The sequence below is a fragment of the Ruegeria sp. CDSC052 genome (assembly GCF_059610685.1).
Window position 1 is genome coordinate 1 of sequence record NZ_JBXWOB010000019.1, and the last position, 57,503, is coordinate 57,503.

The window sequence follows — 57,503 nt, forward strand, 5'->3', positions numbered from 1 at the left end:
GCGTCCGACCGTCTCTCCAGCCCGTCCCACCGTCTCTCCAGTGTGTCACAAGCGCCTCAGCAGCGCCGGTGAAGGGGTATTTACGGATTAGGTCTGGGACCTGCAACCCCCAATCTGAAAAAACTTTGCATTTCTTAACAGAAACTTCTCTATGTTAATAAAAACAAAATGTTAGCTTAATAATTCTCTCTTCCGAGTCGGTAACGGACCGCATGGAACAGCGGAAAGAACAGCCCCTGGGCGGAATCGTACCCATTGCTGGGTATGCGCCCGGAACCGGGGCAAGGAAACGCCGCCCGAGTCTCCTCGGACGGCGCAAATTCTGCGAAGGTCACAGGCTTACTTCAGATCGAACCTGTCTGCATTCATGACCTTGTTCCAGGCCGAGACGAAGTCGCAGACAAATTTGCCTTCTGCGCCTGCCTGACCGTAGACCTCGACCAGAGCCCGCAGTTGCGAGTTGGAGCCGAAGACCAGATCGACGCGGGTACCGGTCCACTTGACCTCACCGCTGGCGCGGTCCCGACCCTCATAGACGCCTTTGCCCGCGGGCTTCCATTCGGTGCCCATGTCCAGCAGGTTGATGAAGAAGTCGGTGCTGAGCGTGCCGACGCGGTCAGTCAACACACCATGCTTGGTGTCACCAAAATTGGCACCGATCACGCGCAAACCGCCAACCAATGCGGTCATTTCCGGCGCCGACAGAGTCAGCAGCTGGGCTTTGTCGACCAGAAGCTCTTCGGGTGAAACCGAATAATCCGTCTTCTGATAGTTGCGGAAGCCGTCGGCCTCGGGTTCGAGCACGGCAAAGCTGTCCACATCGGTCTGATCTTGCGTCGCATCGGTGCGACCAGGTGTGAACGGAACCTCAACCTCCTGACCGCCGGCCTTGGCAGCCTGTTCGACACCCACATTACCGGCCAGAACGATCACGTCGGCCAGAGACACTTTCTTGCCCCCGGATTGTGCGCCGTTGAACGCCGCCTGAACGCCCTCAAGCGCGGTCAGTGCCTTGGCCAGCTTCATCGGTTCGTTCGCGTCCCAGTCTTTCTGCGGAGCAAGACGGATACGTGCGCCATTGGCACCGCCGCGCTTGTCCGAGCCGCGGAAGGTCGAGGCCGAAGCCCATGCGGTCGAAACCAGCTCGGACACCGAGAGGCCAGTGGCCGCGATCTTAGCCTTCAGCTCGGCCACATCCGCGTCACCGATCAGCTCGTGATCCACGGCGGGGACATTGTCTTGCCACAGCAGTTCCTCGGCCGGAGATTCCTCGCCGATGTAATTCGAACGCGGGCCCATGTCGCGGTGGGTCAGTTTGAACCATGCACGGGCGAAAGCGTCAGCGAATTCTTCCGGGTTCTCGTGAAAACGCTTTGAGATCGGACCATAGATCGGGTCCATGCGCATCGCCATGTCGGCGGTGGTCATCATGGTTTTGACCTTCTTCGACGCGTCATGCGCCGCCGGGGCCATGTCTTCTTCTTTGACATTCACCGGTTCCCAAATCCACGCGCCCGAGGGGCTTTTGGTCAGGTTCCAGTCATATCCGAACAGCAGGTCGAAATAGCCGTTATCCCATTGGATCGGATTTGCGGTCCAGGCGCCTTCGATCCCTGATGTCGTGGTATCGTCACCCTTGCCGGACCCAAACTTGTTGATCCAACCAAAGCCCATCTCTTCGATCGGGGCGGCTTCGGGTTCGGGGCCGACCAGATCGGGATCGCCCGCGCCATGCGCCTTGCCGAAAGTGTGACCACCAGCAACCAGAGCAACGGTTTCCTCGTCATTCATTGCCATCCGGCCAAAGGTGTCGCGGATGTCACGACCCGAAGCCAGAACGTTGGGCTCTCCGTCCGGACCTTCAGGGTTTACATAGATCAGGCCCATCTGCACTGCGGCCAGAGGGTTTTCCAGATCGCGCTCACCGGAATACCGGCTCTGCGGATTGTCGGTCGGGGCCAGCCATTCTGTCTCGGTTCCCCAATAGATGTCTTCTTCGGGGGCCCAGATATCGGCACGGCCGCCGGCAAAACCAAAGGTTTTGCCACCCATGGATTCGATGGCGCAGTTACCTGCCAGGATCATCAGATCAGCCCAGGAAATCTGGTTTCCGTATTTTTGCTTGATCGGCCACAGCAGACGACGCGCCTTGTCGAGGTTACCGTTGTCCGGCCAACTGTTGAGCGGCGCAAAACGCTGGTTCCCGGTCGAGGCCCCGCCACGGCCATCTGCCGTCCGGTAGGTGCCTGCACTATGCCAGGCCATCCGAATGAACAGACCGCCGTAATGGCCATAATCCGCCGGCCACCACTCCTGTGAATCGGTCATCAGCGCATATAGGTCTTCTTTCAGCGCCTTCATATCCAGCTTTTTGAACTCTTCGGCATAGTCGAAATCCGAACCCAGAGGGTTCGAAGCCGCTCCGTGCTGGTGCAGGATCGACAGGTTTAGCTGGTTCGGCCACCAATCCCGGTTGGAACGGGTTCCAGCGCCGTGCATCACAGGGCATCCGCCTGCTTTGGGGTTATCACTTCCGTCCATATCGGTCTCCAATCCTAGCTAATATCCGGCGATCTTGCGCAGTGAAATTCGTGGTAATCAAGAACACAGATTCAAGACACGTCTTCCCCATCCAAATACGCTGAGCATCTGGCAAGGGTATCGGTATTCCTGAAGTCCTGACCTAGTCAGAAATAGCAAATTGCATTCATGCATAAAAGTTTTGTTTAATGATGAAAACCATAGGAAATAATTATGAAGAGAACATCCCCGGATCCCGTGCAATCGGAGCAATTTTCAATTCCCTGAATAACCTTGGGTCACATATAGACCACAACCCTTGTTTTTCATCCGTATGCGACCACTGTCTTTATGAACGACATGAGCGCGGGTTCTTTTGTTCGGATCCGCGCCTAATACAGATTGACCGGCGTATTTGACTGCCGGTTCCGAAAATTTTTGGAGTCTGAATGCAATTTGATTATGTAATTGTCGGCGCAGGATCCGCCGGTTCGGTTCTTGCCGGTCGCCTGAGCGAAGATCCTGGAATACGTGTCTGCCTTCTTGAAGCCGGAAACGGCGGCAACGGCATGCTTACCAGATTGCCCGCGGCAACAGTGGCCTCGCTGCCGGGGCGGCCGAAAATCAACAACTGGGCATTTGAAACCGTGGCCCAACCGGGGCTGAACGGCCGCAAAGGATATCAGCCGCGCGGCAAGACGGTGGGCGGGTCCAGCGCGATTAACGCAATGTTGTACGTCCGGGGTCAGCGTCAGGACTATGATGGCTGGGCTGAAATGGGCTGTGCCTGTTGGGACTGGGACAGCGTCCTTCCCTATTTCAAGATGTCCGAACATAACGAAGATGGCGCCGACGACCATCACGGCGACAGCGGCCCTCTGCACGTGTCAAACCAGAAAGAGCCGCGCCCGATCACGCGTGCCTTTATTGAAGCTGCCGAACAGATGCAGCACCGCCGAAGCCAGGACTTCAACCGGGGCGATAACGAGGGCGTTGGTCTGTATCAGGTCACACAGTTTCACGACCCGTCGAAGAATGGCGAGCGATGCTCGGCAGCGGCGGCCTATGTCTTTCCGGTCATGGACCGCCCGAACCTGACGGTCATTACCGACGCCCATGCCAAAGAGCTGACCTTTGAAGGAAAGCGGGCCACCGGTGTGGTGTACAGGAAAAAGGCCAAAGGTGCGGATATCACTGTCTCCGCCAGGCGCGAGGTTCTGGTTTGCGCCGGTGCACTTCAAACTCCGCAGTTGTTGCAGCTATCCGGGATTGGTGCCGCTGATGATCTGGTCAAACATGGGATCGAGGTGCGGCACGACCTGCCGGGCGTTGGCAAGAACCTGCAGGACCATCTGGATTTCACGCTGCTCTATAAAACCCGGGACACCAACACATTCGGCATCGGTGTCGCTGCCGCACTGAATTTCGCAGGACATATTTGGCGCTGGCGTAAGACCGGCAAGTCGATGGCGGCCACACCATTTGCCGAGGGCGCCGCGTTTCTGAAAACCTCCCCGGATTTGGATCGCCCCGACATCCAGCTGCACTTCGTCATTTCCTTGGCCGATGATCATGCAAGGAAGCTGCATTATGGCTATGGGTTCGGCTGCCATGTGTGCAAATTGCGCCCCGAAAGCCGTGGCACGGTCGGGCTGCACAGCGCCGATCCTTTTGCCGCTCCGGCCATTGATCCGGCTTACCTGTCCGATGACCGCGATCTGGACACGCTGATCAAGGGCGCGCGTATGACCAAAGACATTCTGCACGCGCCGGCCTTCAGTAAATTCCGGCACAAAGCGATGTACGGCATGGATGACGCTCAGACCGATGCGGATTGGGAGCACCATATTCGCGCTCGCGCCGATACGATCTATCACCCGGTCGGAACCTGCAAAATGGGTGTGGATGCGATGGCCGTGGTTGACCCCGAACTGCGCGTGCGCGGGATCGAGGGGCTGCGCGTGGTCGATGCATCGGTCATGCCTACTCTGGTTTCGGGAAACACCAACGCCCCAACCATCATGATCGCCGAGAAAGCCGCGGACCTGATCAAAGCCACCGCCCGATAAGGGCTCAGCCGTCCTTCATCAGGGCCTGCAGTCCAGCGCGGTAATCCGGATACAAAAGCCGGATACCCAGTTCATCCTTGATCCGGTCATTCCTGACCCGCTTGTTTTCATTATAGAAACTTCGGGCCATCGGGGACATATCGGCCTGGTCGAACGGAACCGCAGCGGGCAGAGGCAGGCCTTGCAGCTCAGCCGCATAGGCGATGACATCCTGTGGCGGCACCGGCTCATCGTCACAGACATTGTAAATCGCACCTGGGTTTGGCGATGCCATCGACGCCGCAAGCACCTGCGCGATGTCCGCCACATGGATGCGCGAGAACACCTGCCCCGGTTTGATTATGCGGCGCATTCCCACCCGTTTAAGTTTGGAAAATGGGCCGCGCCCGGGGCCATATATCCCGGCAAGGCGAAAGATGTGGACGGGCAGGCCCGGAATGTCTTGCCATTGTGTCTCGGCCCGGACGCGCCACCTGCCGCGCTCGGCCATTGGTGAAGGAAGGGTCGCCTCGTCCACCCAACCGCCTTTGTGGTCCCCATAGACTGCGGTTGTGGAAAGGTATCCGACCCAATCGAACTGACCTGCGCGGTCAGCGATTTTGTCGCCAAGCGCCGCCAGCACTGGATCTCCGCCCGCATTCGGCGCGGTCGAAATCAACAGATGTGTTACCCCGTCCAAATCAACCGTCTGACCGGGCCAGATCACCGGTTCGGCACCGGATGCGCGGACCGCACCCGATTGCGCCGGATCGCGCGTAGTTCCGAATACGCGCCAACCCGCCGGTTCAAGATGCCGCGACAGGGCCTGCGCCGAATATCCGTGACCGAATGAAAAGAGTGTCTTAACCATATCCTTCTTGATGATCGCCAATGGTCCAAGATGCAAGCACCCGCCACTGGATACTTGATTCGAATCCCCACATACGCCTTTCATGAGTCATGAGTACAAAATCGCCCGACCTGCATGCAGCTTATGCGCTAGACAGCCCCGAGGACCACAAACGGCTTTATGCCGAATGGGCCGGCGACTATGATGACGGTTTTGCGGCGCGCGAGGACTATCAGTTGCATATCCACACCGCCCGCGCCTTTGTCAGCGCCGGGGGACAGGGTCCGGTTTTGGATGTCGGTGCAGGCACCGGGCTTTGCGGTGCGGTACTGGCCGGGTTGGGCGTTGGTCCGATCGACGCCACCGATATCAGCGCCGAGATGCTGGATCAGGCCCTGCGCAAAGACATCTACCGCGACGCGATTGAGGCTGACCTGAACCAGGGCATCCCGGTGCCGCGCGACAGCTATTCGGGCATTGTGTCCTCGGGCACATTTACCCATGGCCATCTCGGCCCCGAGGCCCTGCCCGCGCTGTTGAACGTGGCCCGGACAGGCGCGCAATTCGCTCTGTCGATTAACGCGAAACACTACGAATCTCTGGGATTTGCTGACGCACTGCACCAGCTTGCCCATGGGCAGATACAAAACCTGTCCCTGCCCGAAGTTCGAATCTACGGCGACCTGGCTGCCGGGCCCAACCGGGACGATACCGCCCTTATCGCAATGTTCGAGAAGATCTGAACCCGCTCAGCGCCCTTTCCAGACCGGGTCGCGTTTCTCGGCAAAGGCGCGCGCGCCTTCGAGGTTGTCTTCAGAACCATATAGAATGTCCACCGTCGGCAACTGCCGCCCGGTGATCCGGTTCATGGCATCCTGAAACTTGGAATCTTCGGCGTCGCGCACGATCTCTTTGATCGCCGCGTAAACCAGCGGGGGGCCGCTGGCCAATAAACGGGCCAGTTCCCATGCCCGGTCTAAAAGCTGATCACCTGGGACGATCTCGTTGATCAGGCCCCACCCTTTTGCCTCAACCGGATCGAACCAGCGGCCAGTCAGCAGCAGTTCCATCGCGATATGGTAGGGGATGCGTTTTGGCAGCTTTACACTGGCCGCATCGGCCACGGTGCCCGACCGGATTTCGGGCAGGGCAAAGCTGGCATGCTCTGCAGCGATGATCATATCCGCACTCAGCGCCAGTTCCAGCCCGCCACCACAGGCAATCCCGTTCACCGCGGCGATGACAGGCTTGTTCATATCCCGCAATTCCTGCAGCCCGCCAAAACCGCCGACTCCATAATCTCCGTCCACGGCGTCTCCGTCCGCGGCGGCCTTCAGGTCCCACCCCGGGCAAAAGAACTTTTCGCCACCACCGGTCAGGATGGCCACGCGCAACTCTGGATCATCGCGGAATTCGCGGAACACTTCACCCATGATCCGGCTGGTGGCCAGATCAATGGCATTTGCCTTGGGTCGGTCCAGAGTGACCTGCAGAATCGCGCCATCGCGCTTGGTTTTAACCGGGTTCATATACGTGCCTTTCGGATCAGAGCATCCACGGCCACAGCGCCATCAGGATTGCAGATGAGTGGATTGATTTCAACTTCGCTGACATGGGCTGCATTGGCAATAACATAGGCTTGCACAGCCTCGGCTGCATTCAGGATCGCCTCGGTATCCGCCGCCGGTTTACCGCGATACCCCTCCAGCAACGGCGCACAGTTCAGCTTGCCCAGCGCCTGACGGACCACGTCCCGGGATGACGGGATCAGCACTGAAACACTGTCGCGCAGAATTTCGGTCAGCACGCCTCCAGCCCCTAGCGTCAGAACATAGCCATGGGCCGGATCACGGGTGACGCCGATCAATAACTCGGCAACACCGCCTTGGGCCATCTCTTCGATCAGAACTTCGTCGGTTCCAAGCTCGGTCGCAACCGCGCTCAGATCGTCCAAGCCGACGCCAAGGCGCACCGCACCGTGTTCGGATTTATGCGCAAGCCCGACGCCCTTGACCGCGAAAGGCGCGGTCAGATTCGATGCAGCATGCGCAGCCTTGTCCGGACGCGTCACTAAGGATTGAGGAATCCGCAGACCATGATCTGCCAGCGCCCGTTTGGCCTCTGCTTCGGTCAAGACATAGTCTGCCTCAGCCTGCGAGGGCAACAGTACCGGATCAGCCGGTGCCGCAACCGGCCGCGCGGCGGCCTCAACCGCAGCCAAGGCTTCATGCAGACCGGCAAAAGGCACCACACCGCCGTCCAGCAGGCGCTGCGCCACTTCCTCTGGCAAAAGTTCTGGTAGGGTCGCGGCAACGGCAAAAGGTCGCCCGGTTTGGGCTGCGCAGTTCAACGCCGCTTGGGTGGCACATTCCCAATCCGATGCGTCGGTATGAGGATAGTCGACAATCGCAATGGTAATGGCCTGTTCCGGCCCGGTCATCGCCGACCACGCGCGGGTCATCGCCTTGGTGTCCCGCCATATATAGGTGTGGTAGTCCAGCGGGTTCGCCAACGCCACCATGGGCCCCAAAGCTGCGCGCAGGTCAGCTTGCTGCACCTTGGTCAATGGCGGGAAATGCAGATCGCGCCCCTCGGACATATCTGCGGCTAGGCTGGCCTCGCCGCCCGAGCAGCTGATGGTACCCAACCCGCTGCCGCGCAATCGCCCCGTAACATGCAACAGCTTGAGACATTCCAAAAAGCTGGGAATGTCGTCCAACCGTGCGATTCCCAACCGGTCCAGAAACGCCTGCGCGCCCGCATCACCACCTGCCAAAGACGCGGTATGCGAAATCGTCGCTGCCTGCGCATGGGACGAGCGGCCCATTTTCAAAGCAACGACCGATACGCCCCGTCTGCGTGCCTTGTCGGCCAAAGCCTCCCATTTTCGCAGATCGCCAAACCCTTCGATATGAACACCGATAGCGGTGATCCGGTCGTCGTCCAGAAGTGTTGAGGCAACGTCAGCCTGATGTGTCTGCGCCTGATTCCCGCAGGTCAGCATGAACGCCAGCGGCAGGGCCCGGCGTTGCATGGTCATGTTGATTGCAATATTCGAACTTTGCGTCAGGATCGCTACGCCTCGTTCCACCGGTTGCATCCCATGCTGATCCGGCCAGACTGCGACCTGATCCAGCCCGTTGACGAAACCATAGCAATTGGGACCCAGAACAGGCATTTCCCCGGCGGCTGCAATCAACTGGTCCTGCAGATCGGCGCCCAGATCATCCTCGGCTCGCGCCTCGGTGAACCCCGACGCGAAACAAACCGCGCCCCCTGCCCCGATCGCTGCCAGCGCCTGAACCGCCTCGATTGTTGCATGACGATTGATGCCCACAAAGGCCACATCCGGGGCCGAGGGCAGATCTTCGAGCCGTGCAAACACCCTCTCTCCGGCGACCTCGGCGGCTTTGGGATGGACCGGCCAGATATCGCCCTGAAACCCGAACTTGCGCGCCTGTTGAATGACTGACGCGCACCAAGCCCCACCACCGATCACGGCAATGGAGCTGGGGTTCAACGCCCGTGCCAGCGCCGTTGTCATGCGCCAAGTGCCCGCAACAGCTCACGACTGATGATGTGACGCTGAATCTCGCTGGTACCGTCCCAGATGCGTTCGACACGCGCATCGCGCCAGAACCGTTCCAGCGGGTAATCGTCCATCAGCCCCATGCCGCCATGCACCTGAATCGCGGCATCGGTCACGCGCGACAGCATTTCGGACGCATAGAGCTTGGCCGAGGCAATCTCGCGGTTTGCAGGCAGCCCCTTGTCCAGCCGGTCGGCCGCTGCCAGCGTCAACAGATCAGCGGCATCGATTTCGGTGATCATATCGGCGATCTGGAATGACACGCCCTGGAACTTGCCGATTTTCTGACCGAATTGTTCACGCGTGGCTGCATAGTCCAGCGCATAGTCAAAGGCGCGACGTGCGCGTCCGACCGACATGGTCGCCACGGTGATGCGGGTGGCATATAGCCAGGTATTCATCACCTCGAACCCGCCATCGACCTCGCCCAACACCTGACTGTCGGGCAGGCGACAATCGTCAAAATCCAGGACCATGTTCTTATAGCCCCGGTGGCTGACCGATTTATACCCGTCCCGGATGGTGAATCCCGGCGTGCCGCGATCCACAAGAAAGGCTGTGATCCGTTTCTTTGGACCTTTTGGCGTCTGATCTTCACCCGTCGCGATGAAAACGATGATGAAATCGGCATGCTCCGCGCCCGAGATGAAATGTTTGGTCCCGTTGACGACCCAATCTCCGCCGTCTCGAACTGCGGCACATTTCATACCACGCACATCCGAACCTGCACCTGGTTCGGTCATCGCCAGTGCATCCATCCTTTCGCCCCGAACTGCGGGCATCAGATAGCGTTCGACTTGCTCGCCCTCGCAGGCCATCAGGATGTTTTGCGGACGGCCAAAGAAGTGGTTCAAGGCCATCGATCCCCGACCCAGTTCGCGCTCGACCAGTGCAAATTCCCGATGGTTCAGCCCGGCACATCCGACGCTTTCGGGAAAATTGCAGGCATAGAAACCCAATTCAATTGTCTTGCGCTTGATCTCATCCGCTATTTCCTGCGGAACTTCGCCGGTACGTTCAACCAGCTCTTCATGTGGATAGATCTCTTTCTCGACGAAACTGCGAACAGTCGCGGCGATCATCTCTTGCTCGTCGGTCAGGCCATATTGCATCTGCGGTCTCCACATCTGGGGCTTGCGATATCGTGGCCCGGGTTGCAAAGTTCATCGTGCAGAAATAGACGTTAACCATGCGAAGATGGACAAAATCGCCTGCCGCGATGCAGCAATTCGGGGTTCTGCTTTTTGATGGGTTTTCAAACCATTGCCTTGCCAACACCGTCGAACCCCTGCGCGCGGCCAATTCGCTGGCTGGACGAAAGCTGTATGACTGGGAATTCCTGTCGCTGACAGAAGGGCCGGTCACATCATCCTCGGGGTTGCAGGTTACGCCGCACGCAAGACTGCAATCTGCCCGCGGCGGTACATTGATGGTGATGCCATCATATGGGTTTCGCGCGCATGGCGGCTGGCCGACGCTGACCGGATTGCGATCCGCCGCAAATCGCTATGACGTTCTGGCTGGGCTGGACACCGGAAGCTGGCTGCTGGCGCTGGCCGGACTGCTGGACGGGTATCGCGCCACCATCCATTGGGAAGAGCTGACCGGCTTTACCGAGCGGTTCCCCGAGATCGACGCCCGGCGCGAGCGGTATGTCCTAGACCGGAATCGCATTACCTGTTCCGGCGCCATGGCAGCTTTTGATCTTGTGTTGCATCTGATCGGTCATGACCAGGGGCAGGCACTGGCACTGGAAGTCGCGCAGTTGTTCATGACCCGCGATTCCGCTCGGTCGCATTCCGGAGGGGTCGGGGCAACCAGTGGGTATGTGAACAAGGCCTTGGCATTGATGCAGGAAAATCTTGAAACCCCGCTGCCCATTACGGATATCGCCCGACAGGTCGGGCGCTCACACAAGGCATTGTCGACACGAATGCAGGCCGAACTGGGTGCGGGTCCGGCTCAGGTCTATCGCCGCTTGCGCCTGAATTTGGCGCGGAAGCTGGTGGCAGAAACCGACCTGACTGTCAGCGAGATCGCCCTGCGGGCCGGATACGACGATCCCAGCGCCTTGACCCGCGCCTTCCGGGCCGAATTCGGGATCACCCCCCGTGCCTTACGGGTCGGCTAGGTATACATCTGCTTTTTATAAGCCCGCGTGCGCGTTGTCGCCTCGGCCGAGCCGTCATGATAGGTGCCAAACCACTTGTCGAACGGGATCTCTGAGGTGCCATAGTTGCACTCGAAATACCGGTGATGCAGCTGGTGGAAAAAATCGCCTGCGCGGGCGGCCTCGGTCTCCCCGGCTTTCAGCTTTTCGAACCCGGAATGGGACAGAACCGGGCTGACCTGCTGGAAATAGGCGTGGAATAACAAATGTATCGGGTGCGACGGCACGATCAGGTGGATGAAATAGGTGGTGAAGTACAACAGGTTCTCAAACCAGTGATTTGATATCCCCGACCACGGCCCGATATTGACGTTGCGGTGATGCACGGCGTGGACATGTTTATAGAGCTTCGGGTGATGCTCCAGCCGATGCACCCAATAGAAATGCAGCCCCGACCACATGGGGATGAGCAACATCCAGACCACAAACCAGACCGGCGCGGTGGACCATGTGACCGTGGGCACATAGCCATTGGCCATCGCCCAATAGATCCCCCATTGGTAAATCGTGGCGACACTCATGGCGCTGCCCAGGGTCCACCAGATATTGTCCCAGACCTGATTGCGAAAAGTGAAGGTCCCGTTGTCCCGGGTCAGATCCCGGCGGTCGAACTTCTTGTACATGCCCTGCCCTTTGCGCATGTACAGCCACCAATGCAGCCCGCCCGCGACCAGAATCTGAGGCACCATGTTCAGCAACCAGATTCGGAACATCCAGCCGGGCTGAAAGGTCTTCATCGTCTCTAAACCCGGGAAAAACAGCACATAGACCGTTGCAGCAAGCCCCATGCACAGCGTCAGAGAAGTAATTTGCAGCCACGCGCCACCATACCACCTCAACACCGCTGATGGGCGGGGTGGCCAGTTGAACAACGGGTTCAAAGCCACCGGCCCCTGAGGGTGATAGTGCCAGCGGGCTGCTTCGGGATTTTGATCAGAATCCGTCATCCGGGTATCTCGTCAGCTTGCGTAATCCGAGCCTTCAGCATCCAACAGCGCTTTGATCTCACGCAGATGTGCCTCGGCCTGATCGGGATAATCTTCCAACTCTTGCGCGGTCTTTTCCGCAATCTCGTCTGACAAAACGCGCAGGGGTTGGCCGGTCTGTAAGGCACGGATATACGTTTCGGCAGCGCGCTCGAAATAATAGAGTCTATTAAAGGCATCTGCCGGGTTACTGCCCAAAATCAAAACCCCATGATTACCCATGATCATGACTTTCTTTTTTGGGTCTGCCAGCATGGTTGCGCAACGTTCCCCCTCGCTTTCGAAAGCAAGTCCACCAAATTCGTGATCGACCACATAACGGTTGTAAAACGTAGTGGTGTTCTGATCGATCGGCGGCAATGTGCTGTCGGCCAACGAGGCCAGAACCGTGGCAAAGATGGAATGCACATGCATTACACAGCGGGCATGAGGACAGTGCCGGTGAATCGAACCATGCAGGCCCCAGGCAGTTGGGTCCGGTGCGCCGGGTTGGGTCATGACATCAGCGTCTTTGGCATCCAGAAAAAGCAGGTTCGATGCTTTGACTCGTGCAAAATGCATCTGATTGGCGTTCATCAAGAATTGCGTGCCGTCCTGATTCACCGCCAAGCTAAAATGGTTTGCAACCCCTTCGTGCATATTCAGACGTTCAGCCCATCGAAATGTGGCCGCCAGATCCACACGCTCAGGCCAATGGTCAATATTGGGGCGCAAGCTGGCAACGCTCATTTCCGTCTCCTGTCAGCGGATTGCTTGATTGGAAAATCGTGCCCGCAGTAGAAAAAATTGACCAACGAAAAAATCGCGCCTATTTCATAAGCTGAACTAATGGCCAGGTTATGCCCATGCAAAAACAGCTGCCCCCGTTGGGTTGGCTTCGGACTTTCGAGGCCGCGGCCCGCCACCTGTCCTTTACCGCTGCAGCGCGCGACCTGAACATGACACAAAGTGCAGTCAGCCAGCAAATCAAGTCGCTTGAGGCCTATCTTGGCCAACCGCTTTTCCTGCGCCGTCCCCGCGCACTTGAACTGACCGGGGCCGGGATCAGCTATCTCCCTGTCGTGCGTGAGGCATTTCGCACATTACTGCGCGGAACGCGGGCCGTGACCGGGGCCCAGCAGAACGCGGTGCAGGTACAATGCAACATCACTTTTGCGGTCAACTGGCTGGCCCCCCGCCTTCCAATGTTTCAGGCCGAACACCCGTCTGTACAGCTGAACATATTCACCGAGTTGTGGGAGCCCCGGGAAATGGCGGAGGGGGCTGCGGTAGAAATTCGATTTTCGCTCAGACCTTCGGACACGGTGCGAACCGAACTGCTGCGATCCGATCATTATTATCCGGTTTGCGCGCCGGGCTATGAGGTGTCGCTGGATACACTACAGCGAACCCCTTTGTATGACTGCTCAAACCTGCTGTCGAATTGGCAGAATTGGATCGAAGATCAGGGTCTAATTTGGGAAAATCCTCCAATCACATATTCCACCACCTATCTGGTCAGCCTGTCGGTTGCGATGGCCGGGGGTGGCTTGTGCCTGACACATGACACAATCGCGCGCGACTTGATTGATGAAGGTCGATTGGTTGCACCATTCGAATATCGCGCAGTTGTGCCAGAGGCCTATTACCTGTTGCTGTCGCCTCAGGCAGAAGAGTCACCTGGAGCGATTGCCTTTGCCGAATGGGTCCGGCGCGAGATTGCGAAAACGTTCTCTGGCTAAGCTGTGGCTCTCCTGCCTAACATAGCGGCTCTTACGGGACCTTCACGGGGCTAGGCACAACAGCGCTGACGCGCTGCATGACGGAATCATGATAACTGCCGAGCAGGGGTTGCACCTTTCCGTGCGTTCGGGAAAGTTGGGTCATGGAATTCACACCTTTCCCAAGCTGGCCCGATACCGCCCCCCGTCTGATCGCTGTCGCCGCAGGGCGTCAAGCCGCTGACCTTGTTGTCCGTAGCGGGATCTGGGTTAACGTGCACAGCCGCGAAGCCCTGCCCGATCATGACATCGCGATTGTCGATGGACGTATCGCCTATGTTGGCCCTGATGCTTCGCACTGCGTCGGCCCGAACACCCGGATCATCGAGGCAGAGGGGCGGTATATGCTGCCCGGCCTGTGCGACGGGCATATGCATATCGAATCAGGAATGCTGACCCCGGCCGAATTTGCGGGGGCCGTTATCCCTCATGGCACGACAAGCATGTTCACTGACCCGCACGAAATAGCCAACGTGCTGGGGCTGGACGGCGTTCGTATGATGCATGACGAGGCGCTGATGCAGCCCGTTAACATTTTCACCCAGATGCCCTCTTGCGCGCCATCGGCGCCGGGGCTTGAGACCACCGGTTATGAGATCACCGCCGAGGACGTGGCCGAAGCAATGAGCTGGCCGGGCATCATCGGGCTGGGTGAGATGATGAATTTCCCTGGGGTGATCAATGGTGATCCCGTGATGCTGGCCGAGATTGCCGCGACCCAACGGGCAGGGAAAACCGTTGGCGGGCACTATGCTTCGCCTGATTTAGGGCCTGATTTCGCAGCTTATGTCGCAGGCGGCCCTGCCGACGACCACGAAGGCACCTGCGAGGCCGATGCCATCGCGCGGGTGCGTCAAGGGATGCGGTCGATGATGCGATTGGGATCGGCCTGGTATGACGTGGAAACTCAGATCACCGCCATCACCGAGAAAGGGCTGGATCCGCGCAACTTCATCCTGTGCACGGATGATTGCCATTCTGGTACCCTGGTCAATGAAGGGCATATGAACCGCGTGGTGCGCCATGCGATTGCCTGCGGCTGTGATCCGTTGATCGCGTTGCAGATGGCGACCATCAACACAGCCACGCATTTCGGGTTGGAGCGCGATATCGGCTCGATCACGCCCGGGCGCCGGGCGGATATCATCCTCAGCTCGGACCTGAAGGACCTGCCCATCGAGCTTGTCATAGCGCGCGGCCAAATCGTGGCTGAGGACGGCAAGATCACTGTGGACTGCCCGCATCTGAATTGGCCTGGAGCCGCTCGAAACACCGTGCATCTGGGCCATGCCCTGACCAGCGCGGATTTTCAGATCGGGGCCCCTAAGGGGGCGAACCGCGTTCAGGCCAATGTGATTGGTGTGGTCGAAAACCAGGCCCCGACCAAAGCGCTAAAGGCCGAACTGCCCATCATTGGCGGCCTGGTTGAAGCCGAGGGTGAGGTCTGCCAGATTGCGCTTGTCGAACGCCACCGCGCAACGGGCGGGGTCACAAACGCCTTTGTCTCGGGGTTTGGATATCAGGGGCGCATGGCAATGGCTTCGACCGTTGCCCATGACAGTCACCATATGATTGTTGTTGGGACCGACCGCGAACAGATGGCCCTTGCCGCAAATCGGCTGGCCGAGATCGGCGGTGGCATCACCATTTTCCGAGACGGTGAGGAACTGGCGCTGGTGGAACTGCCCATCGCTGGACTGATGTCTGATAGCCCGGCAGCCGAAGTAGCCGCCAAGGCCGAACAAATGGTTCGGGCCATGCAGGCCTGTGGCTGTAAACTGAACAACGCCTATATGCAGCACTCATTGCTGGCTCTGGTGGTGATCCCTGAATTGCGGATCTCGGATGTTGGGCTGGTGGATGTGCGCAAATTTGAAAAGATCGATCTTTTGGAACCCCTTGCATGACAATAATACGAGCACCTAAGGCCCCCGCGCCCGAGAACTTCACCGATCCCGCAGCCGCGGTCGCAAGGTTGGAAGAACTGTACGAGCAAGCCACCAGCTTCCTGTGCGAGAACTTTGCCAATGTGATCGAGCACGGAGCACCAACTGAACGCTTCAGAGCCTATTACCCGGAAATTCGCATCAAAACCTCCTCCTATGCGCGGGTCGACAGCCGGCTAAGTTTTGGTCACGTCTCGGAACCGGGCATCCACTCGACCACTGTAACGCGGCCAGATCTGTTCCGGTCCTATTTGACTCAACAGATTGCCCTGTTGATCAGAAACCATGACCAGCCGGTCACGATCGGGGCCTCGGACACACCCATTCCGGTTCATTTCGCCGTGGCCAACAATCCTGATCTGATCGTTCCGCATCAGGGCGCCGCCGGATTTACCCTGCGCGATGTATTCGACGTACCGGACCTGACAACCACCCATGACGACATCGTCAATGGCGTCCATGACCACGAGGAAGAAGACGGCCCGCTGTCTCTGTTTACTGCGCAAAGGGTCGACTATTCACTGGCCCGGCTGGCGCATTACACTGCGACTGATCCCAGTCATTTCCAGAACCATGTGCTGTTCACCAACTATCAGTTCTACGTCTCGGAATTTGAAAACTATGCACGCGCGCAGCTGGCCGAACCAGACAGTGGCTATACCAGCTTTGTCTCGACCGGAAATGTCGAGATCACCACCGAAGGCGAAGTGCTGGAACAACCCCTGAAGCTGCCGCAGATGCCGACCTATCACCTAAAGCGGGCGGATGGATCGGGTATCACGCTGGTCAATATCGGCGTCGGTCCGTCGAACGCCAAAACCGCGACCGATCATATCGCCGTGCTACGCCCGCATGCCTGGCTGATGGTTGGCCACTGCGCCGGGCTGCGCAACACACAGGCATTGGGCGATTTTGTTCTGGCCCATGCCTATCTGCGCGAAGACAAGGTTCTGGATGATGACCTGCCGGTCTGGGTGCCGATTCCGCCTTTGGCCGAGGTTCAGGTTGCGCTGGAACAGGCTGTAGCCGAGGTCACCGAGCTGGAAGGTTATGAGCTGAAACGGGTCATGCGCACAGGCACCGTTGCTTCGGTCGATAACCGCAACTGGGAACTGCGCGACCAGTCCGGCCCGGTACAGCGGCTCAGCCAATCACGGGCAATCGCGCTGGATATGGAAAGCGCGACCATTGCCGCCAACGGCTATCGGTTCCGTGTTCCCTATGGCACGTTGCTCTGTGTTTCAGACAAGCCGCTGCACGGCGAATTAAAGCTTCCTGGCATGGCCTCTGCCTTCTATACCACACAGGTTAGCCGCCATCTCGCGATCGGAATTCGTGCGATGGAGCACCTGAGGGGCATGCCGCTAGAGCGCCTGCACAGCCGGAAATTGCGTTCCTTTGATGAAACGGCCTTTCTCTGAAGCAAAAAAGCAACGAATTCCCCCTATTTTTAGGGTTTTCGACGCTACTATTCGTTGTGTTCACCTACAATATCCCGTTACAGTTACGCGGTGAGGCCCTATTTATCGGGCACGTTAAGGAGACCAAGAAATGGCAAAGCCTATGACAAAGACTCAGCTGGTTGCTGCTCTCGCTGAGGAAATGGGAACCGACAAGAAAGCTGCGAACACTGCGCTGGAGGCCATGACCGGCCTTATCACCCGCGAAGTGTCGGCGGGCGGCGCGGTGACCCTGCCTGGTGTCGGCAAAATCTACTGTCGCGAGCGCCCCGAGCGCATGGTGCGTAACCCTGCCACCGGCGAGCAGTTCAAGAAAGAAGCCGACAAAGTGGTCAAAATGACCATTGCGAAGGCGCTGAAGGACAGCGTGAACGGCTGATCCAGCTTTCACTGCAAAACGATCAAGGGCCGCCGCTTGGGGGCCCTTTTTCTTTTACCCCCCTATTGAAGCCAGTTTTTTGTAAGGCTTTGGGAGGCCGGCCGTGGTCAGCCTGGTGTTATGCAATCTGAGATCAGCGAAGAATAAATCTAGCGCCGCGCTCATTAGCTGGGTGCGCAACAGGACCGGTGGCCTAAGCTGGCGAATGCCACAAATTCGCGAGGCTGGCCCCGTCACAGAACAAGAACGGACAATATCCGGTCGACTTTCGGACCAGTAATTTGTTTTGCCGCACTCGCCCCAAAAAGAAATTCATTCTCGGCGATGGATATTTTGATTGGCTCATCCGAACCAATTTTTAGTCATGTGTCACCTTTCGAAGCGAGTGAATTGTCTAAAGTATGGAAAATAAATGATTTCATTAGATATCTTGGCGACCCCGGCAGGATTCGAACCTGCAACCTGCCCCTTAGGAGGGGGCTGCTCTATCCAGTTGAGCCACGGGGCCGCGCAAAACTCTCTGTAGCGTGGTTTTTTCGGGTTGTCATCGGCTTTGAAGGGCAGTTGTAAAATGCGTCCTGTTCACGCTACCATCGGACAAAACAACAACGCAGGTGCACCCCGTGACCACAGAAAACAAACGCCCACTCACCCTTCGTGATGTTTCTGAAGCGTCCGGAGTGTCTGAGATGACGGTCAGCCGGGTTCTGCGCAATCGGGGTGACGTGTCGGATGCGACCCGCACACGCGTTCTGGCCGCAGCAAAAGAGCTGGGATACGTGCCGAACAAAATCGCTGGTGCACTTGCCTCAAGCCGGGTGAACCTTGTGGCAGTGATCATCCCGTCGCTGTCGAACATGGTGTTCCCCGAGGTGCTGACCGGCATCAATCAGATTCTTGAGGATACCGAGCTACAGCCAGTGGTCGGCGTCACCGATTATTTGCCCGAAAAAGAGGAAAAAGTCCTGTACGAGATGCTCTCGTGGCGGCCTTCGGGCGTGATCATCGCCGGATTGGAACATACCGATGCCGCACGCGCCATGCTGGATTCGGCGGGGATTCCGGTGGTCGAGATCATGGACACCGATGGTAAGCCGGTGGACGCGATGGTCGGGATTTCCCATCGCCGCGCTGGACGTGAGATGGCACAGGCGATCCTGAAAGCGGGCTATGAACATATCGGCTTTATGGGCACCAAAATGCCCCTGGATCACCGCGCTCGGAAACGGTTCGAAGGCTTTACCGAAGTGCTGGGCAAGCATGGGATCGAGATCGAAGACCGCGAGTTTTATTCCGGGGGCTCGGCCTTGGCCAAAGGCCGCGAGATGACTCAAGCCATGTTGGAACGCTCACCGGATCTGGATTTCCTGTATTATTCCAACGACATGATTGGTGCTGGCGGGTTGCTGTATCTGTTGGACCAGGGGATAGACATTCCAGGCCAGATCGGTTTGGCAGGGTTCAACAATGTCGAACTGTTACAGGGTCTGCCGCGCAAGCTGGCCACAATGGATGCATGTCGACACGAGATTGGGCGCAAGGCAGCCGAGATAATCGCCGTTCAGCTTTCCGATCCCACTTCCGAGGTCGAAAACCGCATAACTCTGACCCCCAAGATCAGTTATGGCGATACGCTGAAACGCCGCTGACCCATGGCGATGCAAAGGCTGAACAATCGGGCGGCCCGCGCCCTGTTCATGGACCGGCACGCGATGGCAGAACAGCCGTCCGGGGCTGCGAAAGGGCCTGACCTGCTTGAATTGATCAGGCGTCTGGGATTTGTTCAGCTGGACAGTATCAACACGGTCGCCCGCGCCCATGACATGATCCTGTTTTCGCGCAGGCCCGCGTATCGCGCCAAAAACCTCAAGCATGTGTATGAACGTGACCGTGGGCTGTTCGAACACTGGACCCATGATGCCGCAGTCATTCCGATGGAGTTCTACCCCCATTGGCACTTGCGGTTTCAGCGCGACGCTGACCTGCTGAAATCGCGCTGGAAAAACTGGCGTCGCGATGGGTTCGAGCAGCAATTTGAAACCGTATTGCAGCATATACGCGATCATGGGCCAGTTTCCTCGTCGGATGTGGGAAAAGACGAAAAGAAAGGCTCCGGCGGATGGTGGGATTGGCACCCGTCGAAAACCGCGCTGGAGTTCCTGTGGCGCTCGGGCGCGCTGACCGTGATCGGCAGGCAAGGGTTCCAGAAACGCTATGACCTGACCGAGCGGGTGATCGAGACGCATCTTTGCCCCGGCAACATGCCGTGTGACGCCGAACATACCGTGGATTGGCTGTGCCATGCGGCACTTGACCGGCTGGGGTTTGCGACCTCGGGCGAATTGGCGGCGTTTTGGGATACGGTCAGCACCGCAGAAGCCCGAAGCTGGTGCAAAACCGCCTTGACCGAGGGCCATGTCGAAGAGATCGAGATCGAATGTGCCAATGGTCAGGTCAGGAAACTGTTTGCACGCCCGGATGTTGCTGAACAAGCCGCGCAGATCCCCCCAGCGCCGGGTCGGATCAGAGTGCTGAGCCCGTTTGACCCCATGCTGCGGGACCGTGATCGCGCGCAGCGGCTGTTTGGGTTTCACTACCGGATCGAGATTTTTGTTCCTGCCCCTAAACGCACCTATGGCTATTATGTTTTCCCGCTTCTCGAAGGCGACCGGCTGATTGGCCGGATCGACATGAAGGCCCATCGCGATCAGTCGGTGCTGCGGGTCAGCGCCCTGTGGCCAGAACGTACAGTACGGTGGTCAGATGCCCGCACGCGCCGCCTACAGGCCGAACTGGACCGGGTTCGTCGCTTTGCCGGGTTGGATGACATAGAATTTGCCGAGAATTGGCAAAAAGACCCTATTTAGGGTCTGATATAATCAATTTGACCGGCTGCAACCCGTCAATCTCACCCTCGAGTGAATCTCCGGGATGAACCGGCCCTACACCGGCCGGCGTTCCGGTCAGGATCAAATCCCCTGGTCGCAGATGATAATAGCCGGACATGTGACTTATGATCTCGTCAATCGACCAGATCAGCTCATCCAAGGTTGCGTCCTGCCGGGTTTCGCCATTAACGCGCAAAATGATGCGTTTTTGCGGGTCGGGTTGCCAATCGCTCACGCGGGTCAGAGGGGCAAATACGGCTGCATTCTCGAAATCTTTTCCAAGATCCCAAGGGCGCTGTTTGTTGCGCTCGCGAATTTGCAGATCACGTCGGGTCATGTCCAGGGCGCAGCCAAAGCCAAACACCGCTTCCTGCACCTGAGAAGTATCAGCCTGAAAAACCGGCTTTCCGATTGCAACAGCCAGCTCCATCTCATGGTGGAAATTTTCGGTCCCCGGAGGATAAGCCGTCGTCACCCCAGACAGGACCGCGTTTGCAGCGGCCTTGGTGAAATAGAAAGGGGCCTCACGGTCGACCTCATGTCCCATTTCAGCCGCATGTGCGGCATAGTTCCTGCCCACACAAAAGATTCGCCCAACCGGGTATGTGTCGTCCTCGCCGGTAACCGGCAAAGCGATCGGATCAGGAATAGAGAACAGGCTACCCATCATCATGCCGCCATAACACAGGTTAGTTAAAGTGGATATTAAAGGGCATAAACCAGAGCAAGTCGCAATCCTTGGAAACCCGCACGCCGGTTTTTGCCGACAATTCGGTGATGATTCGGCACAGGCTTGCCCAAATCGAACCGGTAAGCCTGCGCGTGTTTCAAAATTCGCAGACATGGCTACTTATGGCGCTGGGCTTACTTTCAACATGCGACTGAAAACACTGCGACAGCTCATTCAGATTTTAGCCGTCAAACCTTGGAAAACCGCTGTATCGCGCTAGCTTGTTGCTAATAGAAAGCGTTCAGCACTGAGACGTCACCACTCACAAAGGCGGCGGACCACCAATCCTCCGCCTTCTTGCGAAGACACCCGCGTGGACGGCAGAAATCGCTGAAATCCGGGTGCGAGTATTCAGAGGACCACGGCCAAACACCCATCCCCCTGGGTAAGTTTGCGCCTGAGAAACCCCGATTTTCGGGGTCTGATGTTCTCTGAAACGTTGCCGGATCGTTTGAACACCCCTCGTATCCGGCTGTAGGCCAGGCACATGGTCCACTCGGGCCTGGCCACTCCGCCAGAGAGGTCACAAAGGCCCTCTGGCGGGGCCCACACACTGTTAGTCCCGAGAATCTGATTGTAATTTCAACTGGTGCAGATCGTTGAGAAGATCCAGCAACGCCTCATGCCGCTCTGGTCCCAGCGTGTTGCGGATTTCTTCAGCCAAAAGCAACGTATAGTCGATGTTATCCCGGATAATCCCTGCCCCTTTGACCGTGATCTCAACTATCTGCCTGCGCTTGTCGACCGGATGGCTTTTCCGCACGACAAGGCCCTTGGCCTCAAGCTTTTGCAGAATGCGGGTCAGGCTGGGCAAAAGCAGACAGGCACGGTCAGCAATATGGGTGGGCTCTTGCGGGCCTTCCTCTTCCAGCACCCGCAGAACCCGCCATTGCTGCTCGGTTACGCCCGCCTCTACAAGCATTCTACGGATAGGCCCCATAACCCGTTCCCTCGCGCGCAGCAGCGCAATAGGCAAAGACCGGGACGTCAATGGAATTTCATGAGCCATGTTAAATTCTGGCCGAATTCGGTTCATTCTTCAACTGACCTTTCCGTGTTTGGAATTCCAGGCATTTATCGCTTATTAGAGCCTAAATTATTCCATTTCTCTCTGCGGAAACATGTTCAGAAAAATCTCAGACCACTGGATTCCTGCAAAGGGCGTTGACGTTTCAACCCGGATATTCATCACTGGCACAGGATCGAAAGCGGTGTTCAGAGAAGATTGGAAGATAAAATGAACTGGGATGAATTCTCGGATTGGGGCGCCAAGATTGCTGAGTGGGCACAGGATTACCATCTGACTGTCGGCGACAATCCGGTTCGGGCCAGAACGGAACCCGGTGATATTCTTAACGCCTTACCCGCGCGCCCTCCCGAGCGCTCCCAGGCGATGGAGGAAATCTTTCACGATTTCGAACAGATCGTGATGCCTGGGATTACCCATTGGCAACATCCTCGCTTTTTTGCCTATTTTAATGCAAACGCCTCGGCCCCGTCGGTTCTGGCCGAGTTTCTAACCAGCGCCATCGCTCCGCAATGCATGTTGTGGCAGACATCCCCCGCCGCGACCGAGATGGAGACGCGGATGATGGATTGGTTGCGGCAGGCCCTGGATCTGCCCACGGGCTTTGCAGGTGTCATTCAGGATTCCGCCTCGTCCGCGACCCTGGCCGCTGTGCTGACCATGCGGGAAAAGGCGCTGAATTGGCAGGGCAACCAACAAGGGTTGTTCGGACAGAAACCGCTGCGCGTATATTGCTCGGCCGAGGTCCATACCTCGGTTGATCGTGCCATATGGGTTGCGGGGATCGGGCAGGAAAATCTGGTGCGGGTGCCCATACAAGGCGACTGGCGCGGGATGGACCCACAGGCGCTGGAAACAGCAATCCAAGCCGATTTAGACTCTGGTTATCAACCAACCGGCGTGATCCTCTGCGTCGGCGGCACCGGAACCGGCGCGGCCGATCCGGTAGAGGAATGTCTGAAGATTGCGCAAAAATACGGGCTATATTCGCATGTCGATGCAGCTTGGGCTGGCTCGGCCATGATATGCCCCGAATACCGCCATTACTGGGAGGGAGTCGAGCAAGCCGACAGCATCGTGTTCAACCCGCATAAATGGCTGGGTGTTCAGTTCGATTGCTGCGCCCATTTTCTGAAGGACCCCGATGATCTGGTACGGACACTCGCGATCAGCCCGGAATTCCTGAAGACCCACGGCAAGGACGGGATCATAAATTATTCTGAATGGTCGGTACCGCTGGGCCGCAGGTTCCGAGCCCTGAAACTGTGGTTCGTCATCCGCGCCTATGGTCTGGAAGGGCTACGTGAAAGGTTGCGCAATCATATAACATGGTCAGTGGCTCTGCATGACCGGCTGAAAGCTGAATCCGATTTCGAAATCACCACTAACCCTATGTGGTCATTGTGGACATTCCGCTATGCCCCCCCTGGATCAACCGATCTGGACGATCTGAACCTACGGCTGGTCAATGCGATCAATGATGATGGCCGCATTTACTTGACTCAAACCCGCGTTGATGGCGACTTGGTGATCCGCTTTCAGGCCGGTCAGTTTGAAACCACGCATGCAGACGTCCAAATGGCATTTGACGTGATCACTGAAATCGCCCGCTCGCTAAACTAGAGGTTCCACATGTCCGCATCCGTCAACACGTTCAAACAAGCCCTGAAAAACGGCGACCATCTGATTGGGTGTTGGTCCAGCTTTGCTGAGGCGGTAACAGCCGAGATCATGGGCACTGCCGGATTCGACTGGCTGGTGATCGACGGTGAGCACGCGCCGAATGATATCCGGTCCATCCGGGATCAGCTGATCGCGCTGGCCGCCAGTCCGACACATCCCGTCGTGCGAATCCCGGTGGGCGACACCGCATTGATCAAGATGGTGCTGGACGCAGGTGCTCAGACAATCCTGGTACCGATTGTGGAAAGTGCTGAACAGGCGCGCGATCTGGTACGTGCCTGCCACTATCCGCCCCAAGGTGTGCGAGGCGTCGGCGCGATGGCCTCACGCGCAACGCAATATGGAACGGTTCAGGACTACATTCAGACCGCAGACGATCAGATATGTCTGCTGTTACAGGTGGAAAACCGCGCCGGTATCGCCGCATTGGATGCCATTGCACAGGTAGAAGGCGTGGATGGCGTGTTTATCGGTCCGTCTGACCTGTCCACTGACATGGGATTTCAGGGAAACAGCGCCGCGCCCGAGGTCCAGGCGGTGATCGCCGACGCGATGAAGCGCATCGTTGCAGCAGGCAAAGCCCCGGGCATTCTTGGTGTCACGGATGAGGCATCGCAGGCCTATAAGGACATGGGCGCCCAGTTCCAGGCGGTGGGGATCGACGTGATGCTGCTGACACAGGCGGCGCGTGCCCTGGCCGCAAGGTGGAAGGCCTAAGCCCGCATCGCCGAGGCCGCCTGAGCATACCCGCCCGAGGCACCATCGACGAAATGGACGTGATCGTCACGGGTGGCCGAGGGGACAAAGCAGGTCATCATCGCCTCATCCTGCGCGTGCAGCCCGTATCGGATCCTGCCCTGTTTCCGGGCCTGTTCAAGAACGGTCTGAATCTGGTTCAGGGTGGCCGGGTCACAATCCAGCGTCATTTTCAGCCCGTCATCGAATTTGCGGAAATCCGCATTGCGACTGACCGTGCGCTTATAGTGTTCCGGCTCAAAATTCCCCAATCGCTTGCCAGATTTGAACAGCAGCCCGATCATCAAATTCTGCGCCAACAGCTTGATTTTCTGCAGCAAAAGATTGCGACCCGCACGGGACACATGGGCGTCCAGCGCCAAACCAGGCGGCGGCCAGCGGATCGGAGGGCCGCTTTCCGGCATCGGGTGGCCGGACCGGTCCAATCCTTCAGCGGCCACTAGAACAGCCCGTGACAGGTCGGCGAAATCGGTCTCGGTAGCGCGGGCAGTTGGCTGCACCACCACCGAGACAATCTGACCATTCTGCGCCTTGCTGTTGGACCAGCGGCAGGACAGCCCGGTCAAATCCGGCAGCGCACCGGGGGCTGCGTACGGAACCTCAAACCGGCCTGCTTTCATCTCGGCCTCGGCCCAGGCCAGACCACCGCCCGAGAACATCGCATAATCCACCCCCTCGGATGGCGCGTAACGCGCAACCCGAAGATCCTTGCCCGCCTGCCGGATTTCGGCGACGGGCACGACGGCCCCGCGCAGTGCGATCTCGAACTCTTCTTCCGCCCAGCGCCGCAAATCGGCCAGAACGCTACGTGCTGCCTCTGCCGCGCTTGCCGGTACGGCGAACCCGGCACCATCACCCCCAAAGACATAGGGAAATTCTTGCCCGCGCAGCGCATTGATCATGGCCGAGATCACCGCGGCCCCAACCATGTTCACGGCCTTGTATCGTCCCCGCTCTATCTGACCAGTGGAATCCACGACATCTGCGACACCAAGAACCCATTCCGTCGGCACCGCGGTAAAGCGTTCAGGATCGGTCAGATTGTTAAAGTCCCGCAACAGCGGAAGGCTGTCATAAAATGCGGCCTGTGCATCTTTCATTGGTTCCTCGACAATATGAATAGACCTTCAGATAGCCCAAATTTGTTCGATGTCCGCTGAAAACATCATAGCACACGCGCTTGTACATATCACGGGGACATGCCAAGCATTTGCTGGCGGGTTGGGCGAAAGAGGCGTCTCATGAAAACCGGACTGGTGGTTCTGTGTCTGGGCTATGTGCTCAGCCAATTTTTTCGCGCCTTTCTTGCCGTTCTCAGCGTCGATCTGGGGCGTGACATCGGGGCAAGGCCCGAAGATCTGGCCTTTGCCTCGGGGCTTTGGTTTCTGGTCTTTGCCGCCATGCAACTGCCAGTGGGTTGGGCGCTGGACCGGATCGGGCCGCGTTTGACGGCTGCGGTTTTGTTGCTGGCAGGTGGCGCGGGCGGCGCTGCGTTGTTTGCAGTGGCCAGCACCCCGTTTCATATCGCAGTCGCGATGGGGCTGATCGGAGTCGGGTGCTCGCCCGTTCTGATGGCATCCTATTACATCTTTGCCCGCGAATACCCGCCCGCCCGCTTTGCCACGCTAGCAGCCATCATGCTGGGCGTTGGGTCGGTCGGCAATCTGGTGGCCTCCTACCCCACAGCACTTGCGGTCGAACTGATGGGCTGGCGCGCCACAATGGCTACACTGGCCGTCGTTTCGGCCATTATCGCAGCGGGCATCTGGATCAGCGTTCACGACCCCAAACCGGTTGAGACCGAGCATCGCGGGTCAGTGCTGGACCTGCTGAAAGAACCTGCCCTGTGGGCCATCCTGCCGCTGATGCTGGTGGCCTACGCCCCCGCGGCTGCGACACGAGGCTTGTGGGCAGGTCCATATCTGAACGACGTTTTCGCCCTCAGCACCACGCAGATCGGAACCGCGACGCTGGTCATGGGGGCGGCTATGATTGCCGGCACCTTTGCCTATGGGCCGCTCGACCGGCTTTTGGGCACACGGAAATGGGTGATCTTTGGCGGCAATGCCTTGGGCGCGGCGGCGCTGGGGCTGTTGTGCCTGTGGATCGACATGGCAGTCTGGGTGTCAGTAAGTCTGATGGCGGTGATCGGTTTCATGGGCGCCAGCTTTCCGGTCATCATGGCCCATGGCCGCGCCTTCGTGCCGCCGCATCTGGTCGGGCGTGGCATGACCCTGTTGAATCTGTTCGGCATCGGCGGAGTGGGTCTGGCGCAATTTGTCACCGGCCGCGTCCATGCCGCGACAGTGGACATCAGTCCAACCGCGCCCTACACAGCGATATTCGGCTTTTTTGCAGTCACGCTTGCCATTGGATGCGTGATTTACCTATTCAGCCGCGACAGCGTTGACTGACGCTGGAACCATCGGGAGAGCCCATGTCCGACCCTGTTGTCATCGCACCGAACCTCAAGCGCAGGCTTTCCGGCGTGACCGCGACGATCGCGCGGCTGGTGCCGTTGCAAGTGCAATGGATCGACATCGCCGCAACCGGACCGGGCCTACCGGCCGATCTGCCCCATATCCCGCTGGGCCGTCTGCCATTTCTGTCGCGCAAGACCACGCGCGTCTGGCACGCGCGGCGCAATACCGAGATGCTGCTGGGCTTGATCCTGCGCAATGTCTTTCGTCTGCGCCTGAAACTACTGTTCACCAGCGCCTCGCAGCGGTCGCATACGGGCTATAGCAAATGGCTGATCGACAAAATGGACGCGGTAGTCGCCACATCGCGCAAAACCGCCGGATATCTTGAGCGGGACGCGCAGGTCATCATGCATGGCATCAACCTGCAGGATTTCACCCCGCCCGAGGACAAAGACGCCCTGCGGGGCAAACTCGGCCTGCCCGGTGGTCTGCTGCTTGGGTGCTATGGCCGTATCCGGCACCAGAAAGGCACCGATGCTTTCGTCGATGCGATGATCGACCTTTGTGGCCGTTTCGAAGACGTCCATGGCATCGTCATGGGCCGCGCGACCGAAAAACACACGGGCTTTCTGGCCGAGCTGAAAGACAAGGTCGCCAAGGCGGGCCTGTCTGACCGCATCCTATTCAAACCCGAGGTCACGGTGGATCAGATCGCCGAGTGGTACCAGGTGCTGGACTTGTTCATCGCGCCGCAACGCTGGGAAGGCTTTGGCCTGACCCCGCTCGAGGCGATGGCCTGCGGCGTGCCTGTGGTGGCAACCGATGTCGGTGCCTTTGCAGAGATCGTGACCGACCCCTCATTGGGCCATGTGGTCGAAGCGGGGAACATTCCCGCCCTGGCTGATGCCGCCGCTGAAATGCTGTCGAACCCCGAGTCGCTGGCGCAATCCGGCAGCGCCGCCCGCGTCCATGTGGAACAGAATTTCGACATCGACGGCGAGGCAAAGACCTTGGTAGCGCTCTATGAACGGCTTCTGACCGACGCCTGAGGCGATGCACCGCGTCAAATCGGTGTCATTGGGGGAAATATCCCGCGAAACCTCTTTTTTCTTTGCTGCAACGCGGCTATGAACGCGCGTCCTTAACTTTGGAGACATGAAATGGGCTATCGCGTCGTAGTCGTCGGCGCCACAGGTAATGTGGGCCGCGAAATGCTGAACATTCTGGCAGAACGCCAGTTCCCCATCGATGAACTTGCCGTGCTGGCAAGCCGTCGGTCGCTGGGAACCGAAGTAAGCTTTGGCGACAAGACACTCACGACCAAAGATCTGGACACGTTTGATTTCACCGGCTGGGACATGGCGCTGTTTGCCGTGGGATCCGAGGCGACCAAGGTCTATGCCCCCAAGGCGGCGGCGGCTGGCTGCGTGGTGATCGACAACTCGTCCCTGTATCGCTATGACCCTGCAATTCCGCTGATCGTGCCGGAATGTAACCCCGAGGCGATCCACGACTATAAGAACAAGAACATCATCGCCAACCCCAACTGCTCGACCGCGCAGATGGTTGTCGCGCTGAAACCGCTGCATGACCGCGCCAAGATCAAGCGCGTCGTCGTGTCGACCTATCAGTCGGTTTCCGGCGCGGGCAAAGAAGGGATGGATGAGCTGTGGGATCAGACCAAAGCCATCTACAACCCCACCACCGAAGTTCCGCCGAACAAGTTCCAGAAGCAGATCGCCTTCAATGTCATTCCGCAGATCGACGTCTTCATGGAAGACGGCTCAACTAAAGAAGAGTGGAAGATGGTTGTCGAAACCAAGAAGATCGTCGATCCCTCGATCAAGGTTACAGCCACTTGCGTCCGCGTTCCGGTCTTTGTCGGCCATTCAGAGGCCGTGAATATCGAGTTCGAGGAATTCTTGGACGAAGACGAAGCCCGTGACATCCTGCGCGAAGCACCAGGTATCATGGTGATCGATAAGCGCGAACCGGGCGGCTACGTCTCGCCGATCGAATGCGCAGGTGATTTCGCCACCTTCATCAGCCGCATCCGTCAGGATTCAACCATCGAGAACGGCCTGAACCTGTGGTGCGTCAGTGACAACCTGCGCAAGGGCGCAGCGCTGAACGCGGTACAAATCGCCGAATTGCTGGGCCGTGAGGTCCTGAAGAAGGGGTGAGCGATACGCACAACCCTTAGCATTGATTAAGTAAACCCCGCTGCATGGTCAGCGGGGTTTTTTTTATTGAACGTCGGCTAGGCGGACAAAGCCGACCTTGGAGAAAAGCGAGGTAATGCTTGAAAAATCTTGCTTCCGCTGAGATGGTTTATCCGACAGAATTTTCTGAGGAATTTCGAATGCATTTTCCCAAACTTGCCGCAGTTTCGTCGATTGCTCTTGCAATAACCAGTTCGCAAGCGCTCTCCCAGGATGGGGGACCGATACTGTTCACAAACGTCAACGTGTTTGATGGTGTGAATGAGGAAATGATTGCAAATGCCAATGTCGTTGTAACCGACAATCTGATCACAGATGTGTCCTCAGAACCCCTCGCCGTCGCCAATGGTATCGTCATCGACGGCGGTGGACGCACGTTGATGCCTGGCCTGATCGACGTACACTGGCACACGCTTTACTGCTGCAATCCGCAGAGCGTGGTTGTGACCGGCGATATTCTTGAGGTCGCGGTGCGGGGTGCCATCGGGTCCGAAGGCACATTAATGCGCGGCTTCACTACGGTGCGCGACGTTGGCGGCAATTCATTTGCCATAAAACGGATGATTGACGCAGGCGAGATCGAAGGCCCTCGTATCCTGCCGTCCGGCCCGCCCGTGACACAAACCGGCGGCCACTTTGACTATCGCCCCTACCAAGCGGTTCCGACGAACGGCGCGGATTCGCAATGGTACTGGTACAGCGTTGGTTTGATGGCGCAGGCTGATGGTGTTCCGGAAGTGGTCAAACGCGCGCGTGAGATCATGCGCATGGGCGCGACCCAGCTTAAGATTTCCACCGGCGGCGGGGTGTCATCTACCTATGACCCTCTGGATGTACGCCAATACACCAAGGCCGAAATCGAGGCATTCGTAGAGGTGGCTGACACCTACAACACCTATGTTGCATCTCATGTCTTCACGGACGAGGCAGTGGAGATAGCCGTTGCCGCTGGCGTTAAGTCCATCGAGCATGGCTTCTTGATGAGCCGCGAAACGATGGAACTGATGCGCGACAACGACGTGTGGTTGTCAGTGCAGCCTCTTCTGGATGACGAGGATGGCTTTTCTTTCGACGACCCTGTTAGCCAGCAGAAATGGATCGACGTCACCAACGGTACAGATTTCACCTACAAAACGGCGAAAGAAGTTGGCGTGAAAGTCGCTTTCGGCACCGACATCCTGTTCGATCCCAAACTGGCCGAACGTCAAGGCGCGTTCCTTGCCAAGTTGCAGCGCTGGTACACGCCATACGAGGTGCTGAAAATGGCGACTTCAACCAATGCTGAACTGCTCAAACTCTCAGGCCCGCGCCACCCCTATCAACAAGGCGATTTGGGTGTAATCGCAAAGGGCGCTTATGCCGACTTAATCCTTGTGGACGGCAATCCGCTGCAAGATATCGACCTGATCGCAGACCCGCATGAGAATTTCGATCTGATCATGAAAGACGGCAAAGTCTACAAGAACACGCTGGACTGAGTTCCAGATGAAGTCCTTTGCTCAAAGCCAGCTTTGTAACGACTGCTCGGGGCTCAAAGCCGCTATCCGTATACACCTCGGGGTCCTCTAAATCACCCCTGCCCCTCGACCAGCGTTTTCAGATTATCCAACCCGCGCTGGTAATCTCCGCCAACCCATTTATCCATCATCAGCCCCATCCAGCGGGACATGGGATTCATACCCAATTCGGATTCAAACCCCCAGGTCACTTTGGTGCCGCTGCCCTCCGGCTGCAGTTCAAACATGGCAATGGCAGTGCCCATTGGACCAAAATCCAAGGCGGTTCTGACCATCTGGTTTTCAACGCTTTCGGTGATCTCTTGCGAACCGGTGCCGACCTGCGGGTGATCCGACGACCAGTTCAGCACATTCCCGACCCCGGAATCAGGCCCGCCATAGGTCAGCTTCGTCTCGGGATCACGAGATAACCATGGCGACCATTTCTCGGTCTCCTGCATGGAGTTGACATAAGGAAAGATGACCTCGGGCGAGGCATCAATCGTGATGCTACGCGAAACATCTGTTTTGCCTGGCAATATAAAGGACACCCCTACCAGAACCAGAATCAAGACTAGCAAGGTGACAAGAACACGTTTGATCAATCGCATGGAATGCTCCGAATCCCTAAAATGACATCCCAAACTTATCAAAAAAACAGCGCAGAATCAGTAGTCTGATCCGCGCTGCCTGAAATTGTCGAAAATCCGCCGGGTCAGACGACCACGAATTTCTTTTCGCCGGGATCATAACACTGAAGGCCACCTTCACCGATATCTGTCCACAGACCGTGCAGGCTGAGCGAGCCGCTCTCTACCGCCGCGGAGATGAAGGGGAAGGTCATCAGGTTTTCGAGCGAAGCAACAACCGCCTGCCGTTCGAACTGGCGCGCTTGGTCGGTGCTGTCTTCGATATCGGCAACCAGATCATATTTTGGTTTGAGGATATCCATCCAGCGACCAACAAAGCTTTCTTTGGCTTCCAGTAGTGGCGCCTGGCCCTTGCACATGTCGATACAGCCCTGCACACCACCGCATTGGGAATGGCCCAGCACGATCAGATGCGCCACTTTAAGCGCGGTCACCGCGTATTCGATGGCAGCACTGGTGCCGTGATGATCACCGTCGGGCGCATAAGGCGGAACCAGGTTTGCAATGTTGCGGTGAATAAAGAACTCACCCTGATCCGCCCCAAAGATCGAGGTGACATGAACCCGGCTGTCGCAACAGGAAATCACCATGGCCCGCGGACGCTGCCCTTCGGTGGCCAGACGGCGATACCAGACCTGGTTTTCCGAATATGTGGTGGCTTTCCAGCCATGATACCGATTGACCAGATAGTTTGGCAAAGGTTTGGCGAATTCCATTCTTGTGTCCCTGTTCGTGTCTCGGTGGACTGCTGTAACCTGAATTCGAAGAAAATTCGAGCCATTATCCTGCCCCATGGCAAGGTTTTGCAAAGGAATTGCGCACCACATTCGGGCTATGCCGTGGGGGCGTATGGAATTGGGGTGAATGTGGTGGATAAGATCGTCACACTTGAACACAAAGAAACAGTGCGGCTGGATTCGGATCGTCTGAATGGGCTGTATCGACAACTGGGTGAGAAAAACGCGTTGGACGTGCTGTGTCGCACGGTCGAGGAATTGGCGGTGCGCCTGTCGAATTGCGAGCGGTTCTGGAGACAGCGTGACTGGGCCGGGCTGCGCAAATGTGCGCGATCCATTGTGGCCATTGCCGAACAGATCGGAATGATGGCGCTGGCCTGTGTGGCCAATGATGTGGCGCAGAATGTGGACGCGGGCGACTCGGTCGCCGCCGGGGCCACGCTGTCGCGGCTGATCAGGGTGGGTGAGAAATCGCTGACCGTGATCTGGGATCAGCAAGATCTTTCGGTCTGACAGGGCTTGCGGACGGTCCATGGACGGCTAGGTTGGGCATAAGCCACAACAGTCGAGATTTCCATGACCCTGTCTTTCGCTCCATCGTCGGACGCATCTGTCCCCCTTCACGTCATTGCCCAGCCGGATCTGGACGACTGGCTGGCGGGCCAGCCCGAAGCCGTGACGACCTGGGCCAAGATCAGTGGATTTACTGGTGCACTGGGTCAGGTCTTACTGATTCCCGGCGCTGACGGTGCGGTACAGTCTGCTTTGGCGGGGTATGGCACAGCCACAGGTCGGGCCCGCAAGCGGTTTCCGCTGGCCGCCGCCGCCGAAGCCCTGCCCGAAGGCACATATCACATCGCATCGGGCATAGACCAAGCGGATCTCGAAACCGAATGCCTGGGGTGGTTGCTGACCGGCTATGCCTTTGACCGCTATGCCAGCCAATCCCCGGCCAAGGCCCGATTGGTTGCCCCCGACGGCATCGACGCCGCCCGGCTAGAGGTTCTGGCCGGGGCCGAGGCCTTGACCCGCGATCTGGTCAATACACCGGCCTCTGATATGGGGCCGGAACAGCTGCATAGCGCAGCCGAAGCCCTGGCGCAGGAATTCGGCGCCTCTCTCGAGGTGGTTCTGGGCGACGCCCTGCTGGAACAGAACTTTCCCATGATCCACACGGTTGGCCGCGCCGCCGCGCAAGCGCCCCGGCTGATCGAAATGAACTGGGGTCAAAGCGGCCCAAAGCTGACCCTTGTTGGCAAGGGTGTGTGCTTTGATACCGGCGGGCTGAACCTGAAACCCGGCGCCTCAATGGGTCTGATGAAGAAAGACATGGGCGGGGCTGCCAATGTGCTGGGGTTGGCCCGGATGATCATGGCGCTGGAGCTGCCCGTGCAACTGCGTGTGCTGATCCCCGCGGTTGAGAATTCGGTTGCGGGGAACGCCTTTCGGCCCGGCGACATCCTGACCTCGCGCAAGGGGCTGACGGTTGAGATCAACAATACCGATGCCGAAGGGCGCTTGGTTCTGGCCGATGCATTGGCGCTGGCGGATGAAGGAAATCCGGACCTTGTGATCTCAATGGCGACGCTGACCGGCGCGGCACGTGTGGCGGTGGGTACCGATCTGGCGCCCTTCTATACCGCCAGCGATACCGCGGCGAACGCCTTGACCCGCGCCGCTGGCAAAGCGGCCGATCCTGTCTGGCGCATGCCTTTCCATGACCCCTATGAGGGCCTGATCGAACCCGGCATTGCCGATCTGGATAACGCTCCGGCAGGTGGTTTTGCTGGTTCGATCACCGCCGCGCTGTTCCTGCGCAGGTTTGTCGGTGACAGCCCCTATATGCATTTCGACATCTTCTCGTGGCAGCGCAGCAAGGAGCCCGGACGCAGCAAGGGCGGGTTCGGCCAAGGCCCCCGCGCCCTTTTGACGGCCCTGCCCGAGATTTTGGGCCTGTGACCCGGCAGCGCATCATACAGCCGGTCGTTGACCTGATGCGTGACCCCGACGGTCCCCGCGATCGCCAGCTGTTGTATGGGGATAACCTTCGCACGGACGAAGAGCGTGACGGCTGGAGCCGGATCACTGCGGACAAGGACGGCTATGCGGGCTGGGTCCGGTCAGACTGTCTGGCCCCCGACTTGCCTGCCACCCATTGGATCACCGCGCCCTCAACCCATGCCTATGAGCAGCCCGCGATGAAATCCCGGGACCGAACCTCGCTAAGCTTTGGCAGCAAGGTTCAGGCGCTGTCTGAACAGAATGGATTTCTTGAGACGGAACTGGGCTTTATCCCGGCCATACACGCCAAACAGATCAACGTCACCCTGACCGATCCGGTCGCCGTGGCCGAGCTGTTTCTGGGAACGCCCTATCTTTGGGGCGGCAACAGCCGGTTCGGACTTGATTGTTCAGGTCTGGTTCAGGCCGGAATGCTGGCTTGTGGGCTGCCCTGCCCCGGTGATAGTGGCGACCAGGAGCGTGATCTGGGTCAGGCGCTGACCCCTGGCACACCCGCTCAGCGCGGTGATCTGCTGTTCTGGAAAGGGCATGTGGCCTGGGTCTACGGCGACAATATGCTGCTGCACGCAAATGCGTTCCACATGGACGTGACCTTTGAGCCGATGGATGTTGCAATCACGCGCATTCTGGACCAGGGCGATGGGCCCGTGACCGCCCATAAAAGGCTCTAATCCAAGTCGACCGACCGTATCAGCTTGCGTTCCAATACCCGCAGAACCGTGCGCAGATCATGACCGCGTTTCAGGATGCGACCATCCATACCGACCACCGAATACATCCCTTGTCGTGCCCGCAGACGCGGGTCCTTTTCAACCCGATAGATCGGATGTTCTGCCGTGCGGCGGAAGATGGAAAACACCGCCATATCACACAGGTTCGAAATCCCGTAGTCGCGCCATTCTCCGGCGGCGACCATCCGGCCATAGACAGAAAGGATTTGGGACATCTCGTGCCGATCGAACGCGACGGGCATCTGGGTCGAGTTTGCAGAATACCGGCTGGGAGGCTGCATGTTCATGGCTCAAGCCTTGCCGGAAAACGCGTTCGAATCAAGCCCATCCGCAAATAGGTGTGGTTTTTTGGTCAAGTCTAACGCTGTCGCCCGACTTGCCGACAGATCAGGATCACCGGCAGCAACCCCACTGCCAATATGACCAGCGAGGGCACAGCAGCGCCCTCTAACCGCTCGTCTGATGCCAGCCTATAGGCCTGCACCGCCAGCGTATCGAAATTGAAAGGTCGCATGATCAGGGTCGCGGGCAGTTCTTTCATCACGTCCACAAAGACGATCAGCAGCGCTGTCAGCAGCGATGGCGTCAGAATAGGCAGATGCACCCGGCGCAACGTCCCTAGCGGCGTCTGCCCCAAAGACCGCGAGGCCGCATCCATATTGGCATGCACCGTGCTCTGCCCTCCCTCATATGCGCTGAGCGCGGCGGCCAGAAACCGCACCATATAAGCGGCTACCAACAGCCAGATCGAACCGGTAACAAGCAACCCGGTCGACAGGTCGAAATTCTGCCGCATCCATGCATCCAGTGCGTTATCGAAACTGGCAAAAGGCACCATCAGCCCGACGGCGATCACACCGCCTGGAACCGCATAGCCCAGCCGCGCCATGTACCCGGCACCAGAGGACACCCTCCCCGGCCGCAATCGCTGAAAGAACCCAACGCTGATGGCCGCAAAGACCGTAACAAACGCCGCCACACCGGCCAGCGTCAGCGAATTCTGAATGAACCCGAGATAGCGCCGTGACAGAAGGTTCTGTTCGGACTCCATCCCCATCTGAACCAGAATGAACACCGGCAACAGAAATCCGAACAGCACCGGTATGGCACACAGGGCAAAAGCCGCGCCCGCTTGCCAGCCCTTCAGCCGGGCGGATGGTAGCGAGGCGTGGCTTTTGCCTGCCTGATAGTATTTGGCCTTCCCGCGCTGCATCCGTTCTGCCACGGCCATGACCAGCGCAAAGCCCAGAAGGCAGAGCGCCAGCTGCGCCGCACCCACCCGATCACCGATCGAAAACCAACTGGTATAGATACCCGTGGCAAATGTCTGCACCCCGAAATAGGCCACGGTGCCGAAATCGGCGATGGTTTCCATGATGGCAAGCAGCACGCCACCCGCAATCGCGGGACGCGCCATTGGCAGCGACACGTGCCAAAAGGCCAGCCACGGACTTTTGCCCAACGCGCGCGCTGCCAGAAAGGCCGTTGCACTCTGCTGCAGAAAAGCGGCCCGGGCCAACAGGTAGACGTAAGGATACAAGACCAAGATCAACATCACCGCCGCACCCTCGGTCGACCGAATCTCGGGGAACCAATAGTCGCGCGGGCCCCAGCCCGTTACCTGACGCAGGGTGGTCTGGACAATGCCCGGGTGATCAAGAATGAATGTATAGGCATAGGCCAGCACATAGGCCGGAAAGGCCAGCGGCAGCACCAACGCAATTTCCAGAATGCGCACGCCAGGGAACCGCGTCATCGTCACGAGCCAAGCTGCGCCCACGCCGATGGAAAACGTGCCCGTGGCCACCAGCACGACCAGTATCAGCGTCGTCATAGCATAGCCGGGCAGAACAGTTTCCAGGAGATGCGAAACCGTATCCGTGCCGCCCGTCGTTGCGGCCAGAACAACCGCAAGCATCGGCAACAGACAGGCTGCCGCCACAAGGCAGGCCACCACGCCGACGAGGCGTGTACCTACAGCGCCGCGGTTGCGCCTTCCGTGCTCAGAGATTTCGATATCGGCCATGATCCCGGCTTTAACTGGCTAAGGCGCAGAGTCCGTCTTTAATCGACCAAAACGCTCGGAAACACCAGTGGGCAGCGAAACAAATCTGCGACACATACTGCCGCAGAGTTGCACAGCCTTCATTCGTAGACGCGCTGATCCTCGATCACCAAACCATCTTTCGGCAGCGATCCCGGCGCCACGACTTCGATCGCGCCTTTCAGCTTCAGTACCTCGACGACGGATTTCGCATAAGCCAAGTCATTTCCGCCGGCGCTTTCGATCTGAACCGTCATCGTGTCCATCTCACCCTGGCGGGCGGCAATGACGCGCGCCTTGACGATTTCATCATGCTTGTCGACCAGCGCCGCGACCTGTTCAGGGCGCACGAACATACCCTTGATCTTGGTTGTCTGATCCGCGCGTCCCATCCAGCCCTTGATGCGCATGTTGGTACGACCGCAAGGTGACTGACCAGATTGAACCGCCGACAGATCACCGGTGGCAAACCGGATCAGCGGATAATCGGGGTTCAGTGAGGTCACGACAACCTCACCCACTTCACCCGGCGCGACCGGGTTTCCGGTTCCGGGGGTGACGATCTCGACGATGACATGCTCATCAATGATCATCCCGTCCATCGCGGGGCTTTCATAAGCGATGCTGCCCAGATCGGCGGTGGCATAGCATTGCAGACAGGCGATACCGCGATTGGCGTACTCCTGACGCAAAGACGGGAACAAAGCACCGCCGCCAACAACGGCAGTCACGAAATCCAGTGCCACGCCCATCTCATCGGCCTTGTCCAAAATGACCTTGAGGTAATCCGGTGTGCCCGCATAAGCGGTGCAGCCGACATCGCGCGCGGCGGTTACCTGCAGTTCGGTTTGGCCTGTGCCGGCAGGCAGCACCGCAGCCCCCACCGCCCGCGCGCCACTTTCAAAGATCATGCCCGCCGGGGTCAGGTGATAGCCAAAGCAATTCTGAACGATGTCTCCGGGCCCGACACCTGCTGCGTGCAGGAACCGCCCCATCCGCCACCAGTCGTGATCGGTGCTGCCGGGCTCATAGATCGGGCCGGGCGACTGGAAAACATGATGGAAATGCCGGGCCGGTTTGACGGTAAACCCGCCAAAGGGCGGGCGCGACGCCTGCGCCTTAGCCATATCGGACTTGCGCAGAACTGGCAGCTTCACAAGGTCGTCCAGCGACTTTACAGCTGCCGTATCAACATCCGCCATATGCGCCGCAAACCCCGGAGCCGAGTTCGCGCGCGTGATCTGTACCTGCAACGCCTCAGACTGTTCAGAGGCGCGCTGGTCGGCCGAGCGGGTTTCTAGCGCATCGTAGAATTTCGTCATCGCCAAATCCTCCATCCGCCTACAGCCACCTCTTGCGGCGGCGGTATGAGCGCACATCGCGGAAGCTTTTGCGGCCGTCATCCGACATGCCCAGATAGAATTCCTTAACATCGGGGTTTTCGCGCAGCTCGGCAGCTGGGCCATCCATCACCACGCGGCCGGATTCAAGAATATAGCCGTAATGTGCGAACCTGAGCGCCACATTGGTGTTCTGCTCGGCCAGCAGAAACGAGACGCCCTCTTTTTCGTTCAGATCTTGGACGATGCCGAAAATCTCTTCGACAAGCTGCGGGGCCAGCCCCATGGACGGCTCATCCAGCAGGATCGTCTCGGGCCGCGACATCAGCGCCCGACCCATCGCAACCATCTGTTGCTCTCCGCCCGACGTGTAACCCGCCTGGCTGCGGCGGCGTTCCTTCAGACGTGGGAAATAGGTGTAAACAAGGTCCAGATCCTGTTGGATCGCGGCCTTACCATCTTTGCGGGTATAGGCGCCGGTCAGCAGGTTTTCCTCGACCGTCAAATGTTCGAAACAATGGCGACCCTCCATCACCTGGATGACGCCTTTTTGCACCAGATCGGCAGGCTCACTTTCATGCACGCTGGTCCCGCGATACTTGATTGATCCCTTGGTGACTTCGCCCCGTTCCGAATGCAGCAGGTTCGACACCGCCTTGAGTGTGGTGGTCTTGCCTGCCCCGTTGCCGCCCAGCAGGGCCGTAATGCCCCCTTTGGGCACCGTTAGGCTGACGCCTTTCAGCACAAGGATCACATGATTGTAGATCACCTCGATATTGTTGACCTCAAGCAGGGTTTCCGCCTGCACGTCAGTGGTTTGTGCCGCATCCAGCATCAGCGCGTGTCCTCATGCCTGTCCCGAGAGGGACCGTTGGGATAGAGCGGCGGCTACCCGCCGCTCTGGTCAGTTTCGCGGCCCCGGATCAAGACCGGGGCCAGCCACTTATTCACACCCAGGTGTGATGTTGTTTTCCGCTGCATAGGCTGCAGAATCTTCTTCGATCAACGTGTTGATCACATCTGCATCGGTCGGCTGGAAGTCCTGAACCGGGTTCCAGGTTCCGGCCGCAGCATCCCACTGCACAACGCCGACAAGGCCGGGTCCGCCGTGATTTTCGCACGAGACCGAGAATTCAGGCCCGAAACCGGTCATGCCCAGCGCTTCCATCTTGGCGTTGGTCATTTCCAGCGCCTCCATACCATCGCGCATCATGGATGCGTCGATATCAGCGGTATTGTGGATTCCCTGCGCAGTCTTCACAGCTTCAGCGGCCAGCATGGCGGCATAGAGACCGCGGTTATACTGAACCGAGCCAAGCTGATCGCCCGCACCCGCCGCTTTGCCTGCATCCACCACGTATTTCTGCAGATCGTCATAGACCGGATAGTCCATGCCCAGCCCGGTAAAGGTCAGTGCCTTATAGCCGTTTGCCTTGTCGCCCGCGGGCTGCACGTCAAATTCAGCGCCAGACCACCAGACACCGATGAAGTTTTCCATCGGGAAGCGGATGTTCGCAGCTTCCTGCACCGCGACCTGGTTCATCACGCCCCAGCCCCACATGATTACATAATCAGGCTTTTCGCGGCGAATTTGCAGCCACTGCGATTTCTGTTCCTGACCGGGGTGGTCAACAGGCAGCAGCGTCAGGTCGTACCCGTGCTTTTCAGCCAGGGTCTCCAGCGTGCGGATCGGTTCCTTGCCATAGGCCGAGTTGTGATAGACCAGTGCGATTTTCTTACCGTTCAGGTCACCATCGTTTTCGCTCAGCAGATAGTTGATCGCGCCCGACGCTCCGTTCCAGTAGTTGGCCGGATAGTTGAACACGTGGCTGAATACCTTGCCGTTCGCAGCAGAGGTCCGGCCATAGCCCATCGTGTGCAGCGGAATTCCATCTGCGGTCACTTTTGGGATCAACTGGTAGGTAATGCCGGTCGACAATGGCTGATATACCAAGGCGCCTTCGCCCTTTGTGGATTCATAGCATTCCACGCCTTTTTCGGTGTTATAGCCGGTTTCGCATTCGATCACATTGGCCGAAACACCTCCGATGCCGCCATCACGCTCGTTGAGCAGTGTGAAATAATCGGCATAGCCGTCAGCAAACGGGATACCGCCTGCCGCATATGGTCCCGTCCGATAGCTGAGCGACGGGAACACAAGGTCGGCCATGGCCGGACCTGCGGCCATCATGGCGCCCAGCGCCAGGGTTGCCAGTTTCGTCTTCATCGGGTGTCTCCTCCCTTGATTGGTCCGATGTTGAATTCGGGCTTTGCACCCGTCTTGTCTTTGGGCCTGCCCGTCAGTGCGGAAACGGCCAGAGTCTGAGTTTCTCTTTCGCCACACGCCAAAGCTGCGCCAGTCCATGCGGTTCCAGAATCAAGAACATGATGATGAGTGCGCCGACGATCACCAGATTGAGATGCGCAACGATATCAGTGGGCCAGCCCAGTAGATCGACACCGACCACCTTCAAAACAACCGGCAGCAATACCAAGAAAGCTGCCCCGGCGAAGGAGCCGAAGATAGACCCTAATCCGCCGATAATGACCATGAATAGGACCAGGAACGATTTCTGGATGCCAAAGACTTCGCCAACCTCAACCGCGCCCAGATAGACCGCAAAGAATAGCGCCCCCGCGATACCCACAAAAAATGAGCTGACAGCAAAGGCGGTCAGTTTTGCCTTGAGCGGGTTTACCCCGATGATCTCGGCCGCGATATCCATGTCGCGGATCGCCATCCATGTCCTGCCGGTCGTTCCCCGAGTCAGGTTCCGTGCAATGATGGCGCAGAAGGTCAGGAAGATCAGGCAGAACAGATAGGTTGCCCAGGCCGGAGCATTCGGGCCTGTGATGATGATGCCGAACACATCCCGCTCGGGCGCGTTGATCTGCCCAGATGCCGAGTAGTTGTAGAACCACGGCACACGGTTGAACAGCCACACCAGAAAGAACTGCGCCGCAAGCGTGGCCACGGCCAAATAGAACCCTTTGATCCGAAGCGAAGGCAATCCGAACAGAACACCGACAATGGCGGTGATCCCGCCCGCAAGGATGACATGGATGAACATGCTGACTTCGGGAAAGGCCGTCATCAGCTTGTAGCAGGCATAGGCCCCCACAGCCATGAACCCACCGGTACCCAGCGACACCTGCCCGCAATAGCCAACCAATACATTCAAACCGATGGCGGCGATCGCATAGATCAGAAACGGAAGCAGCAGCGCGTTCGCCCAGTAGTCATTGATGATGAATGGAATGATCCCAAATGCCACTGCCAGCACCACATAGTACCGATACCGGTCAAATTTGATCGGAAAGGTCTGGCTGTCTTCCACGTAAGAGGTTTTGAAATCTCCGGCCTCGCGATAAAACATGTCTTACTTTCCCCATTCTTCCTGCGCCCGGTCGCGGGCAGCAGTGTTCAGTTGGCTGGAGCCTTTGGCATATCCGCTCGCCTCTGAGGCGCGCACAAGTTTCATGTAGGCCATGACACCCGTGACCAACCCAGCAAAAGCCAGGATCGCGGCAATCGTCAGTTGGCTGTCGGTCAGATCGTCCGAGGTCAGGGCGATATACCCAAACGCCCAGAACCCGGCCCATGCGATCACGTTGAGAATGGCGATGAGCTTGGTCATGACTACACCCTTTCGATGATCTTCTCGCCGAACAGGCCCTGCGGCCGGAACACAAGGAAGATCAGCGCAAGCACGTAGGCAAACCAGTTCTCGGTCGCACCGCCAACCATCGGGCCAATGGCGAACTCGAACAGTTTCTCACCCACACCGATGATCAACCCTCCGACGATGGCTCCGGGGATCGAGGTAAACCCGCCCAGCATCAGCACCGGCAACGCTTTGAGCGCGATCAGCGACAGTGAGAACTGCACGCCAGACTTGGTGCCCCACATGATGCCCGCGACCAGCGCTACAAACCCGGCCACAGACCAGACCATGATCCAGATGAAATTCAACGAAATCCCCACCGACAGCGCCGCCTGATGGTCATCCGCCACAGCGCGCATCGCCCGGCCCTGCTTGGTATATTGGCTGAACACAACCAGCGCTGCCACCAGCAGCGCCGCAATTACCGTTGCCACAATGTCCAGATTGTCGATGAAGAACCCATAGCCGAAGACGTTAAAGGTCGCCTCATCGAGCCAGAGGTTGATGCCCTGCGGCAGGCCTACATCCAGCGTCTTGATCTCGGACCCCCACATCAGGTCGGCCACGCCCTCAAGGAAATAGGCCAGCCCGATGGTGGCCATGAACAGGATGATCGGCTCTTGGCCAACCAGATGGCGCATCACGAACCGCTGCACCGCCCAAGCCAGCAGAACCATCACCGCCATAGTCAGAATAATCGCCAGCAGCGCAGGGACACTCCAGCCAAAGTAATGGATATGCGTCCCGAAAGTCGCATTGATCAGATGTGCAAACGGCACCTGCCCGTTCATGATTCCGACCAGAGTCATCGCGGCAAACAGGGCCATAACCCCTTGCGCATAATTGAAAATCCCTGACGCCTTGTAGATCAGCACAAAGCCCAGCGCGACCAGCGCATAGAGCACCCCGGCCATAAGACCGTTGAGGATGACTTCCATCGCAAATACGAGTTGTTCAGGCATCCTATGTCCTCCGAACAGATTTCATCTGGCGCGTCATCCCGGAAAATTCGTCGAATTTTCTCAGCCCGTTCCGTAGATCAGTCATGGCTCACCCCCAGATAGGCATCGATGACTTCCTGATTGTTGCGCACCTCATCAGGCGTGCCGTCGCCGATCTTCTTGCCGTAATCCATCACGACCACCCGATCGCTCAGATCCATCACCACGCCCATGTCATGTTCGATCAGGGCGATCGTGGTGCCGAATTCATCATTCACGTCGAGGATAAAGCGGCTCATGTCCTCTTTCTCTTCAACATTCATCCCGGCCATCGGCTCATCCAGCAGCAACAGCTTGGGTTCAGCGGCCAGCGCCCGGGCCAGTTCGACACGCTTTTTCAAGCCGTAGGGCAGGCGTGAAACGGGCGTCTTGCGGATATGCTGGATTTCGAGAAAGTCGATGATCCGTTCGACCGCCTCGCGGTTTTCGGTCTCTTCGACCTCGGCCTTACCCTTCCACCAAGCCTGCTGCAGGATATTGGTCTTCATATAGTTCAGGCGCCCGGTCATGACGTTGTCCAAAACGCTCATCCCTTCGAACAGGGCGATGTTCTGGAATGTTCGTGCAATCCCCTGCCGCGCGACCTCATAGGGCCGCATTGGAGGGCGCTTGGCCCCGTGAAACCAGACCTCGCCCTCTTGTGGGACATAGAACCCCGAGATTACGTTCAACATCGAGGACTTACCCGCCCCGTTTGGACCGATAATGGCGCGGATCTCACCCTCACGGATGTCGAACGAGATATCCTTGATCGCCACCACACCGCCAAAGCGCAGAGTGATGTTCTTCATCTCCATCACGATGCCGCCGATCTTGCGGCCGTCTTCGGTGACATATCCTTCGGAACTATCCAACATCAGCCCCTCCTTGACTTACGCAATACACGGAATGGCGGGCGGGCGATGACCATAGGTCGAGCGGCGCAGGACCGGACTTCATTCCGCCGCTACCTTGTGTTGCGCGACCGTTACAACCGGCGCATCCACGATCTCAAGTGTGGCACTGATCGAACCCTTGCGGCCGTCCTCATAGGTCACCTCGGTCGTGGTCGAAACGCTTGAAGACCCGTCATAAAGCGCGGTGATGATGTCGTGGAATTTCTCTTCGACAAAGCCCCGGCGCACCTTGCGGGTTCGGGTCATCTCACCGTCATCCGCATCCAGTTCCTTGTGCAGCACCACAAAGCGATGCACCTGACAGCCCGACAGCATTTCATCGGCGGCGACCGATTTGTTGACCGCTTCCACATGGGACTTGATTGTCTCTAACACTTGCGGATGTGCCGTCAGTTCCTGATAGGACCCATAGGCGACGTTGTTGCGCTCGGCCCAGTTCCCCACGGCGGTAAGGTCGATATTGATGAACGCCACGCAGCGATCCTTGCCATTGCCGAACAGCACGACCTCAAGAATATCGGGATAGAACTTCAGCTTGTTCTCAACATATTTCGGCGCAAACATCGAGCCGTCGACCATTTTTCCGACGTCCTTGGCCCGATCAATGATCCGCAGATGACCGCTGCTTTCCTCAATGAACCCGGCATCACCCGTGGCCACCCAACCCTCGGCATCCTTGGTCGAGGCGGTCGAGTCCGGGTTGTTGTAATATTCGACAAACACACCTGGCGAGCGATAGTAGATCTCGCCCGTTTCGGCGATCTTCAGCTCGACATCTGGCGCGGGCACACCAACCGTATCGGCGCGCACCTCGCCATCGGGCTGCACGGTGATGAAGACCGTCGCCTCGGTCTGCCCATAAAGCTGCTTCAGGTTAATCCCCAGCGAGCGGTAGAAATCGAAAATCTCAGGCCCGATCGCCTCGCCTGCCGTATAACCGACCCGGAACCGGCCATACCCCAGCGTATCCTTCAGCGGCCCATAGACCAGCAGATTGCCCAGCGCGTATTTGATCCGATCACCAAACCCGACCGCTTTGCCATCCAGCAGTAACCCACCCACCTTTTTGGCATGGGCCATAAAATGGTGGAACATACGCTGCTTCAGCTTGCCCGCATCTTCCATCCGGATCATGACGTTGGTCAGCTGCGTTTCAAATACCCGCGGCGGGGCAAAGAAATAGGTCGGACCGATCTCGCGCAGGTCGGTTATCATCGTGTCAGCGCTTTCGGGACAATTCACACAGAATCCGCACCAATAGGCCTGACCGATGGAAAAGATGAAATCACCCACCCAAGCCATCGGCAGATAGGACAGGATGTCCTCATTCCGGGTCAGGTGGTCAAACTCTGCAGAATTCTTGGCGCTTTCGATCACATTGCGGTTCGACAGCACCACGCCTTTCGGCTTGCCTGTGGTGCCCGAGGTATACAGCATCACACAAGTGTCGTCATAGGTGATCGCAGCGATACGCGCGTCCAGCTCGGCATCAAAGCGAGCATGACCTGCGCTGCCTTCGGCCTTGATGTCGTCAAGCGCGTTCATCTGGGAATGATCATATTTCCGCATCCCACGCTTGTCAGTGTAGAGGATGTGTTTGATCTGGTGAACTTTTTCCTGAATCTCGATGACCTTATCGACCTGTTCCTGGTCACCGCAGACGACATATTTCGCCCCGCAATGTTCCATCACATATGTCATCTCTTCGGCGACCGCGTCCTGATAGAGCGGCACCGGAATCGCACCCACCATTTGGGCCGCAACCATCGACCAGTAATGCGCCGGGCGGTTCCGGCCTATGACGGCGATATGGTCGCCCTTCTCAACGCCAATCTCAAGAAACCCCAGCGCAATGGCGCGGATTTCCTTGGCCGCCTCGGCCCAGGTCCAGCATTGCCAGATCCCGAATTCCTTTTCGCGATAGGCCGGGGCATCCCCGAACTGAATCACATTGCGGTGTAGCAGCGCCGGAAGAGACTGCATCCCTTCAGCGCCTGACTGCGTCTGAGTCAATCTTTTTCTCCTCCCCACCCGGCCCCTCCCCGGGCCGGAAATGGCGGGTCCGGGTCTGGCCCGGACGCCAACGCCCCGATTAAGGGACGTCGACACGATCAGCGTCAAGTTTTGCCTGATGTTTTCTCAATTCTTACGAAATGTAACAAGTTGGGCCGTGCCGCCCGGGCCATACACCTCGTCAGAGACCCGGCCCGAGATGACCACAAGCTGTTCCGCGAACCGCAAATTTGCAGCAGGTAAGCGCGTTCATCCACGCATACCGGTATTGGCTAGGGGTTTTGTATGTTTACCGCGCCTGGAATTCACCGTATGCATCCCGCAACTGAGTAGGACATTCAGAGCGGTTTTTCATGCCGATTTGCTATGCATGTGTATCGACCGAAGGCATCGGTTATGCGGAATGATCCAGATCGCATGACCAAAACCGCTCGAATTGTGCGATCAGAGGCGTGCGCCTTTGAAATCAACCGTTTTCTTGGACGGTCGGGCAGCACGAATTCCGACCCCCTTCCCACCCCAATACGCAAGGCAGGACTGCCGAGATGAATGTCACTCACCAGAGCATCACCAATGTGCTTTCTCAGCATTATGACCTGACACCTTCGACCGGATTGGTCGCGGATATGCAGGATATCTATGCACGGATGGACCGGGTGGTGGCGCCACCGGATTTCGCAATCTATGCGCCCTATATCAAGGCGATCAATGCGCTCAAGAAAGAGCGGGACGCAGTCATTCTGGGCCACAATTACATGACGCCTGAAATCTTTCATGGCGTGTCGGATTTCGTGGGTGACAGCTTGCAGCTGGCAATGAAGGCCAGCGACGTCGAAGCCGATGTGATCGTGCAGGCGGGCGTGCATTTCATGGCCGAAACCTCGAAAATCCTGAGCCCCCAGAAAACCGTGCTGATGCCAGACATGGCCGCGGGTTGTTCGCTGGCCGAAAGCATCACCGCCGAGGGGATTGACGAGATGCGCGCCAAATATCCCGGCGCGCCGGTCGTCTCTTATGTGAACACCACCGCCGAGGTGAAGGCGGCATCCGATATCTGCTGCACATCGTCCAATGCCGTTCAGATCGTCGATGCGATGGAATCCGACACCGTCATCATGACGCCGGACCAGTATCTGGCGCAGAACGTGGCAAATGAAAGCCGCAAGAACATCGTGTACTGGCCGGGCTCGTGCATCGTGCATGAACAATACACAGCGCAGGACCTGCGCGATTTTCGCAAATGGAATCCGGGCACGCGGTTGATTGCCCACCCGGAATGCCCGCCCGAAGTGGTGGCCGAGGCCGATTTCTCTGGCTCGACCAGCGGGATCATCAAATATGTCAGCACCGAAAAGCCCGAAAAGGCGATGCTGATCACCGAATGCTCGATGGCCTCGAACATCGCCGATGAACTGCCCGAGGTCGACTTTGTCGGCCCCTGCAACATGTGCCCCTACATGAAGAAGATCACGCTGCAAAAAATCCTCTATGTGCTGCACACGATGGAAGGTCAGGTCGAGGTTGACGCCGAGATCGCGGAAAAAGCGCGCCATTCGGTGCAGGCGATGATCGACCTGTCGCGAAAGCTGGGTCTCTGATCCGAGATGGAAACCCTCACCACCGACCGCGTTATCATCGTGGGCGCCGGGCTGGGCGCGCTCTATGCTGCGCTAAAACTGGCCCCGCATCCGGTGGTGATGATCTCTCCTGAAGCGTTGGGCGAGGGTGCTAGTTCTGCCTGGGCGCAGGGGGGAGTGGCTGCGGCGATGGACGCTGATGACAGCCCGGAAAGCCACGCGGACGACACCGTGAATGCCGGTGCGGGCACCGTTGATCCGCAGGTGGCTGAATTGGTGACGCGTCAGGCGCGCGACTATATTCTGGACCTGACCACGCTGGGCACGCCTTTCGACCGGACCGCGGGCGGCGATTACGTGCTGTCGCGCGAGGCCGCGCACAGCTTTGCCCGTGTCGTCCGGGTCAAGGGCGATCAGGCAGGCGCGCAGATCATGGCCGCCCTGATCGAACAGGTGCACGAAACCCCGTCGATCCAGGTTCTGGAGGGCACCATGGCCCTTGGGCTGGACTTCGAAGACGGGCGCGTTACCGGCGTCAGCATTCAGCGTGCGGATAATGGCGGGTCAGCCCCGGTGATGCTGCGCGGGGCTGCGGTTTTGCTGGCCGGGGGCGGGTCAGGCGGGCTCTATGCGCTGACAACCAACCCGCCGCGTATTCGCGGGCAGGTGATTGGCATGGCGGCACGCGCGGGGGCGCTGATTGCGGATGCCGAATTTGTCCAGTTCCACCCCACCGCGATGGATGTAGGTGAAGACCCCGCGCCGCTGGCGACCGAAGCGCTGCGCGGTGAAGGGGCCATTTTGATCAACCGTCATGGCGCGCGGTTCATGCAGGCCATCCACCCGGATGCCGAGCTTGCCCCGCGCGACGTCGTCGCCCGCGCCATCTATGCGCAGGTTCAGGCGGGCAACCGTCCCATGCTGGACACGCGCGAGGTTCTGGGCGAGGCGATCAAGGCACAGTTCCCCTCGGTCGCCGAATATTGCGCCCGCAATGGCATCGACCCGGCGCAGGAACCCATCCCCGTTGCCCCCGCTGCGCATTACCACATGGGTGGCATCGCGACCGAAACCAGCGGATGCGCCAGTATCGACGGCTTATGGGTCTGCGGTGAGGCATCCTCGACCGGGTTGCACGGTGCCAACCGTCTGGCCTCGAACGGTCTGCTTGAGGCACTGGTCTACGCCCGCATCTGCGCGGAAGGCATCGCCCGGACCCTGCCAACACCTAGCGCGACGCCGCCGCTGGAAATCACCTTTCAGGACGGCGGCACCCCATCTGACCCTGCCGCCGTGACAGAGCTGCGCCAGACCATGACCCGCTATGTTGGCGTTATCCGTGATCGCAAGGGCCTGATCAAAGCGCTTGGTATCATCGCGCGGCTAGAGGCAGCAAACAGCGACAACCCGTCTTTCCTGAACATGTGCGCCACCGCCACTTTAATCGCGGCGGGCGCTTTGGCGCGCGAAGAAAGCCGCGGCGCGCATGAACGATCCGATTTCCCCGACCCCTCGGCCGGACCCGGCAAACGATCCGAGATGTACCTTTCCCAAGCACTCGCCATCCGCGCGCAGGCCTGCAAGGAGCAATCATGAGCTTCTCTACCGTTCCCGATCTTGTCCTTGAACCGATGATCCGCATTGCCCTGATGGAAGATCTTGGCAGCTATGGCGACGTCACCACCCGCGCGGTGATCCCGGCGGATACCACCTATGATGCTTGCCTGAACGCGCGCGAGGATGCGGTCGTGTCCGGCATGCAAGTCGCGGCGCTGGCGTTTCGCCTGATCGACCCTTCATTGGACATCACCACGCATATTGCCGATGGCCAACCCTGTAAGGCAGGCGATACGCTGATGACCATCAAGGGATCGGCCGCCTCAATCCTGTCGGGCGAACGGGTGGCCCTGAACTTTGCCGGTCGCCTGACCGGGATCGCCACAAAGACCGCCGGCTTCGTGGCTAAAACTAAAGGCACAAATGCCCGCGTCACCTGCACCCGCAAAACAACCCCCGGCCTGCGTCTGGTTGAAAAACTGGCCGTGCTGCATGGCGGCGGGTTCAACCACCGATACTCTCTGTCAGATGCGATCCTGATCAAGGACAACCACATCGCAGCCGCTGGCGGGGTGCGTCAGGTGCTGGAGGCCACCAAGGCCCATGCCAGCCACATGATGGCCGTCGAGATCGAGGTCGACCGTCTGGACCAACTGGCCCAAGTGCTTGAGGTCGGAGGCGCCTCGGTCGTCCTGTTAGACAATATGGACAATGACATGCTGCGCGAGGCGGTGGCGATGGTGGATGGCAGGCTCAAGACCGAAGCCTCGGGCAATGTGAAGCTGGATCGCATCGCCTCAATCGCGGCAACGGGTGTTGACTATATCTCTTCAGGTGCATTGACCCATTCGGCGCGCACCGTGGATTTGGGATTGGACTTTCCGGTCTAGACCACGGTCGCGCGTCAGCACTGGCACATGGGCTACAGCTGCTAACCCTGTGCAGAAAGCTCCACCATTTCCCTGTGCCGGTCCCGCGCCTGCCCCTGTACACGCTTGACGAAGGGCTGAGGCAGCTCCGGGCCAAGGTGCGTCCCATATTTTTCGCAGGATTTATCACCGATCAGCTCAGCGAACCTGACCCATGTCCGAAAGGCAAAAACGTCCCGCAAGCTGAGGATCGGTTTGGAATTGCTTGGTCTTTCCGGGGCAGGCATCGGAATGTCCGTGAAATACGCCTCTTCGATCCCGCTCCAATCGGATGGTGTTTCAAAGTCGTCCCCCGCACCATCGGAATACTTAAACGCGGGGTATTCCATACTGTATTCAGAACATCCGTGGGATATTTTTGAGTGAACCCCAGTGATCTCAAATTCCGCCTGTGCGGCACGGAAAATCGCAAGACACTCTTTCGCCTCTGCGATCGACTCACAATAGATATACGCCTTATAGGGAAACTTGACCGCTTCGCGCAGCTCGATCATGCTTTTTCTGGCATTGTCCCTGGGCAGCTGCAGGTTGAGCAGCAAGAAATAGACCTGAAACATCCCCTCAAGGTTCTCAGGCAGGATCTGCACCTTGTAGCACTCGTGGCACAGTCCACAAATCACCTTGGTTTCTTCAAAGAAATTCAGGCGTTGGCCGCAATTCCCATGCTCGCCATTGATGGTGATGGTTTGACCCACATAGATCTGGGCGATGGGCACGGCCAACTGGATTTTCTGTGTGTCCAGGGCTTTCATCCAACCAGAATAGGCGGCGGTCTGCCGTCCGGTGTCGACCAGGGCTGCCTGCCAGCCCTTTTTCAACCCGCCCGTCACCTCAAGCTGCGCTTTGCTGTAGGCGCCCAGATGCTGTTTCGGTAGGTTGGAGTATTCCAGCATCGTCACAAGCTGCCGGATGGCCTGTCGGTCATTGGGCTTGAGTGAAACCCGCTTCTCAAGACGTTCCAGCTGCGCGTAATCCATCACTCTGGCCTCCTGCTTCGGGTTTGGCCCGCCAGTTTTTCTTGTGATTGCGCCGAATGAGGTCGCCGTCAACTGAAATGCGCGAAACTGGCTAGCTGCCGGATTGTTCTGAGACGATCTCTCCGAGCCGGGTAAAGAATTTCCCCGACAGTTTCTTGGCAGTCCCGGCAATCAAACGGCTGCCAAGCTGGGCGATCTTGCCGCCGACATCCACCTTAGCAGTATAGGCAAGAACCGTCTCGGACCCGTCTTCGGTCAGGGTCACATCGGCACCGCCCTTGGCAAACCCCGCAGCCCCGCCCTTGCCCTCGCCCTGCAGCGAAAATCCGTCCGGTGCCTTGGATTTATCCAGCGTGACCTGACCCGCGAACCGCGCTTTCACCGGACCGATTTTCAGAACCACCTTTGCCTCAAGGTCTTGCGGCGAAGATTGGGTCAGCTCTTCGCAGCCGGGGATACATTCCTGCAGGATATCGGGGTTGTTCAGCGCCTCATACACCACGTCCCGCGGGGCAGCGATGCGGATTTCGTCACTGAGTTCCATTCTGGCATCCTTCGCACAACAGCTTTGTGCCTATCAATAACGCGGTTTTTGCCAAATGTTTCAATTTTTTGTTTCAGATCAGGATACGCGACCCCAAATCTTACCTAATCGGGCGCCACCGGTTTGCGGTGACGCCCAATGCGGTCAGTCGCTGATCGCGCCCTCTTCGTCGCGGCGCTGATGCATCTTGGCTTTGACACGCGCGCCTACAATCAGAGGCAGAACAAATCCGATCAGGGCAATGGACCACAAGCCGATGGCCAGCGGGCTGTCAACCAGCGTCCACCAGTTGCCATTGTCGATGGTGACCGCACGGCGCAGGTTATTCTCCATCGAGTTGCCCAGCAGCGTGCCCAGAATGATCGGCACCAGCGGCACGTCCAGCTTGCGCAGAACCCAGCCCATGACACCGAACCCGATCATCACCAGCAGATCAAAGCTGGACCCCGAGATGCCGTAAATACCCACAAAGCTGACCATCGCCACGACGGGCATCAGGATACGCGAGGGCACCATCAGGACGCGGGTGAACAGGCCCACCATCGGGATATTCATCGCGAGCAACATAAAGTTGGCAATGAACAGTGCCGCAATCAGGCCCCAGACCACATCCGGGTTCTGGGTGAACAGCAGCGGTCCGGGCGTGATATTCAGCGCCAACAGAACCGCCAGCAGCACGGCGGTGGTCCCTGACCCCGGCACGCCCAGCGCCAGCATCGGCACCAAGGCCCCCCCGGCGGCGGCGTTGTTGCCGGCCTCGGGCGCGGCGACGCCACGCGGATCACCGGTGCCAAATGTGTTGTCCTTGTCGACCAACCGTTTCTCCATCGAATAGGAAATAAACGAGCCCAAAGACGCCCCGGCCCCCGGCAGAACCCCCGCCAGAAAGCCCAGGAATGAGGTGCGCAGCATGGTCGGCATGCATTGCTTGATCATCGACATCGGCGGGTAAAGCCGCCCGATATTCAACTTGCGCCCAGCGGCATCCGATCCGCCATGACGGTTTTCCAGAAAGATGAACACTTCGGACAGTGCAAACAGGCCGACAATGGCGACAAGGAAATCCAGCCCATCATACAGGTGCACCTCACCAAAGGTGAACCGAGGCACGCCGGTCTGGGTATCGACACCAATGGTCGCCAACCCAAGGCCCAGCGCAGCGGCAAAAGCCGATTTCGCCTGATTGGTCGAGGACACGCCGCCCAGCGTCATGAAGGCCAGCGCGAACAGGGCGAAATACTCAGCCGGTCCAAACAGCAACGCGATCTTGACCAGCTGCGGCGCCAGAAAGATCAGGCCCCATGTGGCCAGAAACGCACCAATGAATGAGGCGATACCGGACAGCGAGAGCGCCTCGCCCGCAAGGCCTTTTTTGGCCATCGGATGCCCGTCCAAGCAGGTCATCATCGCAGGCTCGTCCCCAGGGATGTTCAGCAGGATCGATGAGATTCTCCCGCCATACATTGCCCCATAATAAACACTGGTCAGCAGGATCAGAGACGGCGTCGCGCCCAGCCCCAGCGTGAACGCAAGAGGGATCAAAATGGCCACGCCGTTCGACGGTCCCAGACCGGGCAACGCGCCCATGATCGTGCCCAGAAAACAACCCAACAGGGCCAGCAACAGGTTTTGCCATGTCAGCGCGATAGCGAATCCATCGCCAAGGGATGCAAGAGTTTCCATGACGTTCCCCTTAGAAACCCAATGGTCCGCGAGCCAGTGACAGGCCCAGAACCAGATGGAAGATGACGTAGATACCGACAGAAGTACCGATTCCGACCACTACGCTTTCGATCGGACCAGATCCCAGCCGCCAAGCCAGGTAAGCCGCAGCAAAGGCGGTAGAGATTACAAATCCCAGAACCGGCAACAGCTCGGCATAGAAGATCATCACGACTACAGCGGCGCCGACTTCGACCAGCCGGCCCAGCGCGGGCCACTCGGGCTCGGCATCCGGGCGCAACGCGATGACCGCGCTGGAAAGGCCAAGGATGGCGGCGACAATCAGTGGAAAGGCCTTGGGGCCAACCGCGTCTGACAGAAAGCTCTCTTCAATCGCCAGCGCTGACAGGGCAAAGCCGATGGCAAGAAGAATGCCGAAGACCCCGAATATGCGATCACTCATGGGTATCTCCTATGTAAGGGAAGTATGGGTCTGGTCGGGGTGCCGCGCGCCCGGCGCGACACCCCGCTCTCAGGTGAGTGCTGGTCTTATTTGATGATCCCGATCTCTTTCGAGATGGTCTGGATCTGACCCACGGATTGCGCAACAAAATCCTGGAAAGCTGCGCCTTGCAGGTCCAGCGGGGCCAGACCATTGGCGGCCATGACCTCTTTCCATTCATCCGAGGCGTAAAGATCACCGATCTTACCAACCCAATCGCCATAGGCCTCATCGCTCATTCCGCCAGGGGCGTAGAACCCGCGCCAGTTTGCGCCGATGGCATCAATGCCCTGTTCCTTGGCCGTCGGGAAATCAGCGAATTCGCCGGGCAGACGTTCAGGCGCCAATACGGCGATGACTTTGATATCGCCCGAGTCGACAAAACCCTTGGCTTCCGAGATGTCACCGGTAAAGGCTTGAACCGAACCGGCCAACAGCTGGGTCACAGCTTCGCCGCCGCCATCAAAGGCGATGTATTTGACCGACCGTACGTCCTCGATGCCATAGGCATTGGCCGCGATCAGAACCTTCAGGTGATCCCAACCGCCCACGGCGGAACCGCCCGCCACGGACACAGACGTCGGATCGGATTTGATCTGATCCAACAGGTCGGGCAGCGTGTTAACCGCGCTATCGGCTGCAACGGCGATCACGCCATAATCCGCACCGATGGCCGCTAGCCAACGCACCTGATCCATGGTGTTGCCTGGATAGGCGCCCTGCGCCAGGCGGGTCGCCGTGGCTGCGCTGGCCGCTACGATCAGCTCATTATCCTCGCCGCGCTTGTTGACGACCTCGGCAAAGGCAACACCGCCACCGCCGCCGGCCAGGTTCACAACCTGCATGGTCTGGTCGATCAGACCCAGATCCTGCAGAGATTTACCGACCTGACGGCAGGTGAAATCCCAACCGCCGCCGGGGTTGGCCGGGGCAATACATTCCTGTGCGCTGGCGCTCACGCCGGACAGGGCAAAAACAGCAGCCGCAATCGCGCCGCTTGTTCCAAACAGTTTCATTCGTGTCTCCTCCTCTGGTCTTTTTGGGCTGCGTCCTGCAACCGAAACCTGTTCCCGCAAGGGACTGTCCTTGCGGGCTGGTACTGTTTACAGAATAATGCTGTCACGAACCTGTCACAGAAATTCAGGGCAGGGCGCGGGGGGACAATGCGCGTATTGATGATCGAGGATGCCGTAGATCTGGCCGAAGGCGTAATAGCTCATCTGGCGCGGTCGGGCGTTGTCTGCGATCTGGCGACCACTGTCGAATCCGCGCGTGATTTCCGCGCAGTTCAAACCTATGACGCGATGCTTTTGGATATAAACCTGCCTGACGGGTCCGGCCTGAACTTTCTGGGCAAAATCCGAGACAGCGGCGACCGCACCCCAGTGCTAATGCTGACGGCACTGACTTCGGTCGAAGATCGTGTCGCCGCTTTGGACAAAGGTGCCGACGATTATTTGGGCAAGCCTTTTGACCAGCGCGAGCTTGAGGCGCGGTTGCGCGCCCTTGTCCGGCGCGATGCCGATCGCAAAAGCGAACAGATCACGCTGGGTCCGCTGAGCTATGCCGCCAAGGATCGCAGCGCCACGCTGAACGGTAAACGCCTGAACCTAACCGCGCGCGAGGCGGCGGTCCTGGACGCCCTGATCCGGCACGAAGGTCAGTATCTGTCGAAATCACGGCTGTATAACTCGCTTTACGGGTTCGAAGACGCCGATGTGGGGGAAAACGCGATCGAGCTGTATATCGCACGGCTCCGCAAAAAATTCACCGGCAGCGCCATCAGCATTACCACCCAGCGTGGGGTGGGGTATCGGATCGGTCTGAATGACTAGGCTGCGCCTGCCCCACAGCCTGACGGCCCGCGTTCTAAGCGCGGTGGTTTTGATCCTGATTCTGGGCGGGTTTCTCGTTGGTCTGTCGATCTGGGCCAATGGTCGCCTTGCTGCGCGGCAGGCCTATGACCGGCTGCTGCTGGGCGCGGCCAGTGACATTGCCGAATCCGTTCGCATTCAAGATGGCCAACCCTTTGTCGATCTTCCAGTCTCGGCCTTTCAACTGTTGGCACAGGCGCCGGATGACCGGATTTTCTATGCGGTACAGGTGCCGGATGGCCCCTTCATCACCGGGCTGGACCGGGACACCGTGATTGAGGTGCCGCCACAAACCGGCACCACGCCGGTCTATTTCGCCTCTGATCTGAACGGGGAACCCGCCCGTTTCGTCCGCGTTACCCGCCTGTTTGCCGAGCGCGATTTCTCGGGCGAGGTGGAAATTCTGGTCGGCCAAACCCTGCGCGCGCGCCAATCCATGACCGTGGGCCTGATGCGCGATGCCTTGCTGCCCATGGCGGTGGCCGGAATGTTGCTGCTGATCATGTCGTGGTTTGTCACCCGCTCGGCCCTGCGCCCGCTTGAGGCGCTGTCCGATGACCTGACCCGTCGCGATCCTTATGACCTGACACCGATGGCCAGCGACGGGTTGCCACGCGAATTGCAGGTGATGCTAAGCGCAATGAACCGGTTCATGGGGCGGCTGGATCGGCAAGTGGACACGATGCGAAACCTGATTGCCGACACCGCCCATCAACTGCGCACACCCGTGGCCGCGATTCGGGTGCAGGCCGAGATTGCGCAGGATGATCCCGACCCTCCGGCCCGGACACGCGCGCTGGATCGGCTGCTGGGGCGCACCCGGTCACTGGGCACGCTGCTGGATCAGTTGCTGTCGCGCGCCATGGTGATCCACCGTATCGACAGCGCCCCGCGGCTGCCCGTCGACCTGCGCGAAGTGGCGCTGGACGTGCTGGAACACAGCGATCATGAATTGATGGCCCCCACTATCGAGGTGCGTCTGGAAATCGGCGATACGCCAGTTCTTGTGAATGGCGATGCCTTTTCGATCGGCGAAGCCGCCAAGAACCTGCTTGGCAACGCTCTGCGTCATGGTCTGCCACCCGTCCGTATTGGCGCCGCGCAAGAGGGCGCGCGCGCTGTTCTGTGGGTGCGCGATCAGGGGCCCGGGCCTGCGACCATAATCGCCGATCAGCTGGGGGACCGGTTCAATCGCAGCACAGGTTCGGGCGAGGATAGCACCGGCCTGGGCCTGTCCATCGTGAAATCCACCGCTGAGGCCTTTGACGGCCGAGTCGAGATGGGGCGGGATGAAACCGGGTTTCGCGCTGCGCTGAGTTTCCCGGCCAGAACAGATGAGAGCAGCACATGATCCGAGCCCTAGCCCTTGTAGCGCTGAGTTTGATTCCTTCGCTTTCGCGCGCCCAAGAAGCCATCGCAGAATTCGGCGCAGGTCAGGATCCGATGTTGATCCGGTCAACCACCGACATTGCGATCATCGCCCCCGTGCTCGAACGATTTACGGCGCTGAACCCCAATCTGCAGGTCACTTATGAACAATGGGGATCTAACGCTCTGTTCCAACACAGCCGCACGGTCTGTAAATCAGGTGAGAATCCTGCAGACATCGTGTTCTCATCCGCGATTCAACAGATGGTCTGGCTGGTGAATTCGGCCTGCGGACACCGGTTTCAATCCGACCTTACCAATGCCCTGCCCGCCGCGCGACGCTGGCGGGATGAGCTGTGGGGGATCACCACCGAACCCGCCGTCATCGTCTACAACAAGACCTTGTTACAGGATCAGAACGTCCCACGCAGCCGGTTCGCCCTGCTGGACATGATGCGAACCCAGCCGGATCTACTGCGTG

General features: G+C 58.4%; 51 protein-coding genes and 1 tRNA gene (1 of these 52 running past the window's edge). 24 read left to right on the plus strand and 28 right to left on the minus strand.

All coding sequences use genetic code 11. The features are described from left to right. Positions 1-339 precede the first annotated feature (339 nt). On the minus strand, positions 340-2,541 hold the full coding sequence (katG, locus tag AC2FIM_RS19320; protein WP_496679254.1) for a catalase/peroxidase HPI: 2,202 nt from the start codon (positions 2,539-2,541) through the stop codon (positions 340-342). A 428-nt stretch (positions 2,542-2,969) separates the two neighbouring features. Here katG and AC2FIM_RS19325 point away from each other — a divergent pair, with 428 nt between their 5' ends. Then, positions 2,970-4,589: a GMC family oxidoreductase gene (locus AC2FIM_RS19325; RefSeq protein WP_496679257.1), complete on the plus strand. Its 1,620-nt coding sequence runs from the start codon at positions 2,970-2,972 to the stop codon at positions 4,587-4,589. A 4-nt stretch (positions 4,590-4,593) separates the two neighbouring features. On the opposite strand, the gene AC2FIM_RS19330 is transcribed toward AC2FIM_RS19325, so the two are convergent. Then, the gene (locus AC2FIM_RS19330; RefSeq protein WP_142637589.1) at positions 4,594-5,439 is read right to left on the minus strand and encodes an SDR family oxidoreductase; all 846 of its coding nucleotides are present in this window, start codon (positions 5,437-5,439) and stop codon (positions 4,594-4,596) included. Positions 5,440-5,528: 89 nt separating this feature from the next. Here AC2FIM_RS19330 and AC2FIM_RS19335 point away from each other — a divergent pair, with 89 nt between their 5' ends. Further along, positions 5,529-6,161 (plus strand): class I SAM-dependent DNA methyltransferase, encoded by a 633-nt coding sequence (locus AC2FIM_RS19335; protein WP_142637587.1) that lies wholly within the window; start codon positions 5,529-5,531, stop codon positions 6,159-6,161. Positions 6,162-6,167: 6 nt separating this feature from the next. On the opposite strand, the gene AC2FIM_RS19340 is transcribed toward AC2FIM_RS19335, so the two are convergent. The 3 genes from AC2FIM_RS19340 to AC2FIM_RS19350 are packed head-to-tail and all read right to left on the minus strand — an operon-like array spanning position 6,168 to position 10,119. After that, entirely contained in the window at positions 6,168-6,947 is a 780-nt protein-coding gene (locus tag AC2FIM_RS19340; protein ID WP_281973956.1) for a carnitinyl-CoA dehydratase, read from the minus strand. After that, a complete protein-coding gene (locus AC2FIM_RS19345) occupies positions 6,944-8,962 on the minus strand; it encodes an acetate--CoA ligase family protein (RefSeq protein ID WP_496679260.1) in 2,019 nt (672 codons plus the stop codon). Before AC2FIM_RS19345 ends, AC2FIM_RS19340 begins: the two co-directional genes overlap by 4 nt. Then, the gene (locus AC2FIM_RS19350; protein ID WP_281973960.1) at positions 8,959-10,119 is read right to left on the minus strand and encodes an acyl-CoA dehydrogenase family protein; all 1,161 of its coding nucleotides are present in this window, start codon (positions 10,117-10,119) and stop codon (positions 8,959-8,961) included. The genes AC2FIM_RS19345 and AC2FIM_RS19350 overlap by 4 nt, the downstream gene beginning before the upstream one ends. Positions 10,120-10,196: 77 nt before the next feature. Here AC2FIM_RS19350 and AC2FIM_RS19355 point away from each other — a divergent pair, with 77 nt between their 5' ends. Beyond that, the gene (locus AC2FIM_RS19355) at positions 10,197-11,138 is read left to right on the plus strand and encodes a GlxA family transcriptional regulator (RefSeq protein WP_496703623.1); all 942 of its coding nucleotides are present in this window, start codon (positions 10,197-10,199) and stop codon (positions 11,136-11,138) included. Here the strand turns inward: AC2FIM_RS19355 and AC2FIM_RS19360 are convergent. Next, positions 11,135-12,124 (minus strand): sterol desaturase family protein, encoded by a 990-nt coding sequence (locus AC2FIM_RS19360; protein WP_282022513.1) that lies wholly within the window; start codon positions 12,122-12,124, stop codon positions 11,135-11,137. The genes AC2FIM_RS19355 and AC2FIM_RS19360 overlap by 4 nt on opposite strands. A 12-nt stretch (positions 12,125-12,136) precedes the next feature. After that, a complete protein-coding gene (locus tag AC2FIM_RS19365; RefSeq protein WP_142637575.1) occupies positions 12,137-12,892 on the minus strand; it encodes a class II aldolase and adducin N-terminal domain-containing protein in 756 nt (251 codons plus the stop codon). A 116-nt stretch (positions 12,893-13,008) separates the two neighbouring features. On the opposite strand from AC2FIM_RS19365, the gene AC2FIM_RS19370 reads away from it, so the two are divergent. The 4 genes from AC2FIM_RS19370 to AC2FIM_RS19385 all read left to right on the plus strand — a co-directional run bounded on the left by AC2FIM_RS19370 (position 13,009) and on the right by AC2FIM_RS19385 (position 17,708). Beyond that, positions 13,009-13,884, plus strand: coding sequence for a LysR family transcriptional regulator (locus tag AC2FIM_RS19370; protein WP_271952598.1), 876 nt, complete (start codon positions 13,009-13,011; stop codon positions 13,882-13,884). A 143-nt stretch (positions 13,885-14,027) separates the two neighbouring features. Next, positions 14,028-15,830, plus strand: a complete 1,803-nt coding sequence (gene ade / locus AC2FIM_RS19375; protein ID WP_496679271.1) for an adenine deaminase — start codon at positions 14,028-14,030, stop codon at positions 15,828-15,830. Beyond that, entirely contained in the window at positions 15,827-17,290 is a 1,464-nt protein-coding gene (locus tag AC2FIM_RS19380; protein WP_496708348.1) for an AMP nucleosidase, read from the plus strand. Before ade ends, AC2FIM_RS19380 begins: the two co-directional genes overlap by 4 nt. Positions 17,291-17,420: 130 nt before the next feature. Beyond that, on the plus strand, positions 17,421-17,708 hold the full coding sequence (locus AC2FIM_RS19385; RefSeq protein ID WP_142637567.1) for an HU family DNA-binding protein: 288 nt from the start codon (positions 17,421-17,423) through the stop codon (positions 17,706-17,708). A 431-nt stretch (positions 17,709-18,139) separates the two neighbouring features. On the opposite strand, the gene AC2FIM_RS19390 is transcribed toward AC2FIM_RS19385, so the two are convergent. Further along, a tRNA-Arg gene (locus AC2FIM_RS19390) sits at positions 18,140-18,216 on the minus strand. Between the two features lie 115 nt (positions 18,217-18,331). On the opposite strand from AC2FIM_RS19390, the gene AC2FIM_RS19395 reads away from it, so the two are divergent. Together AC2FIM_RS19395 and AC2FIM_RS19400 are read left to right on the plus strand one after the other, a co-directional pair. Beyond that, complete coding sequence (locus tag AC2FIM_RS19395; protein ID WP_142637565.1) at positions 18,332-19,357, plus strand: LacI family DNA-binding transcriptional regulator; 1,026 nt, start codon at positions 18,332-18,334, stop codon at positions 19,355-19,357. Positions 19,358-19,360: 3 nt separating this feature from the next. After that, positions 19,361-20,575, plus strand: a complete 1,215-nt coding sequence (locus tag AC2FIM_RS19400; protein ID WP_496679277.1) for a winged helix-turn-helix domain-containing protein — start codon at positions 19,361-19,363, stop codon at positions 20,573-20,575. On the opposite strand, the gene AC2FIM_RS19405 is transcribed toward AC2FIM_RS19400, so the two are convergent. Beyond that, positions 20,568-21,266: a fumarylacetoacetate hydrolase family protein gene (locus AC2FIM_RS19405; protein WP_496708350.1), complete on the minus strand. Its 699-nt coding sequence runs from the start codon at positions 21,264-21,266 to the stop codon at positions 20,568-20,570. The two genes, AC2FIM_RS19400 and AC2FIM_RS19405, sit on opposite strands and share 8 nt — an antisense overlap. A gap of 616 nt (positions 21,267-21,882) precedes the next feature. Next, a complete protein-coding gene (gene hpaR, locus AC2FIM_RS19410; RefSeq protein ID WP_142637561.1) occupies positions 21,883-22,335 on the minus strand; it encodes a homoprotocatechuate degradation operon regulator HpaR in 453 nt (150 codons plus the stop codon). Positions 22,336-22,563: 228 nt separating this feature from the next. On the opposite strand from hpaR, the gene AC2FIM_RS19415 reads away from it, so the two are divergent. Continuing rightward, positions 22,564-23,976, plus strand: a complete 1,413-nt coding sequence (locus AC2FIM_RS19415) for a pyridoxal phosphate-dependent decarboxylase family protein (protein ID WP_271952609.1) — start codon at positions 22,564-22,566, stop codon at positions 23,974-23,976. A 9-nt stretch (positions 23,977-23,985) separates the two neighbouring features. After that, the gene (locus AC2FIM_RS19420) at positions 23,986-24,753 is read left to right on the plus strand and encodes an aldolase/citrate lyase family protein (RefSeq protein WP_142637558.1); all 768 of its coding nucleotides are present in this window, start codon (positions 23,986-23,988) and stop codon (positions 24,751-24,753) included. On the opposite strand, the gene AC2FIM_RS19425 is transcribed toward AC2FIM_RS19420, so the two are convergent. Then, entirely contained in the window at positions 24,750-25,892 is a 1,143-nt protein-coding gene (locus AC2FIM_RS19425; RefSeq protein WP_496702974.1) for a DUF3095 domain-containing protein, read from the minus strand. The genes AC2FIM_RS19420 and AC2FIM_RS19425 overlap by 4 nt on opposite strands. Before the next feature lie 141 nt (positions 25,893-26,033). On the opposite strand from AC2FIM_RS19425, the gene AC2FIM_RS19430 reads away from it, so the two are divergent. The 4 genes from AC2FIM_RS19430 (at position 26,034) to AC2FIM_RS19445 (ending at position 30,915) form a co-directional block, all read left to right on the plus strand. Then, the gene (locus tag AC2FIM_RS19430) at positions 26,034-27,206 is read left to right on the plus strand and encodes an MFS transporter (protein WP_496679284.1); all 1,173 of its coding nucleotides are present in this window, start codon (positions 26,034-26,036) and stop codon (positions 27,204-27,206) included. A 23-nt stretch (positions 27,207-27,229) separates the two neighbouring features. Beyond that, positions 27,230-28,264, plus strand: coding sequence for a glycosyltransferase family 4 protein (locus tag AC2FIM_RS19435; RefSeq protein WP_496679287.1), 1,035 nt, complete (start codon positions 27,230-27,232; stop codon positions 28,262-28,264). 111 nt (positions 28,265-28,375) lie between these two features. Next, on the plus strand, positions 28,376-29,398 hold the full coding sequence (locus AC2FIM_RS19440) for an aspartate-semialdehyde dehydrogenase (protein ID WP_142637551.1): 1,023 nt from the start codon (positions 28,376-28,378) through the stop codon (positions 29,396-29,398). A gap of 179 nt (positions 29,399-29,577) precedes the next feature. Further along, positions 29,578-30,915 carry a metal-dependent hydrolase family protein gene (locus AC2FIM_RS19445; protein WP_142637549.1) on the plus strand — a complete coding sequence of 446 codons (1,338 nt, stop codon included), beginning with the start codon at positions 29,578-29,580 and terminating at the stop codon, positions 30,913-30,915. Between the two features lie 92 nt (positions 30,916-31,007). Here the strand turns inward: AC2FIM_RS19445 and AC2FIM_RS19450 are convergent, their stop codons facing one another. Both AC2FIM_RS19450 and AC2FIM_RS19455 read right to left on the minus strand, forming a co-directional pair. After that, positions 31,008-31,544: an SRPBCC family protein gene (locus AC2FIM_RS19450; RefSeq protein WP_271950701.1), complete on the minus strand. Its 537-nt coding sequence runs from the start codon at positions 31,542-31,544 to the stop codon at positions 31,008-31,010. Positions 31,545-31,648: 104 nt separating this feature from the next. Further along, a complete protein-coding gene (locus tag AC2FIM_RS19455; protein ID WP_142637545.1) occupies positions 31,649-32,299 on the minus strand; it encodes a carbonic anhydrase in 651 nt (216 codons plus the stop codon). Positions 32,300-32,443: 144 nt separating this feature from the next. Here AC2FIM_RS19455 and AC2FIM_RS19460 point away from each other — a divergent pair, with 144 nt between their 5' ends. The 3 genes from AC2FIM_RS19460 (at position 32,444) to AC2FIM_RS19470 (ending at position 35,013) form a co-directional block, all read left to right on the plus strand. After that, entirely contained in the window at positions 32,444-32,833 is a 390-nt protein-coding gene (locus AC2FIM_RS19460; RefSeq protein WP_271950724.1) for a hypothetical protein, read from the plus strand. A 63-nt stretch (positions 32,834-32,896) separates the two neighbouring features. Next, entirely contained in the window at positions 32,897-34,279 is a 1,383-nt protein-coding gene (locus AC2FIM_RS19465) for a leucyl aminopeptidase family protein (RefSeq protein WP_496679299.1), read from the plus strand. Continuing rightward, a complete protein-coding gene (locus AC2FIM_RS19470) occupies positions 34,276-35,013 on the plus strand; it encodes a C40 family peptidase (RefSeq protein ID WP_271950695.1) in 738 nt (245 codons plus the stop codon). Before AC2FIM_RS19465 ends, AC2FIM_RS19470 begins: the two co-directional genes overlap by 4 nt. Here AC2FIM_RS19470 and AC2FIM_RS19475 read toward each other — a convergent pair. The 10 genes from AC2FIM_RS19475 to AC2FIM_RS19520 form a co-directional block, all read right to left on the minus strand. Beyond that, on the minus strand, positions 35,010-35,360 hold the full coding sequence (locus tag AC2FIM_RS19475) for a DUF2794 domain-containing protein (protein ID WP_271950694.1): 351 nt from the start codon (positions 35,358-35,360) through the stop codon (positions 35,010-35,012). The genes AC2FIM_RS19470 and AC2FIM_RS19475 overlap by 4 nt on opposite strands. Before the next feature lie 71 nt (positions 35,361-35,431). Continuing rightward, complete coding sequence (locus tag AC2FIM_RS19480) at positions 35,432-37,099, minus strand: ABC transporter permease (RefSeq protein WP_281996107.1); 1,668 nt, start codon at positions 37,097-37,099, stop codon at positions 35,432-35,434. A 119-nt stretch (positions 37,100-37,218) separates the two neighbouring features. Then, positions 37,219-38,439, minus strand: a complete 1,221-nt coding sequence (locus AC2FIM_RS19485) for a phenylacetate--CoA ligase family protein (RefSeq protein ID WP_496679307.1) — start codon at positions 38,437-38,439, stop codon at positions 37,219-37,221. Positions 38,440-38,458: 19 nt separating this feature from the next. Then, a complete protein-coding gene (locus AC2FIM_RS19490; RefSeq protein ID WP_496679309.1) occupies positions 38,459-39,292 on the minus strand; it encodes an ABC transporter ATP-binding protein in 834 nt (277 codons plus the stop codon). A gap of 108 nt (positions 39,293-39,400) precedes the next feature. Then, on the minus strand, positions 39,401-40,684 hold the full coding sequence (locus tag AC2FIM_RS19495; protein WP_271950686.1) for an ABC transporter substrate-binding protein: 1,284 nt from the start codon (positions 40,682-40,684) through the stop codon (positions 39,401-39,403). 73 nt (positions 40,685-40,757) lie between these two features. Continuing rightward, positions 40,758-41,834, minus strand: coding sequence for a branched-chain amino acid ABC transporter permease (locus AC2FIM_RS19500; RefSeq protein WP_142637529.1), 1,077 nt, complete (start codon positions 41,832-41,834; stop codon positions 40,758-40,760). 3 nt (positions 41,835-41,837) lie between these two features. After that, complete coding sequence (locus tag AC2FIM_RS19505; RefSeq protein WP_271950685.1) at positions 41,838-42,095, minus strand: hypothetical protein; 258 nt, start codon at positions 42,093-42,095, stop codon at positions 41,838-41,840. 2 nt (positions 42,096-42,097) lie between these two features. Further along, positions 42,098-43,084, minus strand: a complete 987-nt coding sequence (locus tag AC2FIM_RS19510; protein ID WP_142637525.1) for a branched-chain amino acid ABC transporter permease — start codon at positions 43,082-43,084, stop codon at positions 42,098-42,100. A gap of 77 nt (positions 43,085-43,161) precedes the next feature. Then, complete coding sequence (locus AC2FIM_RS19515; RefSeq protein ID WP_496708349.1) at positions 43,162-43,980, minus strand: ABC transporter ATP-binding protein; 819 nt, start codon at positions 43,978-43,980, stop codon at positions 43,162-43,164. A gap of 78 nt (positions 43,981-44,058) precedes the next feature. After that, entirely contained in the window at positions 44,059-46,002 is a 1,944-nt protein-coding gene (locus tag AC2FIM_RS19520; RefSeq protein WP_496679343.1) for an AMP-binding protein, read from the minus strand. Positions 46,003-46,577: 575 nt separating this feature from the next. On the opposite strand from AC2FIM_RS19520, the gene nadA reads away from it, so the two are divergent. Genes nadA through nadC form a run of 3 tightly spaced genes read left to right on the plus strand, consistent with a single transcriptional unit; the run spans position 46,578 to position 50,056 of the window. Next, on the plus strand, positions 46,578-47,630 hold the full coding sequence (gene nadA / locus AC2FIM_RS19525) for a quinolinate synthase NadA (RefSeq protein WP_496679315.1): 1,053 nt from the start codon (positions 46,578-46,580) through the stop codon (positions 47,628-47,630). Between the two features lie 6 nt (positions 47,631-47,636). Next, entirely contained in the window at positions 47,637-49,205 is a 1,569-nt protein-coding gene (locus AC2FIM_RS19530) for an L-aspartate oxidase (protein WP_496679318.1), read from the plus strand. Beyond that, positions 49,202-50,056: a carboxylating nicotinate-nucleotide diphosphorylase gene (gene nadC, locus AC2FIM_RS19535; protein ID WP_496679320.1), complete on the plus strand. Its 855-nt coding sequence runs from the start codon at positions 49,202-49,204 to the stop codon at positions 50,054-50,056. Before AC2FIM_RS19530 ends, nadC begins: the two co-directional genes overlap by 4 nt. A gap of 41 nt (positions 50,057-50,097) precedes the next feature. Here nadC and AC2FIM_RS19540 read toward each other — a convergent pair whose 3' ends face one another. The 5 genes from AC2FIM_RS19540 to AC2FIM_RS19560 form a co-directional block, all read right to left on the minus strand. Next, positions 50,098-51,072 (minus strand): hypothetical protein, encoded by a 975-nt coding sequence (locus AC2FIM_RS19540; protein ID WP_496679323.1) that lies wholly within the window; start codon positions 51,070-51,072, stop codon positions 50,098-50,100. Between the two features lie 91 nt (positions 51,073-51,163). After that, entirely contained in the window at positions 51,164-51,616 is a 453-nt protein-coding gene (locus tag AC2FIM_RS19545; RefSeq protein WP_142637510.1) for an SRPBCC family protein, read from the minus strand. 144 nt (positions 51,617-51,760) lie between these two features. Beyond that, a complete protein-coding gene (locus AC2FIM_RS19550; protein WP_142637508.1) occupies positions 51,761-53,299 on the minus strand; it encodes a tripartite tricarboxylate transporter permease in 1,539 nt (512 codons plus the stop codon). Between the two features lie 10 nt (positions 53,300-53,309). After that, a complete protein-coding gene (locus AC2FIM_RS19555) occupies positions 53,310-53,741 on the minus strand; it encodes a tripartite tricarboxylate transporter TctB family protein (RefSeq protein ID WP_142637505.1) in 432 nt (143 codons plus the stop codon). An 86-nt stretch (positions 53,742-53,827) separates the two neighbouring features. Further along, positions 53,828-54,796: a Bug family tripartite tricarboxylate transporter substrate binding protein gene (locus tag AC2FIM_RS19560; RefSeq protein WP_142637503.1), complete on the minus strand. Its 969-nt coding sequence runs from the start codon at positions 54,794-54,796 to the stop codon at positions 53,828-53,830. A 147-nt stretch (positions 54,797-54,943) separates the two neighbouring features. Between AC2FIM_RS19560 and AC2FIM_RS19565 the strand changes: the two genes are divergently transcribed. The 3 genes in view from AC2FIM_RS19565 to AC2FIM_RS19575 are tightly spaced (each overlapping or abutting the next) and all read left to right on the plus strand, a layout consistent with a single transcriptional unit that may run on beyond the window. Further along, positions 54,944-55,615 carry a response regulator transcription factor gene (locus tag AC2FIM_RS19565; protein WP_496679327.1) on the plus strand — a complete coding sequence of 224 codons (672 nt, stop codon included), beginning with the start codon at positions 54,944-54,946 and terminating at the stop codon, positions 55,613-55,615. Beyond that, the gene (locus tag AC2FIM_RS19570) at positions 55,608-57,005 is read left to right on the plus strand and encodes a sensor histidine kinase (protein WP_496679329.1); all 1,398 of its coding nucleotides are present in this window, start codon (positions 55,608-55,610) and stop codon (positions 57,003-57,005) included. The genes AC2FIM_RS19565 and AC2FIM_RS19570 overlap by 8 nt, the downstream gene beginning before the upstream one ends. Next, positions 57,002-57,503 carry the start of an ABC transporter substrate-binding protein gene (locus tag AC2FIM_RS19575; RefSeq protein WP_142637498.1) on the plus strand. Its footprint extends 533 nt past the window's final position, so the window shows 502 of its 1,035 coding nt (coding positions 1-502); it begins with the start codon at positions 57,002-57,004; its stop codon lies beyond the right edge, outside the window. The genes AC2FIM_RS19570 and AC2FIM_RS19575 overlap by 4 nt, the downstream gene beginning before the upstream one ends.

What these genes read in the sequence shown, in the direction of transcription:
- katG (WP_496679254.1), bottom strand. Translation starts at nt 2,541, where the DNA reads ATGGACGGAAGTGATAACCCCAAAGCAGGCGGATGCCCTGTGATGCAC.
- AC2FIM_RS19325 (WP_496679257.1), top strand. Translation starts at nt 2,970, where the DNA reads ATGCAATTTGATTATGTAATTGTCGGCGCAGGATCCGCCGGTTCGGTT.
- AC2FIM_RS19330 (WP_142637589.1), bottom strand. Translation starts at nt 5,439, where the DNA reads ATGGTTAAGACACTCTTTTCATTCGGTCACGGATATTCGGCGCAGGCC.
- AC2FIM_RS19335 (WP_142637587.1), top strand. Translation starts at nt 5,529, where the DNA reads ATGAGTACAAAATCGCCCGACCTGCATGCAGCTTATGCGCTAGACAGC.
- AC2FIM_RS19340 (WP_281973956.1), bottom strand. Translation starts at nt 6,947, where the DNA reads ATGAACCCGGTTAAAACCAAGCGCGATGGCGCGATTCTGCAGGTCACT.
- AC2FIM_RS19345 (WP_496679260.1), bottom strand. Translation starts at nt 8,962, where the DNA reads ATGACAACGGCGCTGGCACGGGCGTTGAACCCCAGCTCCATTGCCGTG.
- AC2FIM_RS19350 (WP_281973960.1), bottom strand. Translation starts at nt 10,119, where the DNA reads ATGCAATATGGCCTGACCGACGAGCAAGAGATGATCGCCGCGACTGTT.
- AC2FIM_RS19355 (WP_496703623.1), top strand. Translation starts at nt 10,197, where the DNA reads ATGCGAAGATGGACAAAATCGCCTGCCGCGATGCAGCAATTCGGGGTT.
- AC2FIM_RS19360 (WP_282022513.1), bottom strand. Translation starts at nt 12,124, where the DNA reads ATGACGGATTCTGATCAAAATCCCGAAGCAGCCCGCTGGCACTATCAC.
- AC2FIM_RS19365 (WP_142637575.1), bottom strand. Translation starts at nt 12,892, where the DNA reads ATGAGCGTTGCCAGCTTGCGCCCCAATATTGACCATTGGCCTGAGCGT.
- AC2FIM_RS19370 (WP_271952598.1), top strand. Translation starts at nt 13,009, where the DNA reads ATGCAAAAACAGCTGCCCCCGTTGGGTTGGCTTCGGACTTTCGAGGCC.
- ade (WP_496679271.1), top strand. Translation starts at nt 14,028, where the DNA reads ATGGAATTCACACCTTTCCCAAGCTGGCCCGATACCGCCCCCCGTCTG.
- AC2FIM_RS19380 (WP_496708348.1), top strand. Translation starts at nt 15,827, where the DNA reads ATGACAATAATACGAGCACCTAAGGCCCCCGCGCCCGAGAACTTCACC.
- AC2FIM_RS19385 (WP_142637567.1), top strand. Translation starts at nt 17,421, where the DNA reads ATGGCAAAGCCTATGACAAAGACTCAGCTGGTTGCTGCTCTCGCTGAG.
- AC2FIM_RS19400 (WP_496679277.1), top strand. Translation starts at nt 19,361, where the DNA reads ATGGCGATGCAAAGGCTGAACAATCGGGCGGCCCGCGCCCTGTTCATG.
- AC2FIM_RS19405 (WP_496708350.1), bottom strand. Translation starts at nt 21,266, where the DNA reads ATGATGGGTAGCCTGTTCTCTATTCCTGATCCGATCGCTTTGCCGGTT.
- hpaR (WP_142637561.1), bottom strand. Translation starts at nt 22,335, where the DNA reads ATGGCTCATGAAATTCCATTGACGTCCCGGTCTTTGCCTATTGCGCTG.
- AC2FIM_RS19415 (WP_271952609.1), top strand. Translation starts at nt 22,564, where the DNA reads ATGAACTGGGATGAATTCTCGGATTGGGGCGCCAAGATTGCTGAGTGG.
- AC2FIM_RS19420 (WP_142637558.1), top strand. Translation starts at nt 23,986, where the DNA reads ATGTCCGCATCCGTCAACACGTTCAAACAAGCCCTGAAAAACGGCGAC.
- AC2FIM_RS19425 (WP_496702974.1), bottom strand. Translation starts at nt 25,892, where the DNA reads ATGAAAGATGCACAGGCCGCATTTTATGACAGCCTTCCGCTGTTGCGG.
- AC2FIM_RS19430 (WP_496679284.1), top strand. Translation starts at nt 26,034, where the DNA reads ATGAAAACCGGACTGGTGGTTCTGTGTCTGGGCTATGTGCTCAGCCAA.
- AC2FIM_RS19435 (WP_496679287.1), top strand. Translation starts at nt 27,230, where the DNA reads ATGTCCGACCCTGTTGTCATCGCACCGAACCTCAAGCGCAGGCTTTCC.
- AC2FIM_RS19440 (WP_142637551.1), top strand. Translation starts at nt 28,376, where the DNA reads ATGGGCTATCGCGTCGTAGTCGTCGGCGCCACAGGTAATGTGGGCCGC.
- AC2FIM_RS19445 (WP_142637549.1), top strand. Translation starts at nt 29,578, where the DNA reads ATGCATTTTCCCAAACTTGCCGCAGTTTCGTCGATTGCTCTTGCAATA.
- AC2FIM_RS19450 (WP_271950701.1), bottom strand. Translation starts at nt 31,544, where the DNA reads ATGCGATTGATCAAACGTGTTCTTGTCACCTTGCTAGTCTTGATTCTG.
- AC2FIM_RS19455 (WP_142637545.1), bottom strand. Translation starts at nt 32,299, where the DNA reads ATGGAATTCGCCAAACCTTTGCCAAACTATCTGGTCAATCGGTATCAT.
- AC2FIM_RS19465 (WP_496679299.1), top strand. Translation starts at nt 32,897, where the DNA reads ATGACCCTGTCTTTCGCTCCATCGTCGGACGCATCTGTCCCCCTTCAC.
- AC2FIM_RS19475 (WP_271950694.1), bottom strand. Translation starts at nt 35,360, where the DNA reads ATGAACATGCAGCCTCCCAGCCGGTATTCTGCAAACTCGACCCAGATG.
- AC2FIM_RS19480 (WP_281996107.1), bottom strand. Translation starts at nt 37,099, where the DNA reads ATGGCCGATATCGAAATCTCTGAGCACGGAAGGCGCAACCGCGGCGCT.
- AC2FIM_RS19485 (WP_496679307.1), bottom strand. Translation starts at nt 38,439, where the DNA reads ATGACGAAATTCTACGATGCGCTAGAAACCCGCTCGGCCGACCAGCGC.
- AC2FIM_RS19490 (WP_496679309.1), bottom strand. Translation starts at nt 39,292, where the DNA reads ATGCTGGATGCGGCACAAACCACTGACGTGCAGGCGGAAACCCTGCTT.
- AC2FIM_RS19495 (WP_271950686.1), bottom strand. Translation starts at nt 40,684, where the DNA reads ATGAAGACGAAACTGGCAACCCTGGCGCTGGGCGCCATGATGGCCGCA.
- AC2FIM_RS19500 (WP_142637529.1), bottom strand. Translation starts at nt 41,834, where the DNA reads ATGTTTTATCGCGAGGCCGGAGATTTCAAAACCTCTTACGTGGAAGAC.
- AC2FIM_RS19505 (WP_271950685.1), bottom strand. Translation starts at nt 42,095, where the DNA reads ATGACCAAGCTCATCGCCATTCTCAACGTGATCGCATGGGCCGGGTTC.
- AC2FIM_RS19510 (WP_142637525.1), bottom strand. Translation starts at nt 43,084, where the DNA reads ATGCCTGAACAACTCGTATTTGCGATGGAAGTCATCCTCAACGGTCTT.
- AC2FIM_RS19515 (WP_496708349.1), bottom strand. Translation starts at nt 43,980, where the DNA reads ATGTTGGATAGTTCCGAAGGATATGTCACCGAAGACGGCCGCAAGATC.
- AC2FIM_RS19520 (WP_496679343.1), bottom strand. Translation starts at nt 46,002, where the DNA reads ATGCAGTCTCTTCCGGCGCTGCTACACCGCAATGTGATTCAGTTCGGG.
- nadA (WP_496679315.1), top strand. Translation starts at nt 46,578, where the DNA reads ATGAATGTCACTCACCAGAGCATCACCAATGTGCTTTCTCAGCATTAT.
- AC2FIM_RS19530 (WP_496679318.1), top strand. Translation starts at nt 47,637, where the DNA reads ATGGAAACCCTCACCACCGACCGCGTTATCATCGTGGGCGCCGGGCTG.
- nadC (WP_496679320.1), top strand. Translation starts at nt 49,202, where the DNA reads ATGAGCTTCTCTACCGTTCCCGATCTTGTCCTTGAACCGATGATCCGC.
- AC2FIM_RS19540 (WP_496679323.1), bottom strand. Translation starts at nt 51,072, where the DNA reads ATGGATTACGCGCAGCTGGAACGTCTTGAGAAGCGGGTTTCACTCAAG.
- AC2FIM_RS19545 (WP_142637510.1), bottom strand. Translation starts at nt 51,616, where the DNA reads ATGGAACTCAGTGACGAAATCCGCATCGCTGCCCCGCGGGACGTGGTG.
- AC2FIM_RS19550 (WP_142637508.1), bottom strand. Translation starts at nt 53,299, where the DNA reads ATGGAAACTCTTGCATCCCTTGGCGATGGATTCGCTATCGCGCTGACA.
- AC2FIM_RS19555 (WP_142637505.1), bottom strand. Translation starts at nt 53,741, where the DNA reads ATGAGTGATCGCATATTCGGGGTCTTCGGCATTCTTCTTGCCATCGGC.
- AC2FIM_RS19560 (WP_142637503.1), bottom strand. Translation starts at nt 54,796, where the DNA reads ATGAAACTGTTTGGAACAAGCGGCGCGATTGCGGCTGCTGTTTTTGCC.
- AC2FIM_RS19565 (WP_496679327.1), top strand. Translation starts at nt 54,944, where the DNA reads ATGCGCGTATTGATGATCGAGGATGCCGTAGATCTGGCCGAAGGCGTA.
- AC2FIM_RS19570 (WP_496679329.1), top strand. Translation starts at nt 55,608, where the DNA reads ATGACTAGGCTGCGCCTGCCCCACAGCCTGACGGCCCGCGTTCTAAGC.